General features: G+C 41.5%; 67 protein-coding genes (2 of these 67 only partly in view). 9 read left to right on the forward strand and 58 right to left on the reverse strand.

Going from position 1 to position 57149, the window contains the following annotated elements; translation table 11 throughout:
* The 21 genes from dnaG to rpsU form a co-directional block, all read right to left on the reverse strand.
* Positions 1-381, reverse strand: partial view of a DNA primase gene (gene dnaG, locus MKZ05_RS11575; protein WP_251190307.1) — the 5' end (the start) only. Its footprint begins 1449 nt before the window's first position; only the first 381 of its 1830 coding nucleotides appear in the window; its start codon is at positions 379-381; the stop codon falls past the left edge of the window.
* Between the two features lie 33 nt (positions 382-414).
* Positions 415-915 carry a YaiI/YqxD family protein gene (locus MKZ05_RS11580; protein WP_003217513.1) on the reverse strand — a complete coding sequence of 167 codons (501 nt, stop codon included), beginning with the start codon at positions 913-915 and terminating at the stop codon, positions 415-417.
* Between the two features lie 261 nt (positions 916-1176).
* Positions 1177-1998, reverse strand: coding sequence for a pyruvate, water dikinase regulatory protein (locus MKZ05_RS11585; RefSeq protein ID WP_008342399.1), 822 nt, complete (start codon positions 1996-1998; stop codon positions 1177-1179).
* 25 nt (positions 1999-2023) lie between these two features.
* Positions 2024-2662, reverse strand: a complete 639-nt coding sequence (locus tag MKZ05_RS11590; protein WP_034620854.1) for a helix-turn-helix transcriptional regulator — start codon at positions 2660-2662, stop codon at positions 2024-2026.
* Positions 2663-2828: 166 nt separating this feature from the next.
* Entirely contained in the window at positions 2829-4874 is a 2046-nt protein-coding gene (glyS, locus tag MKZ05_RS11595) for a glycine--tRNA ligase subunit beta (RefSeq protein WP_137054962.1), read from the reverse strand.
* Positions 4867-5754, reverse strand: a complete 888-nt coding sequence (gene glyQ / locus MKZ05_RS11600) for a glycine--tRNA ligase subunit alpha (protein ID WP_003217487.1) — start codon at positions 5752-5754, stop codon at positions 4867-4869. The genes glyS and glyQ overlap by 8 nt, the downstream gene beginning before the upstream one ends.
* A 329-nt stretch (positions 5755-6083) precedes the next feature.
* On the reverse strand, positions 6084-6854 hold the full coding sequence (gene recO / locus MKZ05_RS11605) for a DNA repair protein RecO (protein ID WP_113387154.1): 771 nt from the start codon (positions 6852-6854) through the stop codon (positions 6084-6086).
* Positions 6855-6889: 35 nt separating this feature from the next.
* Positions 6890-7033 carry a YqzL family protein gene (locus MKZ05_RS11610; RefSeq protein WP_003217288.1) on the reverse strand — a complete coding sequence of 48 codons (144 nt, stop codon included), beginning with the start codon at positions 7031-7033 and terminating at the stop codon, positions 6890-6892.
* Between the two features lie 148 nt (positions 7034-7181).
* On the reverse strand, positions 7182-8087 hold the full coding sequence (gene era / locus MKZ05_RS11615) for a GTPase Era (RefSeq protein ID WP_003217394.1): 906 nt from the start codon (positions 8085-8087) through the stop codon (positions 7182-7184).
* The gene (locus MKZ05_RS11620) at positions 8080-8478 is read right to left on the reverse strand and encodes a cytidine deaminase (protein ID WP_003217296.1); all 399 of its coding nucleotides are present in this window, start codon (positions 8476-8478) and stop codon (positions 8080-8082) included. Before MKZ05_RS11620 ends, era begins: the two co-directional genes overlap by 8 nt.
* A 113-nt stretch (positions 8479-8591) precedes the next feature.
* Positions 8592-8978 (reverse strand): diacylglycerol kinase family protein, encoded by a 387-nt coding sequence (locus MKZ05_RS11625; RefSeq protein WP_003217363.1) that lies wholly within the window; start codon positions 8976-8978, stop codon positions 8592-8594.
* The gene (ybeY, locus tag MKZ05_RS11630) at positions 8956-9435 is read right to left on the reverse strand and encodes an rRNA maturation RNase YbeY (RefSeq protein WP_012010615.1); all 480 of its coding nucleotides are present in this window, start codon (positions 9433-9435) and stop codon (positions 8956-8958) included. Before ybeY ends, MKZ05_RS11625 begins: the two co-directional genes overlap by 23 nt.
* Positions 9436-11523 carry an HD family phosphohydrolase gene (locus MKZ05_RS11635; RefSeq protein WP_050943969.1) on the reverse strand — a complete coding sequence of 696 codons (2088 nt, stop codon included), beginning with the start codon at positions 11521-11523 and terminating at the stop codon, positions 9436-9438.
* Positions 11524-11661: 138 nt separating this feature from the next.
* The gene (locus MKZ05_RS11640) at positions 11662-12621 is read right to left on the reverse strand and encodes a PhoH family protein (protein ID WP_003217430.1); all 960 of its coding nucleotides are present in this window, start codon (positions 12619-12621) and stop codon (positions 11662-11664) included.
* A 3-nt stretch (positions 12622-12624) separates the two neighbouring features.
* Positions 12625-13815, reverse strand: coding sequence for a sporulation protein YqfD (gene yqfD / locus MKZ05_RS11645; protein ID WP_050943743.1), 1191 nt, complete (start codon positions 13813-13815; stop codon positions 12625-12627).
* An 18-nt stretch (positions 13816-13833) separates the two neighbouring features.
* Positions 13834-14115 carry a sporulation protein YqfC gene (yqfC, locus tag MKZ05_RS11650; protein ID WP_012010618.1) on the reverse strand — a complete coding sequence of 94 codons (282 nt, stop codon included), beginning with the start codon at positions 14113-14115 and terminating at the stop codon, positions 13834-13836.
* 208 nt (positions 14116-14323) lie between these two features.
* The gene (locus MKZ05_RS11655; protein WP_211063019.1) at positions 14324-14821 is read right to left on the reverse strand and encodes a hypothetical protein; all 498 of its coding nucleotides are present in this window, start codon (positions 14819-14821) and stop codon (positions 14324-14326) included.
* A 31-nt stretch (positions 14822-14852) separates the two neighbouring features.
* Positions 14853-15845, reverse strand: a complete 993-nt coding sequence (gene floA / locus MKZ05_RS11660; protein ID WP_339160180.1) for a flotillin-like protein FloA — start codon at positions 15843-15845, stop codon at positions 14853-14855.
* 26 nt (positions 15846-15871) lie between these two features.
* Entirely contained in the window at positions 15872-17185 is a 1314-nt protein-coding gene (locus MKZ05_RS11665; protein ID WP_050943742.1) for a nodulation protein NfeD, read from the reverse strand.
* A gap of 141 nt (positions 17186-17326) precedes the next feature.
* Positions 17327-17776, reverse strand: a complete 450-nt coding sequence (locus tag MKZ05_RS11670; RefSeq protein WP_003217508.1) for a GatB/YqeY domain-containing protein — start codon at positions 17774-17776, stop codon at positions 17327-17329.
* Between the two features lie 14 nt (positions 17777-17790).
* Positions 17791-17964, reverse strand: a complete 174-nt coding sequence (rpsU, locus tag MKZ05_RS11675) for a 30S ribosomal protein S21 (RefSeq protein ID WP_003152957.1) — start codon at positions 17962-17964, stop codon at positions 17791-17793.
* A 182-nt stretch (positions 17965-18146) separates the two neighbouring features.
* Between rpsU and MKZ05_RS11680 the strand changes: the two genes are divergently transcribed.
* On the forward strand, positions 18147-19076 hold the full coding sequence (locus tag MKZ05_RS11680) for a Na/Pi symporter (protein WP_003217427.1): 930 nt from the start codon (positions 18147-18149) through the stop codon (positions 19074-19076).
* 38 nt (positions 19077-19114) lie between these two features.
* Here the strand turns inward: MKZ05_RS11680 and mtaB are convergent, their stop codons facing one another.
* The 12 genes from mtaB to gpr all read right to left on the reverse strand — a co-directional run bounded on the left by mtaB (position 19115) and on the right by gpr (position 33089).
* Positions 19115-20473, reverse strand: coding sequence for a tRNA (N(6)-L-threonylcarbamoyladenosine(37)-C(2))-methylthiotransferase MtaB (mtaB, locus tag MKZ05_RS11685; RefSeq protein WP_050943741.1), 1359 nt, complete (start codon positions 20471-20473; stop codon positions 19115-19117).
* Complete coding sequence (locus MKZ05_RS11690; RefSeq protein ID WP_339160184.1) at positions 20473-21243, reverse strand: 16S rRNA (uracil(1498)-N(3))-methyltransferase; 771 nt, start codon at positions 21241-21243, stop codon at positions 20473-20475. Before MKZ05_RS11690 ends, mtaB begins: the two co-directional genes overlap by 1 nt.
* A gap of 23 nt (positions 21244-21266) precedes the next feature.
* Entirely contained in the window at positions 21267-22202 is a 936-nt protein-coding gene (gene prmA, locus MKZ05_RS11695; protein ID WP_003217481.1) for a 50S ribosomal protein L11 methyltransferase, read from the reverse strand.
* Between the two features lie 22 nt (positions 22203-22224).
* Positions 22225-23358 (reverse strand): molecular chaperone DnaJ, encoded by a 1134-nt coding sequence (gene dnaJ, locus MKZ05_RS11700; RefSeq protein WP_003217525.1) that lies wholly within the window; start codon positions 23356-23358, stop codon positions 22225-22227.
* A 165-nt stretch (positions 23359-23523) separates the two neighbouring features.
* Positions 23524-25365, reverse strand: coding sequence for a molecular chaperone DnaK (gene dnaK, locus MKZ05_RS11705; RefSeq protein WP_012010629.1), 1842 nt, complete (start codon positions 25363-25365; stop codon positions 23524-23526).
* Between the two features lie 24 nt (positions 25366-25389).
* Positions 25390-25947, reverse strand: coding sequence for a nucleotide exchange factor GrpE (gene grpE / locus MKZ05_RS11710; protein WP_003217485.1), 558 nt, complete (start codon positions 25945-25947; stop codon positions 25390-25392).
* 64 nt (positions 25948-26011) lie between these two features.
* Positions 26012-27043 (reverse strand): heat-inducible transcriptional repressor HrcA, encoded by a 1032-nt coding sequence (hrcA, locus tag MKZ05_RS11715; protein ID WP_003217350.1) that lies wholly within the window; start codon positions 27041-27043, stop codon positions 26012-26014.
* Positions 27044-27124: 81 nt separating this feature from the next.
* A complete protein-coding gene (gene hemW, locus MKZ05_RS11720; protein WP_339160188.1) occupies positions 27125-28264 on the reverse strand; it encodes a radical SAM family heme chaperone HemW in 1140 nt (379 codons plus the stop codon).
* Between the two features lie 117 nt (positions 28265-28381).
* Positions 28382-30220: a translation elongation factor 4 gene (gene lepA / locus MKZ05_RS11725; RefSeq protein WP_339160190.1), complete on the reverse strand. Its 1839-nt coding sequence runs from the start codon at positions 30218-30220 to the stop codon at positions 28382-28384.
* A 131-nt stretch (positions 30221-30351) separates the two neighbouring features.
* On the reverse strand, positions 30352-30684 hold the full coding sequence (locus tag MKZ05_RS11730) for a YqxA family protein (protein WP_339160193.1): 333 nt from the start codon (positions 30682-30684) through the stop codon (positions 30352-30354).
* A gap of 14 nt (positions 30685-30698) precedes the next feature.
* Positions 30699-31907: a stage II sporulation protein P gene (locus MKZ05_RS11735; protein ID WP_339160195.1), complete on the reverse strand. Its 1209-nt coding sequence runs from the start codon at positions 31905-31907 to the stop codon at positions 30699-30701.
* 66 nt (positions 31908-31973) lie between these two features.
* A complete protein-coding gene (gpr, locus tag MKZ05_RS11740) occupies positions 31974-33089 on the reverse strand; it encodes a GPR endopeptidase (protein ID WP_003217353.1) in 1116 nt (371 codons plus the stop codon).
* A 198-nt stretch (positions 33090-33287) separates the two neighbouring features.
* Between gpr and rpsT the strand changes: the two genes are divergently transcribed.
* The gene (rpsT, locus tag MKZ05_RS11745) at positions 33288-33554 is read left to right on the forward strand and encodes a 30S ribosomal protein S20 (protein WP_003217506.1); all 267 of its coding nucleotides are present in this window, start codon (positions 33288-33290) and stop codon (positions 33552-33554) included.
* A 133-nt stretch (positions 33555-33687) separates the two neighbouring features.
* Here rpsT and holA read toward each other — a convergent pair whose 3' ends face one another.
* Entirely contained in the window at positions 33688-34707 is a 1020-nt protein-coding gene (gene holA, locus MKZ05_RS11750; RefSeq protein WP_113387159.1) for a DNA polymerase III subunit delta, read from the reverse strand.
* Positions 34708-34943: 236 nt separating this feature from the next.
* On the opposite strand from holA, the gene MKZ05_RS11755 reads away from it, so the two are divergent.
* Positions 34944-35078 (forward strand): YqzM family protein, encoded by a 135-nt coding sequence (locus MKZ05_RS11755; RefSeq protein WP_003217416.1) that lies wholly within the window; start codon positions 34944-34946, stop codon positions 35076-35078.
* Between the two features lie 39 nt (positions 35079-35117).
* Here the strand turns inward: MKZ05_RS11755 and MKZ05_RS11760 are convergent, their stop codons facing one another.
* The 3 genes from MKZ05_RS11760 to MKZ05_RS11770 form a co-directional block, all read right to left on the reverse strand.
* The gene (locus tag MKZ05_RS11760; protein ID WP_339162413.1) at positions 35118-37445 is read right to left on the reverse strand and encodes a DNA internalization-related competence protein ComEC/Rec2; all 2328 of its coding nucleotides are present in this window, start codon (positions 37443-37445) and stop codon (positions 35118-35120) included.
* Positions 37438-38007: a ComE operon protein 2 gene (locus MKZ05_RS11765; RefSeq protein ID WP_003217422.1), complete on the reverse strand. Its 570-nt coding sequence runs from the start codon at positions 38005-38007 to the stop codon at positions 37438-37440. The genes MKZ05_RS11760 and MKZ05_RS11765 overlap by 8 nt, the downstream gene beginning before the upstream one ends.
* Positions 38008-38072: 65 nt before the next feature.
* Positions 38073-38702 carry a helix-hairpin-helix domain-containing protein gene (locus MKZ05_RS11770; RefSeq protein ID WP_106032746.1) on the reverse strand — a complete coding sequence of 210 codons (630 nt, stop codon included), beginning with the start codon at positions 38700-38702 and terminating at the stop codon, positions 38073-38075.
* Between the two features lie 90 nt (positions 38703-38792).
* On the opposite strand from MKZ05_RS11770, the gene comER reads away from it, so the two are divergent.
* The gene (gene comER / locus MKZ05_RS11775) at positions 38793-39641 is read left to right on the forward strand and encodes a late competence protein ComER (RefSeq protein WP_003217379.1); all 849 of its coding nucleotides are present in this window, start codon (positions 38793-38795) and stop codon (positions 39639-39641) included.
* A 48-nt stretch (positions 39642-39689) separates the two neighbouring features.
* Here the strand turns inward: comER and MKZ05_RS11780 are convergent, their stop codons facing one another.
* Genes MKZ05_RS11780 through MKZ05_RS11815 form a run of 8 tightly spaced genes read right to left on the reverse strand, consistent with a single transcriptional unit; the run spans position 39690 to position 44707 of the window.
* Positions 39690-40433: a class I SAM-dependent methyltransferase gene (locus MKZ05_RS11780; RefSeq protein ID WP_106035374.1), complete on the reverse strand. Its 744-nt coding sequence runs from the start codon at positions 40431-40433 to the stop codon at positions 39690-39692.
* Positions 40430-40786 carry a ribosome silencing factor gene (gene rsfS / locus MKZ05_RS11785; protein ID WP_339160200.1) on the reverse strand — a complete coding sequence of 119 codons (357 nt, stop codon included), beginning with the start codon at positions 40784-40786 and terminating at the stop codon, positions 40430-40432. Before rsfS ends, MKZ05_RS11780 begins: the two co-directional genes overlap by 4 nt.
* Before the next feature lie 12 nt (positions 40787-40798).
* Positions 40799-41362, reverse strand: coding sequence for a bis(5'-nucleosyl)-tetraphosphatase (symmetrical) YqeK (yqeK, locus tag MKZ05_RS11790; RefSeq protein WP_003217386.1), 564 nt, complete (start codon positions 41360-41362; stop codon positions 40799-40801).
* The gene (locus tag MKZ05_RS11795) at positions 41352-41921 is read right to left on the reverse strand and encodes a nicotinate-nucleotide adenylyltransferase (protein ID WP_106029125.1); all 570 of its coding nucleotides are present in this window, start codon (positions 41919-41921) and stop codon (positions 41352-41354) included. The genes yqeK and MKZ05_RS11795 overlap by 11 nt, the downstream gene beginning before the upstream one ends.
* A 13-nt stretch (positions 41922-41934) precedes the next feature.
* Positions 41935-42225, reverse strand: a complete 291-nt coding sequence (gene yhbY / locus MKZ05_RS11800; protein WP_003217501.1) for a ribosome assembly RNA-binding protein YhbY — start codon at positions 42223-42225, stop codon at positions 41935-41937.
* Positions 42219-43061: a shikimate dehydrogenase gene (gene aroE, locus MKZ05_RS11805; RefSeq protein ID WP_050943728.1), complete on the reverse strand. Its 843-nt coding sequence runs from the start codon at positions 43059-43061 to the stop codon at positions 42219-42221. Before aroE ends, yhbY begins: the two co-directional genes overlap by 7 nt.
* A gap of 21 nt (positions 43062-43082) precedes the next feature.
* Entirely contained in the window at positions 43083-44183 is a 1101-nt protein-coding gene (yqeH, locus tag MKZ05_RS11810; RefSeq protein ID WP_044139444.1) for a ribosome biogenesis GTPase YqeH, read from the reverse strand.
* A gap of 2 nt (positions 44184-44185) precedes the next feature.
* The gene (locus tag MKZ05_RS11815) at positions 44186-44707 is read right to left on the reverse strand and encodes a YqeG family HAD IIIA-type phosphatase (protein WP_034620856.1); all 522 of its coding nucleotides are present in this window, start codon (positions 44705-44707) and stop codon (positions 44186-44188) included.
* Between the two features lie 362 nt (positions 44708-45069).
* On the opposite strand from MKZ05_RS11815, the gene MKZ05_RS11820 reads away from it, so the two are divergent.
* Entirely contained in the window at positions 45070-45210 is a 141-nt protein-coding gene (locus MKZ05_RS11820; RefSeq protein WP_003217327.1) for a sporulation histidine kinase inhibitor Sda, read from the forward strand.
* 363 nt (positions 45211-45573) lie between these two features.
* Here MKZ05_RS11820 and MKZ05_RS11825 read toward each other — a convergent pair whose 3' ends face one another.
* The 3 genes from MKZ05_RS11825 to MKZ05_RS11835 all read right to left on the reverse strand — a co-directional run bounded on the left by MKZ05_RS11825 (position 45574) and on the right by MKZ05_RS11835 (position 48425).
* On the reverse strand, positions 45574-46302 hold the full coding sequence (locus MKZ05_RS11825; protein WP_223251386.1) for a GDSL-type esterase/lipase family protein: 729 nt from the start codon (positions 46300-46302) through the stop codon (positions 45574-45576).
* A gap of 84 nt (positions 46303-46386) precedes the next feature.
* Positions 46387-47127 carry a polysaccharide deacetylase family protein gene (locus MKZ05_RS11830; protein WP_050943726.1) on the reverse strand — a complete coding sequence of 247 codons (741 nt, stop codon included), beginning with the start codon at positions 47125-47127 and terminating at the stop codon, positions 46387-46389.
* Positions 47128-47303: 176 nt separating this feature from the next.
* A complete protein-coding gene (locus MKZ05_RS11835) occupies positions 47304-48425 on the reverse strand; it encodes a Rap family tetratricopeptide repeat protein (RefSeq protein ID WP_050943725.1) in 1122 nt (373 codons plus the stop codon).
* 231 nt (positions 48426-48656) lie between these two features.
* Here MKZ05_RS11835 and sigK point away from each other — a divergent pair, with 231 nt between their 5' ends.
* Positions 48657-49385, forward strand: a complete 729-nt coding sequence (gene sigK, locus MKZ05_RS11840) for an RNA polymerase sporulation sigma factor SigK (RefSeq protein WP_034738387.1) — start codon at positions 48657-48659, stop codon at positions 49383-49385.
* 117 nt (positions 49386-49502) lie between these two features.
* On the opposite strand, the gene MKZ05_RS11845 is transcribed toward sigK, so the two are convergent.
* Genes MKZ05_RS11845 through MKZ05_RS11855 form a run of 3 tightly spaced genes read right to left on the reverse strand, consistent with a single transcriptional unit; the run spans position 49503 to position 50683 of the window.
* Entirely contained in the window at positions 49503-49799 is a 297-nt protein-coding gene (locus MKZ05_RS11845; RefSeq protein WP_240792655.1) for a DUF3986 family protein, read from the reverse strand.
* A gap of 9 nt (positions 49800-49808) precedes the next feature.
* Positions 49809-50225: a hypothetical protein gene (locus MKZ05_RS11850; protein WP_212046775.1), complete on the reverse strand. Its 417-nt coding sequence runs from the start codon at positions 50223-50225 to the stop codon at positions 49809-49811.
* Between the two features lie 32 nt (positions 50226-50257).
* On the reverse strand, positions 50258-50683 hold the full coding sequence (locus MKZ05_RS11855) for an NUDIX hydrolase (RefSeq protein WP_339160207.1): 426 nt from the start codon (positions 50681-50683) through the stop codon (positions 50258-50260).
* A gap of 152 nt (positions 50684-50835) precedes the next feature.
* Here MKZ05_RS11855 and MKZ05_RS11860 point away from each other — a divergent pair, with 152 nt between their 5' ends.
* On the forward strand, positions 50836-50967 hold the full coding sequence (locus MKZ05_RS11860; protein WP_267875469.1) for a hypothetical protein: 132 nt from the start codon (positions 50836-50838) through the stop codon (positions 50965-50967).
* Between the two features lie 52 nt (positions 50968-51019).
* Here the strand turns inward: MKZ05_RS11860 and MKZ05_RS11865 are convergent, their stop codons facing one another.
* The 5 genes from MKZ05_RS11865 to MKZ05_RS11885 form a co-directional block, all read right to left on the reverse strand.
* Positions 51020-51211: a hypothetical protein gene (locus MKZ05_RS11865; protein ID WP_050943721.1), complete on the reverse strand. Its 192-nt coding sequence runs from the start codon at positions 51209-51211 to the stop codon at positions 51020-51022.
* A 100-nt stretch (positions 51212-51311) separates the two neighbouring features.
* Positions 51312-52724 carry a polysaccharide deacetylase family protein gene (locus tag MKZ05_RS11870; protein WP_339160210.1) on the reverse strand — a complete coding sequence of 471 codons (1413 nt, stop codon included), beginning with the start codon at positions 52722-52724 and terminating at the stop codon, positions 51312-51314.
* Positions 52725-52883: 159 nt separating this feature from the next.
* Entirely contained in the window at positions 52884-53423 is a 540-nt protein-coding gene (locus tag MKZ05_RS11875) for a delta-aminolevulinic acid dehydratase (protein WP_339162415.1), read from the reverse strand.
* 31 nt (positions 53424-53454) lie between these two features.
* Positions 53455-54057: a GNAT family N-acetyltransferase gene (locus tag MKZ05_RS11880; RefSeq protein WP_339160211.1), complete on the reverse strand. Its 603-nt coding sequence runs from the start codon at positions 54055-54057 to the stop codon at positions 53455-53457.
* An 18-nt stretch (positions 54058-54075) separates the two neighbouring features.
* On the reverse strand, positions 54076-54369 hold the full coding sequence (locus MKZ05_RS11885) for a CotD family spore coat protein (protein ID WP_003216648.1): 294 nt from the start codon (positions 54367-54369) through the stop codon (positions 54076-54078).
* A gap of 178 nt (positions 54370-54547) precedes the next feature.
* Here MKZ05_RS11885 and MKZ05_RS11890 point away from each other — a divergent pair, with 178 nt between their 5' ends.
* The gene (locus MKZ05_RS11890) at positions 54548-54856 is read left to right on the forward strand and encodes a hypothetical protein (protein WP_339160213.1); all 309 of its coding nucleotides are present in this window, start codon (positions 54548-54550) and stop codon (positions 54854-54856) included.
* Between the two features lie 35 nt (positions 54857-54891).
* A complete protein-coding gene (locus tag MKZ05_RS11895) occupies positions 54892-55104 on the forward strand; it encodes a hypothetical protein (RefSeq protein ID WP_003216677.1) in 213 nt (70 codons plus the stop codon).
* Between the two features lie 35 nt (positions 55105-55139).
* On the opposite strand, the gene MKZ05_RS11900 is transcribed toward MKZ05_RS11895, so the two are convergent.
* Together MKZ05_RS11900 and araA are read right to left on the reverse strand one after the other, a co-directional pair.
* The gene (locus MKZ05_RS11900) at positions 55140-56480 is read right to left on the reverse strand and encodes a sugar porter family MFS transporter (RefSeq protein WP_113387167.1); all 1341 of its coding nucleotides are present in this window, start codon (positions 56478-56480) and stop codon (positions 55140-55142) included.
* Positions 56481-56562: 82 nt separating this feature from the next.
* Positions 56563-57149: the end of an L-arabinose isomerase gene (gene araA / locus MKZ05_RS11905; protein ID WP_339160218.1), read on the reverse strand. It continues 835 nt past the right edge of the window; only the last 587 of its 1422 coding nucleotides appear in the window; its start codon lies off the right edge, out of view; the stop codon is at positions 56563-56565.

The raw sequence follows: 57149 nt of genomic DNA on the forward strand, positions 1-57149 counted from the left end.
CTTAAGAAGCTCATGCGCTTCAATCATTTTATGATCTGCAGTGTCCTCTTGCTGTGAGGAACTGATCTGAGCATTTGCTACATGATCAGGCAAATCAATATGGTACTTATCAGCAACATGTGAAACGGCTTCAATAAATGAGTAGCCTTCCATTTGTCTGAGGAACGAAAATACATTACCTCCTGCACCACAGCCAAAACAATGGAAGATTTGCTTATCTGCTGAAACAGAGAATGAAGGAGTATTTTCACCATGGAATGGACAAAGACCGAAATAATTTCGACCTTGCTTTCTAAGCTGTACGTATTCTCCAATCACTTCGACAATGTCTGCGTTTTTTTGGATTTGCTCCAAAAGTTCATCTGGTATACGTTTGCTCATCCTAATAACACTCCGTCGTACATTATTCGCCTTTTAATTCAAAAATCCTTCATGATTCGACAGGATTTTTTGTAGTTGCGTAATAAATCGCTTTTTATCCTCTTCTAAAAGCTTTTTGGGACCTTTTCCATATACACCTTTTCTTCGCTGTTTACTGGAAACATGTCTGCGTTCCAAATCAAAATCAATTGTTTCGTTTGTATACATCCGTCCTCTTTCAGACAGTACAATGACCTGTCTTGGAAGCAGTAAGGAGGCAAGACCAATGTCTTGGGTGACGACAATATCATGCGCTGAAGCTGAGTTCGCAATGACTAAATCCGCTGCTTCCTTATGTGTATCTACAAACCGCCAATCTTCAAGTGGAGATCTTTTGGTTTGAAAATGCTCATATGAAGCAATGAACGTCACAGGTACTTGAAATTGAGATGCGACAGAAAGGATTTCATCTTTTACAGGACAAGCATCTGCATCGACATAAATCGTCCTCTCTTGTTTATGTTCATTCAGGTGACTAATTCTCCATCCCTCCACCTTATTCCTGCTTTAGAGAAGCAAAAAGACCATACTTTTCCCCCATATAGCAAACAACAGTAAAACTCATTTTGTCGAAAAGTTATGTTCAGAATCACTTGACTTCTGCCAATATTAGTTTATTCGTTCTTGACTTAACTTAAACCTAAAATCAATCATTTTATCACAATTTTTTATTATAATACAAATGCAGCAAATATGCCATTGTTTTTGTTTACCCGTTTCCCACCATAGGAAAAACCCAGGAGGAGCATCCTGAGTTTATTCGGAACCTCTTTTGGTCAGCATTTGATGAATGACATTTGCCGTTTCTTCAACTGCTTTATTCGATACATCAACAACTTGACAGTTAATGCGGTCCACCACTTTTTCAAAATACTCTAGCTCTTCTTTAATCCGTTCAATGTTCGCATAAATCGCGCGATCATTTAAACCTAGAGATTTCAAACGCTCTTTACGAATATGATTTAGTTTGTCTGGACTGATTTTCAGACCGATGCATTTCTTTGGATCAACTGAAAATAACTCCTCTGGCGGATCTACTTCAGGAACAATTGGAACGTTTGCTACCTTCAGCCGTTTATGCGCCAAGTATTGAGATAGTGGTGTCTTAGATGTGCGTGATACACCGATGAGCACAATATCAGCCTTTAGAATGCCTCTTGGGTCTCTGCCGTCATCATACTTCACTGCGAACTCAATGGCTTCAACCTTTTTAAAATAATCCTCATCTAATTGACGTACACGCCCCGGCTCATGTTTCGCTTCATTTCCATAAGCAGTCTCCATTTTATCGATCAGTGGTCCGATGATGTCATAATAAACGACTCCGTTTGCTTCTGCCTCTTCAATTAAGAATTGGCGCATTTCTGGCACAACAAGAGTAAAGCAGACGATTCCGTTATCTGCTTTCGCCAGTGAAATGACTTCTTTAATCGTACCGACATCCTCTACATACGGGATTCTTCTGATATTTGAATGGTCTGATGAGCCGCCATCAAATTGGCTAAGTGCCGCTTTGACTACGAGCTCTGCCGTTTCTCCTACTGAATCTGATACCACAAAAATTACGCGATTACTCATAACATCCCCTCGCAGTCTTCTGTAATTAGATTATTTCATTCTCCGATAAGTTAACAAGTATTTTCGTCATGTTTGTTTTCGTAATTCTGCCGACCACTTCAAAGCCTTTATCCGTATCTTTTATAACAGGAAGTGCGTCTATCTGCTTTTCAATCAAGTGCTTCGCCACACCCATAATGAAATCTTCCTTGCGACAAACGGTAATGTTCGGCATTCTTGTCATAATAATATGGACAGGAATAGATGGAAGCTCCTGTTTTCCAATACTTGCGCGAAGGAGGTCTTTCCTTGACAACACGCCTGTTAAAATAGAGTGATCGTCCACAACGAATAATGTGCCCACATCTTCTAAAAACATCGTACAAATCGCATCATAAACTGAAACATTCTCATGTATCACCACTGGAATGGATTGAAAATCTTTCACTTGAAGTTTTTTCAACTTATCTGCTAGAAGCTGCGTACCTGTTTTTCCTGTGAAAAAGTAGCCGACCCTTGGTCTTGCTTCTAAAAAGCCTGACATCGTTAATATGGCTAAATCCGGTCTGAGGGTCGCCCTAGTTAAGTTCAGCCGATCGGCGATATGCTCTCCAGTGATCGGACCATTCTCTTTGACAATCTGTAAAATCTGCTCTTGCCGTTTATTTAACTCGATTGTACTCACCACCTTTAAATAGAGAGAGCGAATCTTTACTTTATGTATATCATTTTCATAACTCATCATATTATAGCGCATCTTTGTCCGAATGAAACAAAAATCCACTCAAAAACCGTGAATTAAATGAGTAAAAAACGATTGCCCTTCAAAAAAGGCAACCGTTCTTAGGTATTTATTTTACTATTAAATTGTTCATATTCGCAAATGATTGAATGACTTTTGCTAGTTTAACCATTTGTGCCAAACGATTTCGCTTCAGCTTTTCATCATCTGCATGAACCATTGTGTGATCGAAATAATGAACAATCGGTGTTTTTAACGTATCAAGCGCCTCAAGTGCTGCGCTGTATTGCCCTGCTGCTACATGTTCATTGACAGCTGTCTCTACTTGCTGATACGCCTCATATAGCTTTTGCTCATGCTCATTTTCAAACAGCTCAGGCTGAATCTCTGCGTCTTCCCCTTTTTTACTGATTGAAATGACGCGTCCTAATGCTTCTGCTGTTTCTTTGAAGCTTTCTTGTTTCACGCTCTCTTCAAGAACAGCTGCTTTTTTCACGACTGCATAAGGTTCAATATTTTCAACATCCAGTACTGCATCGACAACATCATGACGGATATGCTCTGCTTGAAGGACATATTTTAAACGGTGTGTTAAAAATTCAATGAGAGCCGTTTCATGTGCTGCTTCTACTTGAGCAAGTGCCAAAAGCTCTTTGAATGAAATGTTCCAATGACGATCAAGCAGAATTTGAACGATACCGCTCGCTTGTCTTCTTAGTCCATAAGGATCTTGAGAGCCCGTTGGAATGACATCAATTGAGAAGAAGGAACAAATAGAATCCAGCTTATCGGCTACTGCCACAATCGCACCAATTAAAGTGGAAGGCGCCTCATCACCGGCAAAGCGCGGCATATAGTGCTCATTGATGCTCTTTGCCACTTCTTCATGTTCACCAAGTGCTTTTGCATATTTCTCGCCCATGATTCCTTGTAATTCTGGGAATTCATAGACCATTTGAGTCACAAGATCAAATTTCGAAATACTTGCGGCTCTTGCCACACGCTCTGTCGTTTCGTCATTTGCACCGACATGCGCTGCTAGACGCGTCGCAATGTCTGTCACTCTCTTGAGCTTGTCGCCAATTGTGCCAAGTTTCTCATGGAATACAACCTTATCAAGCTTTTTAATATTGTCTTCAATGACTAGTTTTTCGTCTTCTTTATAGAAGAAGGCAGCATCTGATAAACGGGCACGAAGTACTTTTTCGTTCCCTCTTGCGACATTTTCAAGCGCCTCACTGTTTCCATTTCTCACCGTAATAAAGTGAGGCAATAATTCACCTTGCTCATTTTTCACAGGGAAATAGCGCTGATGCTCTTTCATTGTCGTTACCAATACTTCTTCCGGCAATGCAAGGAATTCTTCTTCAAAGGAACCAGATAGTACCGTTGGGTATTCTACAAGATTGTTGACCTCTTCTAGAAGCTCAGGATCAACAGGTATCACCCAGCCTTTTTCTGAAGATAGAGCATTTAGCTGCTCGGTAATGGATTGTTTTCTTTTATCTGAATCTGCAATGACAAATTGATCGCGCAATGTTTGCTCATAAGAAGCAGGCGAGTCGATGGTGGCTGCCTTACCAAGGAAACGGTGTCCTCTTGTCTCGCGACCGCTCTTCACCCCAGCAATGTGAGCAGGTACAATCTCCTCTCCAAATAAACAAACAATCCATTTAATCGGACGGATGTAGCGTAAATCTTTGCTTCCCCATCTCATGTTCTTTGGAAAACTTAATGAAGCGGCGATCTCACCTAATGCTGGCAGAAGGTCTTTGACTTGCTTTCCTTCTTGAAACTTCTGGACATGGACATAATCTACTCCTTTGATCTCTTTAAAATAGAGATCATCTGTTGAAGCACCTTGTCCGCGGGCAAAGCCTTCCGCTGCTTTTGTCCAATTGCCTTCCGCATCTTGTGCGATCTTTTTAGCCGGACCTTTTGCTTCTTCTTTGATGTCTTCTTGTTTTTCTGCGACACCTTTCACAAGTACAGCAAGACGTCTTGGTGAGTTAAATAGAGCAACATCTTCAAATGAAATGTTTTGCTCTTCAAACCACACTTTTACTTTCTCGCCTAGCTGCTTTGTGCTTTCTGGCATGAAACGAGCCGGCATCTCTTCTAAGCCGATTTCGAGTAATACATCTTGTTTATTCATGAGAAGCCGCCTCCTCTTTTAGCATAGGGAATCCCAATTTTTCTCGTTCTTCATAATATGTTTTGGCTACTTTTCTTGCTAACTGGCGCACTCTTCCGATATAACCAGTTCGCTCAGTAACAGAAATTGCGCCCTTTGCATCGAGCAGGTTAAACGTATGAGAGCATTTGAGCACATAATCGTATGCCGGGTGAACAAGCCCTTTGTCCATTTGGCTATGCGCTTCTTTCTCATAGGTTGTAAATAAATCAAACAGCATATCAGTATTAGATGTTTCAAATGTATAAACAGAATGCTCATATTCAGCCATTAAGAATAAATCTCTCACCGTAAATCCGTCAGTCCATTCAAGATCGAAGACATTTTCTTTGTCTTGGATGTAGGAAGCAAGACGTTCAATACCGTATGTGATTTCAACGGAAACGGGCTTACATTCTAAGCCGCCGACTTGCTGGAAATACGTGAATTGGGTGATTTCCATCCCATCAAGCCATACTTCCCAACCAAGCCCTGCACAGCCAAGAGATGGGTTTTCCCAGTTGTCTTCTACAAAACGAATATCATGTTTCAGCGGGTCAATACCAAGCGCTTTCAAAGATTCAAGATACAGTTCTTGAATATTGTCAGGTGACGGCTTAATGATTACTTGGAATTGATGATGCTGATACAATCTATTTGGGTTTTCTCCATATCTGCCATCAGCCGGGCGTCTTGAAGGCTCTACATACGCTACCTTCCATGGCTCTGGACCAATGCTTCGCAGGAACGTGTATGGACTCATCGTTCCGGCACCTTTTTCTGTGTCATACGCCTGCATTAATACGCAGCCTTCATTTGACCAATGCTTTTGCAGCGTCAAAATCATGTCTTGAATATTCAATGATCGCACCTCCATCTTTTCTACACCATCCGCTATGTATGGCGGGTGGGTCTAGAACCCCGCAAAAGAACACAAAAACTCCCGTCTCTATGCTCGCAAGGCTCCTTGCAAACATAGGGACGAGAGTTTTTCCCGCGGTTCCACCCTATTTGCTGGTATCGTAGCATCCAGCCGCTTTGTTTTACGTTGCTCAAGAATGCCTTTCGTTACGCCTCCATCCTTAGCTCACACCGCCCTAAGGTCGCTTTTATGGATTTTGCGCAAGTACTTCTTTCTGTCAATGCAACATATTTTATCTTAGATGATCTTACAAAAAGTTATGGAAGATGTCAACTTTTGTTTTCCCCGCCCATGAGCTTTTTCATGGATTCCATCTGATTCATGAATTTTTTTGATTTCAAATAAAGGCCTGAATACTCTTCATAGTAGTGATCGAGCACTTGACGAATTTCTTGTTTCGTCTGCGGTTTCACATCAACCTGACCGAGCCTTGATAAATCAAAATAATGAAATAAACGGAGCAGCCTTGCAGCTGCTGGAGATAAGGGCATTTTATACGGATCTTTAGAAAAGCAATTTTGGCAAATAAAGCCGTTGTCTCTAATCGAGAAATGAAACTGCCCTTCTTTTTGACCACAGTGGACACATTGATCCAGTTCGGGCTTCATTCCCATCACTGATAACATTTTGACCTCTACGATAAATAAGATAATATCAGCATCTGTGCCTTCATTCAGATGACGCAAAGATTGAAGCAGGAGCTCAAACAAATAAGGGTTTGGCTTTTTTTCTTCTGTACCTTTATCGAGTAACTCTGTCATATATGCGGCATATGCGGTCAAAAATAAATCCTCCCGAATGGTTCGCATACTTTCAATCATTTCGCCTTGCTGGAGCGTTCCAAGTCCTGTTGATGATTGGATCAGGAAGGTTCCGTATAAAAACGGCTGGCTTATGGCTGACAGGCGGCTGTTTGATTTTTTTGCGCCTCTTGCCATCACACCAATTTTCCCATGTTCTCTAGTGAGCAGCGTGACAATTTTGTTTGTTTCGCCATAATCTGTTGTTCTAAGGACGATTCCTTCACTTTTAATGAGCATTTGTCTACACTCCGAGCATTGGAGGGGGTCAAGAATTATAAGATTGGAAAATCAAATCGTGCTATCTCTTCTTCAAGTACATCGGGTCTTTCCAGGTTCTCCTTTTCTAACTCTTTGAAAAGCAGATACGTGTCAACGCTTCCTGTTTGTGAAAATACGTTCCATGTAAAATTCAACATAAAAACCCCACCTTTCTTTATTAGAAGCAGCAACGCTACATCCAACATATTAATTATATCTTGACCAGGCTACCTCCATTTCATGATAAACAATTTTTACTAATCGAACCGCACCATTGTCAGATTTTATGACAACAGCAGCAATTTTTTAATATTCGTCGTCTCTAAATCCGAAGTCACGAAGGTGAGTGGATTTATTACGCCAGTCCTTCTGAACCTTTACCCAAAGCTCCAGATACACTTTTGAACCGAGAAGTGCTTCAATATCTCTGCGCGCTTTTTGTCCCACTTCTTTTAATAAGCTGCCTCGTTTCCCAATAACAATCCCTTTTTGTGAATCACGTTCTACGACAATGGTCGCCGCCACATGGATCTTGCCATTTTCATCTGGCTTAATGGATTCGATCGCCACTGCAATGCTGTGCGGGATCTCTTCTCTTGTTAAATGCAGCACTTTTTCACGAATTAATTCAGAAATAATAAACCGCTCTGGATGATCTGTTACTTGATCTGCTGGATAAAATTGCGGGCCCTCAGGAAGATAACCTTCAACCTGCTGAAGAAGCGTGTCAATGTTGTTTCCTTCAAGAGCTGAAATTGGCACAATTTCCTTAAATGGATAACGTGTGCGGTATTCATCAATTAAAAGGAACAGCTCATCTGGGTGAATTTGGTCGATTTTATTGACGACTAGGAATACCGGTGTAGATGTTTGCTTGAGTCGTTCAATGATGAATTCATCACCCTTGCCATAGCCTTCCTTTGCATTGATCATAAACAAGATCAGGTCGACTTCCTTCAGTGTATTTGTAGCTACTTTCATCATAAAATCACCAAGCTTATGCTTAGGTTTATGAATCCCTGGTGTATCGATAAAGATCGTTTGTGACGTGTTTGTTGTTAAGACACCTTGCACTTTGTTTCGTGTCGTTTGGGGCTTATCACTCATGATGGCGATCTTTTGTCCAATCACACGATTAAGAAAGGTTGATTTTCCTACATTTGGTCTTCCAATAATGGATACAAATCCTGATTTGAAGCTTTCGTTAGTCATTTAAATCCTCCGGTGAAAATGCGCCTGGCAATAGTTCGTTTACTGTTGTTTCGTATATTTGTCCTTTTAAGTTCGTTAGAATCACTGGCATGTCAGGTGCACATAGCTCTGAAATAACCTGTCTGCATGCGCCGCACGGCGAAACAGGCCGGTCTGTATCAGCCACTACCGCTAGCATTTGAAACGATGTGATGCCTTCTGAATAGGCTTTAAAAAGTGCTGTTCTTTCCGCACAATTACACATACCATATGCTGCATTTTCAATGTTGCAGCCGCCATACACTTTTCCATCGTTCGACAACAATGCTGCACCGACTTTGAATTTTGAATAGGGTACATATGCAAAATCTCTTGCTTTAACTGCTTCTGAAATCAACTCTTGTTTGTTCATTCCTAGTTCCCACTTTCAGAAGAAATGGACCCACTGTCACATTTATATTTTACATAATTCACGTGACATTTTCACGCCCATTTCTAAAAATGTTAATAAATAGTAATATTGTTCTATTGCATGATCTTCGGTAAGAAGATCATCAACCCAATCATAACCGAAATCGCGGCGTAAACGCAAACAGCGCCTGCTGCGGCGTCTTTCGCTTTCTCAGCAAGCGGGTGCCTCTCTTCTGTCATAAGGTCCACTGTATGTTCAATGGCTGTATTGACAAGTTCAAGGGCAAACATCCCCCCGCATAAAAGCAAAACGATCATCCATTCGAATGGTTCAATGTGAAACCAAAAGCCGCAGATCACCACGATGATGGCTGCGACTGTATGAAATCGAAAATTCCGTTCATTCAAGAAAGTTCGCCATATTCCTCTAAATGCATAATAAAAGCTCCGAAAAAAACGGGCAAGCGGCCTTCTTTTCTTACGAAGATCTTGAAAGGCCATAATCATCCAAGATCTTTGTCTGTTTGGCGAACATTTCTTTTTCATCTTCCTCTGTCATATGATCAAACCCGAGCAAATGCAGGAACCCATGAATGGTGAGAAATCCAAGCTCTCTCATAAAGGAATGTCCATATTCCTCTGCCTGCTCTTTCGTACGGTCCACACTAATGATGATGTCACCGAGTACAGGCGGAATATCATCAGCACCAATGATTTCAATTTCCCCTTCTCCTTCTTCTTCGAGTGCAAAGGAGATCACATCCGTTGGTGCGTCTTTTCCGCGGTATTCTTTATTAATTTGATGAATCTCTTCATTCGAAACGATCGTCACTGATACCTCCGCTTGATCTTTGACCTCAAGGGCATCAGCAGCGAACTGAAGAAGCTTTTCCACTTCTTCAAGCTGCTCTTTTGATACTTGTCCTGTTTCATCTATTAAATCGATTAACAATGTCATTTACTTCACCTTCTGCTTTGGGGCATCTGGATATTCAATCCGAGAATGGAAAATCCCCTTTAATGTTGTACAAATCGTTTGACTAATAATATTTAACTCTTTAAATGTCAGATCACATTCGCTAAATTGCCCATCCTGCATTTTATCGGAAATAATGCCTTTGACGAGCTTTTCGATCCGCTCTGGATTTGGATTATGCATCGATCGTACCGCCGCTTCCACGCTGTCCGCTACAGAAATAATCGCCGCTTCTTTTGATTGCGGTTTTGGCCCAGGATAACGGAATTCTTCTTCTGTCACCTGATCATCACGCTCTTTTGCCTTATAGTAAAAGAACTTTAACAGCGACTTCCCGTGATGCTGTTCGGCAATATCGACAAGCTCTTCAGGAAACTTCTTTTCTCTCAGCATATCAGCTCCATCTGTCGTATGGGCAATAATGATATTTTTACTTAGCTGAGGAGAAAGCTTGTCGTGCGGATTATCAATATTCATTTGGTTTTCGATAAAGTATTGCGGTCTTTTCGTTTTCCCAATGTCGTGATAATAAGCGCCGACCCTTGCTAAAAGACCGTTTGCTCCGACTGCTTCACATGCAGCATCCGCTAAATTTGCCACCATGACACTATGATGATATGTACCTGGTGTCTCTGTTAAAATCTTTTTAAGCAGCGGATGGTTTGGGTTTGATAGTTCAATCAGCTTCATTGTTGAAAGAATGCCGAACATACTCTCAAACACAGGCATTAGCCCAATGACTAAAATAGATGATGCAAACCCTGACACAATCGCCATCATAAGGTTCACACCGATTTCAAGTCCTGATGGTGAGGAGTTTTGAATCAGCGTAATGGATAGAACCACAAGGACATTCACCAAAGCGACCGAAAGCCCTGCCTGCAATATTTTTGAACGTGCATTATGCTTTCTCAAAAATAAAATGCCCGCCATCCCGCTCACAAGGTAATAAGCGCAGATCACATAGTTAAAGACGCCGGTTACTCCTTGATTAAACATCATACTGCCGCAAAGAGCAAATACAAGGCCAGAGAAGATCGCTAGTCGTTCATTGATAAGCAGCTTGATCAGCATCGTGCCAAGTGCCACTGGCACCACATAACCTATCGTCGTATACTTCGTTTCCTGGAAGAGACTGAATACTTCCATGATAACTAAAATAATGGTGAAAATGAGCGAGTAGAGAAGCAACGACTTATTCTTATGAACAAGCGATTTTTTCCTCGATTCAAGTGAATGAATAATCGCTGCTAAGAATAGACCAATCAAGATCATAAGACCGCTTACAGGTTTAATCAAATTGGAGCTATTTAAGAGCCCTGTCAGTTCTAATTTACGATACACCTCTCGGTCGATAAGTTCTCCTTCTTCGACTAAGATTTGCCCTTGCTTAATTTGAACCGGCTGAATATTATCAGCGGCTTCTTGCCTTTTCTTCTCTGTCGCCACTGGATCAAATACATAGTTTGGAATGATCGCAAATTCACCGATTTCTTTCGCCGCATTTAAGTATTTGGATGGAATTGAGTTATTTTCAAGCTCTGTTTTCACTTGTTTTTTCTCATCTTGTAATTTCGCTGCTGTGATTTCTTTACTCATCAGTGAATTCACCACTGTGATGATGGAATCCTTAGTAAAAGAGAGATTTTCGTCACTTGCCTGAAGCAGTGCTTTGATGGATTGGTCTGAAACAGCCTCCTGCATATCTGATGTGAGTTTTTCTTTGACACGCTTGACCATTTCTTTATCTGATGGCGGATTTTCTTTTTCATCAGCTGCTTTCTTCTCTTCTTTAATGGCTTCGAAAAGGGAGGAGATGAGGTCAACACGATTGTCAGAATACGCTTTTTTGAGTGTATATTGATCCTCTACTTGATCTGTTGCTTCTTGCTTCTTTTCTTCTGTCGCTTCTTGATCATCGACGGTTGATGGAGAATAGATGGTCTGTTCGCTCACTGAAAATAAATCTAAGTCGAGCGATTCAGGCTTTACATGGAAGAAGAGCACCACGAATAGAATGGCTGCTAAACCAGCGTATAGCAAAACATTTAAATAACGTGAGCGCTCCATTTTCTGAGGTTCTTTTTTAGACAGCAGTCTTTTGCGCTTACTGTCTTTCTGATTCTTTCTCAAGGAAAGTACCTCCTTTTTTACTTTAAACCACGATCGAAACAAAATGACCCGATGAAGACGATCGGGTCACTAAGGTCATTTTTGCTTTTCGTATGCTCCGATGATCTTTGCCACAAGCGGGTGTCTGACCACATCTGTCTGGTCTAGCTCAATAAATGAGATGCCCTTGATCTCTGCAAGCATGTCCTTTGCAGCTGCAAGGCCAGACTGCATGCCCTTCGGCAGGTCAATCTGTGTAATATCTCCTGTAATGACCATTTTAGAGCCAAACCCAAGTCTCGTCAAAAACATTTTCATTTGGGCAGGCGTTGTATTCTGCGCTTCATCTAAAATAACAAATGCATCATCGAGTGTCCGTCCTCTCATATAGGCAAGAGGCGCTATTTCAATCACACCGCGCTCGATTAAACGTTCCGTATGATCACTGCCAAGCACATCATGCAAGGCATCATATAGTGGTCTTAAATAAGGATCTACTTTTTCCTTTAGATCACCTGGTAAAAAGCCAAGACTTTCTCCTGCTTCAACAGCTGGTCTTGTCAGGATAATCCGTTTCACATGTCCATTTTTCAGTGCATGAACGGCGTTGACGACGGCCAAATAAGTCTTTCCTGTACCAGCTGGTCCAATTCCAAAGACCAGGTCATCTTTTTTCATCGCCGCAGCATATTCCCGCTGGCCAATGGTTTTTACCCTGATTGACTTTCCTTTTGCATTTTTCGTAATTTCATCTTCATACATATTTTCAAAATAATTGAGCTTGTCTTTTTGCGCCATTTTGATGGCATATACGACATCCCGTTCAGAAATCTCAATTCCTTTTCGGATGAGATGTAAGAGAGATGTCATCAGACGGCTCGCTGTTTCTCTTGATGCTTCCTGACCAGAAACATACACCTTTTCTCCGCGCGTAATAATGGAGACATTCAGCTCGTTTTCCATCAGTTTCAGATAAGCATCTTGATTTCCAAATAAAGCAATGGCTTCGTTTGGGCTATCTAATTTTTGTTGAATTTCAAGTAAATGTTCTGTCATTCTCTAGTCTCCCTGAACAATAGGTGTTGGTTGAACAATATCTTCTATTACTTGGTAAAGGATGATTAACTTAACTTTACCATTCCCTGTTGTCTCGTGCAAAACTTTTTCACTTTTCACCTCTCCTGTTTGACCTAGCTTCTCTTCTAATTCTTTTTTACCCATTTTAATCCCTGCTTGAACCGCTTCTTTATTTGTGTATGTCCGGTTTATTTTTTCGGTTTCGCGTGTCGTTTCTTTTTTATAGGAAAATGGGAGCTGGAAGTTTAAGAAATGGAGTGGGTGAACTTCAGTTTCTGTTTTTGGCTGCTTAAAATCATCCTTTTTAAAGGAAAAGCCCCAAAATGGCATTGAACCTCCAAATGCGGAGAGCTTGTGCTTTGTCTTCATTTTACCCGTAAAGACATCAAAAGATGTTCGAAGAGGGACAGAAACTTCAGAACGATACCACGTTTCACCATAAATTTTCGCTTTAGCACCAACCGTTTTTTGCTGGTCTTCGCTGCCGATGAGGCCAGAGACAAGCATTTGTCCTTTCTTCACATGTTCATCAACTGCGGCAAGCGGCTCCCCTTTTTCCACATACATTCTCGTGATGACCGCCTTCTTCTTGGCCACAATATGCTGAGGACTCGTATATTTCTCTTTTTCCGGCTCATTTTTTTCCACAACTTTCATTTGAAATGTTGTACCGTTTAGTTCAACGCCAACCCATGTAATGCTTTGAATATTGGCGGTCAGTGATTTTTGAATTTTTTCAGGTGTTCCCATTAGAAACTGAAAACGGCCTTTTTGCACACCAATCTCGTCTAAATGCTTTCTCATCTGATGTTCAGTTTCTGGATTGGCCCCTTTAATATCAATTTTCCACACCATGTTTGAAAGTGCCAATATTGTCACTAGAAAAAACACAATCCCAAGGGTAAACCCAATATTCTTCCTTGACCATAGGAGAAGGAACGGAAATCCTTTCTTTTGATGAAATGAACATGTTACCTCATGATGTCTTTGTACTTTTCTAAAGGCATGTACATCTGATAAGCGAATAAATAAGCGCACGCTGTCTTGACGGCGGCTTACTTGAAACATTGTGATCCCCTGTCTCGTGCACTCATTGATGAGCCGCTCAATGCCGTTTCCCTTGATTTCCACTTCCACTCTGCCAATAAAATAGGCGAACCATTTATTCTTCACACTTCTCCCCTCCGTCAGTTAAGAATCAATATAACGGACCTCATCGATTTTCCCTTCTAATAAGATCTCTTCTGGCAAAATCGTTTTAATCACAAAATCTTTCCCTGAAATAATGCATTGTCCTTGTTTGAGCATCAGCCTTACCTCTTGATCACTGAAAAGCAAAAGCCCTTTATGATTCTCTATGTAAATGTGGAGTCTGCCAACCATCGTAATACGGGGAAGATCCATCATGACGTCTGGAGGGATTTCAAGTGTTCTTGTCAGCCATGCTTTAAGTCGATTTTTTCTTTTTCCCATTCAATTAGAACCCCTTCCCGCCCCATGTGTATGAGATCAAACTGAAAGATGGTGAGACTGATGAGAAAGCCTCTATATCATCCTATTCCTCAGCGGTTCAGATCATGCTAATGAATCCCGCAAAACAGCCGTTTCAGCATTTTTACTGCGAGAAATCTCCATCAGGTCAAACAAAAAAAAGCCCCTTTATATAAAGGGACTTTCTCGTTTATCTTTTATATGGCCGTTTCATCGTTCTGTGCGGCTTTTTCGCGCGCGGCTCTCCAAATACTTCTCCAAGGATCATCCCCTGAACAATTGTATCTTGATTGAGCTTCTCAATGATCTTTGGCTTCACTTCGGCAGAAGCAGCCTTTGGCCTTGTCAGTTCTCTTTCAAGCGATTGGAATTCTCTATTCAGCTCGCTTTTTCTTTCTTCCATTTCGGCAAGTGTAGCGGTATAGCGGTCCTGTAAGGATTGAGATGTTTTTTTCTTCATCCCGCCATGATCATGTACATCGCCGAAATCGTCCATCTGATCCGTCACGACTGGATCTGGACTTGTTTGTTTTGTTTGCTTTTGGGGCATCTGCTTACGCTGAGGAGCTGGCTTGTTTTGCTGATTCTTTTGTTCGTTCTCCTCTTGTTTGCCGATTTTCCCAAAGACAGCAGAGATGATACCGATGATAATCGCAATTAGTAACGGATTTTCAAATAGAATGTCCATTGGGCTCCCTCCTTAAAGCGTGAGAGGATGCTTATTTGTTTTCATTATCAGATGGACCTTTTGTCATTTTACCAAATGAATCTCTCATGTCCGTATCAGCATCGATATTCTTAATATTCATGTAGTCCATGACTCCAATATTACCTTCACGTAATGCTTCAGCCATTGCAAGTGGTACTTCAGCCTCTGCTTCTACAACTTTCGCGCGCATTTCTTCAACTCTTGCACGCATTTCTTGCTCCTGGGCAACAGCCATTGCGCGGCGTTCTTCCGCTTTTGCCTGTGCAATGTTTTTGTCTGCTTCTGCTTGGTCTGTTTGCAGAATCGCCCCGATGTTCTTACCGATATCAACATCTGCGATATCAATCGAGAGGATTTCAAACGCAGTACCTGAATCTAATCCTTTACCAAGAACTGTTTGTGAAATCATATCAGGGTTCTCAAGAACCTTTTTATGATTATCTGATGAACCGATTGTAGAGACAATCCCTTCACCTACACGAGCAATAATCGTTTCTTCCCCTGCACCACCAACAAGTCGATCGATGTTTGCACGAACTGTAATACGTGCTTTTGCTTTCACTTCAATCCCGTCCATCGCCACACCAGAGATAAATGGTGTTTCAATGACTTTAGGGTTTACACTCATTTGAACTGCTTCAAGTACGTCACGGCCTGCTAGGTCGATCGCTGCACCCCGTGCAAAGTTCAATTCGATATTCGCGCGTTGAGCTGCGATTAATGCGTTCACAACTCGGTCCACGTTACCACCTGCAAGATAGTGGCTCTCTAACTGGTTAATCGTCGCATCAAGACCTGCTTTATGTGCTTTAATAAGCGGGTTAACCACTCGGTTTGGAATAACGCGGCGAAGTCTCATTCCTACAAGTGTAAAAATGCTTACCTTTACGCCAGCCGCTAGGGCAGAAATCCACAGCATCACCGGTACAAAGGTGAAGAAGATCGATAGAACGATCAGACCTGCTGCGATAATCACAAATAATAGTAAAGTAGATGGATCCATTTTATTCCTCCTATAAAATCAGTTATCTATACTTTCCTCACGACAATGCGTGAGCCTTCCGCTTTCACAATTTTTACTTGTTCATCCTTATCGATGAATGCACCTTCTGACACAACATCAATGCGCTCATCTCCAAATACTATTGTACCTGACGGACGAAGTGCGGTTGCTGTCACCGCGATTTGCCCAACAAGATCTTCTCTTGTTTCATTTGAGACATAACCGCTTTCCTTATTGGTTGAATCGGTTAAAATGAACTTTTTGAAAAATTTCATACGTTTCCCCAACACCTTTGTCAATAAAATAACTGCTACGATTGAAACAGCAGTGGCAATCAAGATGGAAATCGCCATTTCTGTAAAGCTTCCAGCTGCTAAAAACAAGCTGACAACCACACAGATCAGTCCAATGACACCTACGATTCCCCCCGGCAAAAACAATTCCAGAATCATGAGCAATATCCCTGCTATAAACAGGAACAACGTCTCATATCCTGCAAAACCAGCCACGAGATGACCATAAAAGAATAAAAGAAGCGCTGTCACTCCCATGGTGCCTGGAATCCCAAAGCCAGGAGAATAGAGCTCAACAATTAACCCTAAGCTTGCGATGGATAAAAGGATTGGAATGACGATTGGGTGCGTGAGAAAGCGCGCAACCTTTTCAGCAAAGCTCACTTCATCGTATTGAACAGAAGCATCGGCTAAATTCAGCTTTTGAAGCAAGTCATCCATATTTTTCGCTTCCCCTTCTGCATAACCGAATTGAAGCGCACGGTCTGTGTTGAAGGTGAGCAATTCTCCTTTTGGTGCACCAGCTTCTTTTGCGTCTATATCTACATCTGCCATTGCAAGTGCATACTTTGGATCACGCCCCTGCTTTTCGGCAGCATCACTCATTTCAGCAAGCCATAGCGATTCAGATTTTTGATCGGCAGCATTGCCTTCTCCATCAATGATCGCCGCAGCCCCCATCTTTCCATTTGGGGTCATATAGATTTGATCGGCATTTAGTGCAAGGAATGCCCCAGCTGAAAGCGCTCTATGATTCACAAACGCTGTCACAGGGATATCAGACGCACGAATGGCATCTGCGATCTCTAGCGCAGCATCGACTGCACCACCTGGTGTATTGATGTCTAGAATGATATGTTTTGCTCGTTCGGACTTTGCCTGCTCAAATGATCGTTCAATAAATTGAGAAAGTCCTTTTTCTACTGTATCTTCAATAGGGATAACATGAACTTTCTGATCTACTGATTTCGCGGTCAATTGAACCCCTAATAATAAGCATATTATAAAACAACTGAAGAGAGCAATAGAAATTTTTATTTTTTTCATCTATTTGGTGATCCCTCCTCTCTATCTTCCATTTTACTGTTCCTTTACATACGTTACAAATGTATCATAGGTTTCATTTTTATATGACAGAATGATGAAGGTATAAAAAAAGTACCCTTCTAACAATAGAAGGATACTTTTTTATTGAGACAGCTGTTCGCTGACAAGTCTGTTAATGACAGCTCCATCAGCTTTACCTTTTACTTTTGGCATAATAGCGCTCATGACTTTACCCATATCAGTCTTCGATGAAGCACCTGTTTCAGCAATCGTTTCTTTCACGATCGTTTGCAGTTCTTCTTCAGAAAGCTGTTCAGGTAAATAAACGTCTAAGATGTCAATCTCTTTTTGAACTTTATCTACTAAATCTAAGCGATTAGCTTTCGAAAATTCATGGAGGGAGTCTTTACGTTGCTTAATCTCGCGGGAAAGGACGGTTAGTTCCTCATCGCCGGTCAAACTGTCTTTCTTAAGCTTAATTGCTTCATTTTGGAGCGAAGCCTTAACCATCCGAATGACAACAAGCTTGTCTTTCTCACGGTTTTTCATAAAAAGCTTCATATCAGAATTTAATTGCTCAAGAAGACTCATAAAATCCACCCTCTTTAGAATTTACGTTTTCTAGCAGCTTCAGACTTTTTCTTGCGCTTTACGCTAGGCTTTTCATAAAATTCACGCTTTCTTGCTTCTTGCAATGTTCCAGTTTTGGATACACTGCGTTTAAAGCGACGAAGAGCATCTTCAAGCGATTCGTTTTTTCTAACGACCGTTTTTGACATTCTCTTTCCCTCCCTCCGAATACACCAATCGACTGCATTAAAAAAAGATATACATGCAAAACATGTACCTAGATATTATAATATAAGCCTAGTGTGAGGTCAACTAAGTGATTTGGAAATATATTTTCGTCATGAGCAGGTAGACAAGTCCATATATTCATTGGTAAGAGGAGGACTTTTCTATGATGGCGATCATTTATTTTTGTGCACTTATTTTCATTTTTTTATGGTCAATGGGTTTGCTGAGAAAAGGATTAATGGCGCTTGCGTCGTCTCGTATTGAGAAATCACTTCTTCTCTTTACAGATCATCCGGTAAAAGCATTCTTAGTCAGCATCGTATTTACAGGGATTCTTCAAAGCAGTTCAGCGTTTATGGTCATCGTGATTGGCTTTGTCAGTACAGGTATTCTCTCTTTTAAAAAATCCATTCCAATGATTCTTGGTACCAATATTGGCTCTACGTTTACAACAGAATTTATCGCCATTAAAATGGATGTTTTCATGTGGGTTTTAATCCTAGCTGGTCTGATATGCATGATGTTAGGCAAAAAATCTTTTAGGCATGCAGGAAAAAGTATATTTGGACTCGGGATGATCTTTTTTTGTATTCAAGGCTTTTCTAAAATTGCAGGTATGATGACAAGTCAGCCTGAGACATTGCGCTTTCTCGAAATGATGCAGCATTCTGACTGGACGGCGCTGCTTTCTGGTACTATTTTCACAGCGATTGTTCATTCAAGCTCCGTCTGTATCGGCATTTTAATGGGATTTATGAATGAAGGAACGGTTGGGCTTCAGGAAGGCATCAGCTTTGTGTTAGGGTCCAATATTGGGACATGTATTACAGCCGTAATGGCTGCCATATCTGGCGGCTATGCAGCACGTCAAACGGCTTATGCACACGTTTTGTTTAATGTGCTCGGAGTGCTTTTATGTCTCCCATTTCTCGCCATGATGACAGAATTCGTCGCCCTTCTTGCAAACGCTCCCGCACAGCAAATTGCGCACTTCAGCCTGCTGTTTAATGTGGCAAGCTCTTTGCTTTTCTTCCCGTTCATCCGTCCATTTCACACATTGATTTTATGTCTTTTACCGAATCAATCAAAATAAAACACCGGCTTGCCCTTTTGGCACCGGTGTTTGATTGATTATGAGGTCATTCTCACTTTGTCTGTTTGTACTTCATCGCTTATACGAACGAATTGTCCTTCGTTATAAGGATAACCCGCTTTCGTAATTTTCACTTTGACCAAACGGCCGATCATGTCCTCTGTTCCTTCAAAAACAACCTTCATATAGTTATCTGTATAGCCCACATAAAGATTGTGCTTTCCTTCTTGTTCTTTGAAGGATTCTTCCGGAATAATCTCTAGGACATCTCCTTCATAAGCTGATGCGTATTCTTTCGCAAGCTGATCAGAAAGAGCGATCAAGCGGTGGACACGTTCGTTTTTCACATTTTCATCCACTTGATCTTCCATTCTTGCAGCTGGCGTACCTGTACGTTTGCTGTAAGGGAATACGTGCAGTTCAGAGAATTGATGGTCTTTGACAAAGTTGTATGTTTCCAAAAACTCTTCTTCTGTTTCTCCAGGGAATCCTACAATCACATCAGAGGTGACAGCAAGACCTGGCAATGCTTTTTTCAGCTTTGTTAAACGCTCTGCAAAGAATTCCATCGTATATTTACGGCGCATTCTTTTCAGCACTGTATTAGAGCCAGATTGAAGCGGGATGTGAAGGTGTCTGACAATCTTATCTGACTGATCAAGCACTTCTATCACTTCATCTGTAATTTGACTTGCTTCGATAGATGAAATACGAATTCGTTTTAAGCCGTTGACACGTTCATCTAATTCTTTCAGAAGCTTTGCAAAGTTATAATCCTTTAAGTCTTCTCCGTATCCACCTGTGTGAATACCTGTTAATACAATTTCTTTATAGCCGGCATCCACAAGCTGCTGCGCTTGGTTGATGACCTCTTCTGGATCACGAGAACGAAGAAGTCCGCGAGCCCAAGGAATAATGCAGAATGTACAGAAATTGTTACAGCCTTCTTGGATTTTTAATGACGCACGTGTTCTGTCTGTAAAAGCAGGAACATCGAGTTCTTCAAACACACGTGCTTTCATAATATTGCCAACCCCATTAATCGGCTGTCTTTCTCTGCGATATTCTTCAATGTAACCGAGTAATTTATGTCTGTCTTGTGTTCCCACGACAATATCAACACCAGGAATCGCCATGATTTCTGCTGGAGATGTTTGCGCATAACAGCCTGTTACACAAATGACACCATCCGGGTTATGACGAATGGCTCTTCTAATGACTTGGCGGCTTTTTTTATCGCCAGTATTCGTGACCGTACATGTATTAATGACATATACGTCTGCTTTTGATTCGTACTCTTTTCTTTCATAGCCTGCTTCTTTAAACAGCTGCCAGATCGCTTCTGTTTCATAGTGATTGACCTTACAGCCAAGTGTATGGAACGCTACTGTTCCCATCATGATTCACCTCTTAATAACTCTGTTTGATAAGATATAGCAGAAAGCGCGTAAAGAGGAGCTGTTTCTGTTCTTAAAATACGTGGTCCAAGCCCGCAAATGACTGCACCAAGCGTTTCAAGCGCTTCAATCTCCTTTTCTGCCAAACCGCCTTCAGGGCCAAAAACCACTAGCAAGGTTTGTCCGCCTTTCATCTGTTGGAGCACAGTTTGAAAGCGGCTTTGCTCTCCTTCTTTCGATGATTCTTCGTATGCAACGACACATTTATCGAATTCACCAGCTAATTGAGTCAGCTCTTTAAATGTTGATACTGGATCAACACGAGGAATGATATTCCGGTAGGACTGTTCAGCTGCTTCTTTCGCGATTTTCTCCCAGCGCTCTCGTTTTTTATGTGACTTCTTTTGGTCAATTTTTGTAATAGAACGAGCCGCTTGAAACGGGATAAATGCGCTTGCGCCAAGCTCTGTGCCTTTTTGGATAATCAGCTCAAGCTTATCTCCCTTTGGGAGACCGCTCGCAATTGTTACTCTTACCGGAAGCTCTCTGTCCTGATTTGTCCAGCCTTCAACGTGACAAATGACTTCTTCCTTTGTTATTGTATCAATTTTACTGAGCGCTTCAAAGCCGTCTGTCGTTAAGCAAAGGATTTCCTGCCCTGCTTTCATGCGCATGACGTTGGAAAGGTGATGTACATCTTCACCATTGATGACGATAGATCCCTTTGCGATCACTTCTTCTTTCGTGAGGTCGATAAAATATCGTTGCATACGTGTCCTGACACCTACTCGCTTTATTTTTTCGCTATAATGCTGACCCAATCTTCCATTGACAGCACTTCAACAATGTCAAAACCTGCTTCTTCTAATGCTGTTTTGACTTGTAATTTCTTTTGTCCAATGATGCCTGATGTAATGAAATAGCCATCTTTCTTCAATAAGTCATAGGCTTGATCTGTAAAGCGCAAAATCACTTCTGCGAGAATGTTGGCGACGATCACATCACGTTCACCTGAAATCCCATCAAGTAAGTTGTTTTGCTTGACCGTCACTTGTTCGCTTACACCATTTAGTTCGATGTTTTGCTTTGCACTTTCAACCGCAACGGTGTCGAGATCAAAGGCTTGAATGTCCTTTGCACCAACCATCGCTGCTGCCACACTTAAAATCCCAGAGCCTGTTCCAACATCAATCACCGTATCGTTTTCCTTCACATAGCGCTCAAGCGCCTGAATACAAAGAACGGTTGTTGGATGTGTCCCTGTTCCAAATGCCATTCCTGGGTCCATTTCAATAATCAGTTCATCAGAATGAACCGGAGTATATTCTTCCCATGTTGGAACGATGGTGAATTTTTCAGAGATTTTCACAGGATGATAGTATTTTTTCCATGCGGTGGCCCATTCTTCTTCATTTACTTCACAAATGGACAGCGTATTTCGTCCAAGGTCAATATCGTATAGAAGAAGATTGTTGATGGCTTCTTTGATCTCATCTACCGTTTCCATTAAAAAGCTGTTCATTGGAAGATAGGCTTTGACGATGACCCCTTCTTCAGGATAGTCATTCGGATCGAGCTGGTAGATCTCACCGTATACATTTTCACGTTCCTTGACTAAATCAAGCGGGTCCTCAATCACGACACCACTCGCACCTGCTTCATGCAAAATATTGGTGATTGGTTCCACCGCTTCATTTGTTGTATGGACGCTAATTTCTGACCACTTCAATACTACCAACTCCTTATCCGTCTTACTCGCCTTTAAATGCGCGTTTTACCTTATCGAAGAAGCTCATTTCTTGTTCGTCCGGTTTATTTCCGCTCACTTCAGCAAATTTTCTAATGATATCTTTTTGATTGTCCGTTAAATTTGTTGGTGTGACGACTCGTACAACGATATGTTGATCGCCTTGGCCATAGCCGCGTACATTTTTCACACCTTTTCCTTTGAGTCTAAACTTTGTGCCAGTTTGCGTGCCAGCAGGGACTTTTAATTTCACTTTACCGTGTAATGTCGGCACTTCAATTTCGTCACCTAATGCAGCCTGTGCAAAGGTTAACGGCATTTCGCAGTAAATGTCATCCCCGTCACGCTCGAAGAATTCATGCGAACGCACATGGAACACAACAAATAGATCGCCTGGAGGTCCTCCATTTACACCTGGCTCCCCTTGACCAGACACTCTGAGCTGCTGACCATCGTCAACACCAGCTGGGATCGTCACATTGATTTTCTTACGCTTACGCACTTTACCAGAGCCGCCGCATGTAGAACATTTGTGATCGATTTGTTTTCCTGTTCCGCTACAGTAGTTACATACTCTGCGGTTGACCACTTTACCAAACGGAGTTGACTGCTCAACATTTAATTGACCAGAGCCGCCGCAATGTGAACAAGTCTTCGCTTCTGTCCCAGGCTTTGCCCCTGATCCATGACATGTTTCACATGATTCCTCGCGAGGGATTTCAATCGTTGCTTCTTTCCCAAATGCTGCTTCTTCAAATGAAAGCGTCATTGTATATTGCAAGTCTGCTCCTTGACGCGGTGCATTTGGATCTCTTCTTCTGGCTCCACCGCCAAAAATACTAGAGAAGATGTCATCAAAGCCGCCGAAGCCGCCAAAGTCTCCTCCTCCGCCAAAACCGCCGCCGCCAAAGCCTTGGTTTGGATCGGTATGACCGAACTGATCATACTGCGAACGTTTTTGATCGTCAGAAAGGGTTTCATAGGCTTCTTTTACTTCTTTGAATTTCTCATCTGAGCCAGCTTCTTTATTAATATCAGGGTGATACTTTTTTGAAAGCTTGCGGTATGCCTTTTTGATCTCGTCTTTTGAGGCGCTCTTACTCACGCCAAGCACTTCATAGTAATCACGCTTACTCATCTCTTCACACTCCCGATTTTCTCACATAAATACGATTGTATCATTTTGATTTGACCTTTTTCAATTGCTTTCATCGTTGGAAAGAAAAAAAGTCAAAGCCAAGAGATCCTGACTTTGACTTTCTGACGAGTACGTTTCAGCAGTCTTTTTCAAAAGTAAAGGTGATTATTTTTTCTCTTGATCGTCGTTTACTTCTTCGTATTCTGCATCCACCACATTGTCATCTGCTTTTTGAGCACCTTCAGCGCCGCCTTCTTGCTGAGCTTGTGCTTGTTTTGCAGCTTCTTCATAGAGCTTTGTCGTTAGTTCTTGAACGATTGTTTGCAGCTCATCTTTTTTCGCTTTGATGTCTTCAAGCTCGCCTTTTTCGATCGCAGCTTTTAGTGCATCTTTCGCGTCGTTTGCTTTTTTCACTTGCTCTTCATCGATTTTGCCTTCTAGATCTTTTAATGTTTTTTCTGTTGTAAACACTAATTGATCTGCTTCATTGCGCACTTCGATTTCTTCTTTTTTCTTCGCATCTGCTTCAGCATTTTCTTCTGCTTCTTTGACCATTTTTTCGATCTCATCATCAGAAAGACCTGAAGAAGATTTGATGGTGATGTTTTGCTCTTTGCCTGTCCCCATATCTTTCGCACGTACGTTGACAATACCGTTTTTATCGATATCAAAAGATACTTCGATTTGTGGTACGCCGCGTGGTGCTGGCGGAATGTCAGTCAATTGGAAACGACCTAATGTTTTGTTGTCTGCTGCCATTGGGCGCTCACCTTGCAGAACATGGATGTCTACCGCTGTTTGGTTGTCAGCAGCCGTTGAGAATACTTGAGATTTACTTGTTGGAATTGTTGTATTACGTTCAATCAGCTTTGTGAATACGCCGCCCATTGTTTCAATTCCTAAAGAAAGTGGTGTTACATCAAGAAGAACAACGTCTTTGACATCTCCTGTGATGACTCCACCTTGAATCGCCGCACCAAGAGCAACCACTTCATCAGGGTTTACACCTTTATGAGGCTCTTTGCCTGTTTCTTTTTTGATTGCTTCTTGTACTGCAGGAATACGAGTTGATCCACCAACAAGGATGACTTTATCAATCTCGCTAGCAGATAAACCAGCATCTTTCAATGATTGACGTACAGGTGTCATTGTACGCTCTACAAGATCTGCAGAAAGCTCTTCGAATTTAGCACGTGTTAGCGTTAATTCAAGGTGAAGAGGACCTGCATCTCCAGCTGTGATAAACGGCAGTGAGATTTGTGTAGAAGATACACCAGATAGATCTTTTTTCGCTTTTTCAGCAGCATCTTTTAAACGCTGAAGCGCCATTTTATCTTTTGAAAGGTCAATGCCATTTTCTTTTTTGAATTCAGCTACTAAGTGATCAATGATCACTTGGTCAAAATCGTCTCCACCTAGACGGTTGTCCCCAGCAGTTGAGCGTACTTCAAAGACGCCGTCTCCAAGCTCAAGGACTGATACGTCAAATGTACCACCACCAAGGTCGTATACAAGGATCGTTTGATCTTCATCTGTTTTATCTAAACCATAAGCAAGCGCAGCTGCTGTTGGCTCGTTGATGATACGTTCTACTTCAAGACCAGCAATTTTACCAGCATCTTTTGTAGCTTGACGTTCTGCATCGTTGAAGTAAGCAGGAACTGTGATAACAGCTTTTGTTACTTCTTCGCCAAGGTAGCCTTCAGCGTAAGATTTAAGGTGTTGAAGAATGATTGCAGAGATTTCCTGCGGTGTATAGTTCTTGCCTTCAACTTCTACTTTATAATCTGTACCCATATGTCTTTTAACAGACATGATTGTGTTCGGGTTTGTAATTGATTGGCGTTTCGCTACTTCACCAACTTGGCGCTCTCCATTTTTAAAAGCGACAACAGATGGTGTTGTACGTGCTCCTTCAGCGTTTGCAATGACTTTTGGCTCTCCGCCTTCAAGTACTGCAACACATGAGTTTGTTGTTCCTAAGTCAATCCCAATGATTTTACTCATAATCGATGACCTCCCATTATGTAGTTATTGATTTACTTTTACCATTGATGGACGAATAACTCGGTCTTTGAGTTTATAGCCCTTTTGCAATTCTTCTACTACGATATTTGAATCGAAGTTTTCATCTTCAACTTGCATGACGGCTTGATGAAGGTTTGGATCGAACTCTTTGCCGACAGCTTCAATTGGTTCAACGCCTTCATTTTTCAACGCTTCTACCAGCTGGCGGTAAACCATTTGCATTCCTTCTAACAAACTTTTCGCCTGCTCATTGTCTGGATCAATTCCAAGCGCTCTTTCAAAGTTGTCAAGAGCTGGGAGAAGATCGCTGACAACATGTTGAGAACGATATTTTTGCACGGTCTCCACTTCAGTTCGAGCACGGCGTTTATAGTTTTCAAAATCTGCTTGAACACGCAGAATCTTGTTTTCTTTTTCATCTAGAAGCTGCTGCAATTCATCGATTTTCTCTTGGAAGGCAGACTGTTCATCATGCTTTGCTTCCTCAGTATCTGCTTGAACTGCTTCTTCTTGTGCTTCAACCTCTGCTTCTTGCTCAGGTGTCTGTTTTTCTTCTGACATTGTGTTCACCTCCCTCAAAAGATTCAAGAATACGAAGGGGCAGTGCCCCTATCTTTTTATCACCCTACTCATCATACAAATTGGAAAGTGCGTTTGACAAGTCTTTTGATACATGATGCAAAAGACTAACGACTCGCCCGTAATCCATGCGGGTTGGTCCGATTACGGCAATGGAGCCGAGTGATTTTTGATCAATCGAATAAGTCGCTGTGATCAAACTGCAGTTCTCCATTGCTTCCAAATTGTTTTCTGAACCGATTTTAATGGTGATACCTTGCTGATTTGGATGAAACAGCTGCATGACATCATTCTTTTGCTCAATCAGCATCATGAGTGAGCGAATGCGGTCGATGTCATGAAATTCAGGCTGATTCAACATATTAATCTTCCCGCCAAAGAAAAGTTTTGATTCATTTTGTGTCGATGTAAATGTGTTGCCAAGCGCATCTAAAATGTGATCATAATCTTTTAAATGTGTGCGCAGAAGCATGACTACTTCTTTATACATCCTGTCCTTCAACTGGTCCATTGGAACGCCAGCTAAGCGGCTATTCAAAATATTCATCAGCTTCTCAATATCGGAGACATCGAGATGTTCAGAGAAGGTAATGGTTTTGTTTTCAACATGTCCGCTGTCTGTAATCATGATTGCTACGGCTTTATTTGGCTGAACGGGGACAAGCTGAATTTGCTTTAATCGATTTTCACTCAGCTTTGGACCAAGCACGATCGATGTATAGTTTGTGAGATCTGATAAAATTTCCGCCGATTTTTGAACTGTTTTTTCCAGCTCAAAAATTTTCTCCTGAAAAGCCGACTGGATAAGCACAAGCTCTTTAGACGACAGTTTTCGCGGAGAGAGCAAATGATCTACATAATAACGATATCCTTTTTCTGAAGGAATTCTTCCTGATGAAGAATGGGTCTTTTCGATAAAACCAAGTTCCTCCAAATCAGCCATTTCGTTTCTAATCGTCGCAGAGCTGAATGTGATGTCCTCTTTTTTAGAAAGAGTCCTTGATCCAACTGGCTGCGCCGAACGAATAAAGTCATTAATGATGACTTGCAGAATCAAAAGCTGACGATTTGTTAACATCATCATCACCCCTGTTAGCACTCTCTTTCAACGAGTGCTAATTGTATAAACAAAATTACCAAACTCAAATTAAAATGTCAATTATAACTCACCGAGAAACGCTTGAAATACTTCATTTCCTAACAATTTCCCTTTTCTTGTTAAACGAATTCCAATGTCATCTTTTACAATGAGACCTTTTTCTTCTAATTCTTCAAGAACTGAGGGAAAAAGAGCTTCTGGTGAAGCACCATATTTGGCTTGGAAGTCGGCACTTTTCACCCCTTCGATTTTTCGAAGGCCTAAAAACATTTCTTCTTCTATCTGCTCTGCTTTTGTGACTTGATGAGTTTCTTTATACGGGAACCCAGTTTGCTCAATCAGTTCCAAGTAATGCTTCACTGGTCCTGCGTTCACATTTCGGATGCCATCTACATACCCGTGTGCCCCTGCACCGAAACCGAAGTAGTCTTCATTGCTCCAATAGGTCAGGTTATGCTGGCTTTCAAAGCCCGGTTTGGCGTAATTGCTGATTTCGTATTGATGTAATCCATGGCGCTCCATTTCATCCATCACAAGTTCATACATTTCAGCCTCACGTTCTTGCGGCGGTAAATGCAGTTTTCCTTTTTGCATTAAGTTGTAAAACACCGTTTTCGGTTCCACAATCAGTGAGTAGACAGAATAATGCTCTGCTCCTAATGAGAAAGCTGTCTCAAGTGAATTCATAACATGATGCTTTTCTTGATGCGGCAAGCCAAACATGAGGTCAAGGCTAATATTGTCAAATCCAACATCTCTTGCTCTCTCGAAAGATGTGAGAACATCTTTCTTTTGATGAACTCGTCCGATTTTTTTGAGCAAATCATCTTCAAAGGTTTGGACGCCAAAGCTTAACCGATTGACACCGGCTTCTTTTAACACATGCAGCTTCTCGAGTGATAATTCATCTGGGTTTGCTTCCACTGCAAATTCAACCAGGTTTTTTGACGGTTTTAACACACGGTGGATGCTGGTCATGAGCTGGTCTAGCTGGCTGACGGTCAATGATGTCGGAGTCCCCCCGCCAATAAAGATCGTCTTTAGTTCTTGCTCACCCTTTTGCTCGATCGTGTGCTGCATCTCTTTTTCAAGAGCCGCTAAGTATTCATCGACTGGCTGCGTTTTAATGAAAAATTTATTGAAATCACAATAGTGGCAAATGTGCTCACAAAATGGAATGTGAATGTATGCTGCTTTCATTTGATGACACCTTCTTTACAGGTAAAGAGCCGCAGTTTATCGCTGCGGCACCTTTGTTTGTTTTCGACTATAAACGCCAAGGCTGACATTGTAAAGCAGGTTGCCTTGAGGAGGATGTTATTTTTTCGGTGTGCTGTCGTCCATCTTCAGCACAGCCATAAATGCTTCTTGCGGGACTTCAACAGAGCCCACTTGTTTCATGCGCTTTTTCCCTTCTTTTTGCTTCTCAAGAAGCTTTCTTTTCCGGGAAATGTCTCCACCATAACATTTAGCAAGTACGTTTTTACGCATCGCTTTAATGGTAGAACGAGCCACAATTTTTTGTCCAATCGCCGCTTGAACTGGTACTTCAAAATACTGGCGTGGAATGAGTTCTTTCAGCTTTTCTACGATGATCTTGCCTCGTTCATAGGCGTAATCGCGGTGAACAATAAAGGAAAGGGCATCGATTTTTTCACCATTCAGCATGATGTCCATTTTCACTAGAGTAGATGGGCGATAGCCAATCAGCTCATAGTCAAAGGACGCATAGCCTTTTGTGTTGGACTTGAGCATATCAAAGAATTCATACACGATCTCCGCCAAAGGAATTTCGTACACAATGCTCACTCGGTTTGCATCAAGGTATTGCATATCAATGAAATGTCCGCGCTTTCCTTGGCAAAGCTCCATGACAGAGCCTACATAGTCATTCGGCACCATCATTGTTGCTTTCACGTATGGTTCTTCAATTTTCTCAATCTTTTGCGGATCAGGCAGATTTGACGGGTTATCGACGATGATTTTTTCTCCGTCTGTCATATACACATCGTAAATAACACTTGGTGCTGTCGTAATGAGATCGATTTTAAATTCACGCTCAATCCGTTCTTGGATGATTTCCATATGAAGCATTCCAAGAAAGCCGCAGCGGAAACCGAAGCCAAGTGCTTGGGACGTCTCTGCCTCATATTGAAGTGAAGAATCATTTAATTCAAGCTTTTCTAGTGCTTCACGTAAATCGTTATATTTCGCTGTATCAATCGGATAAAGACCGCAGTAAACCATTGGGTTCAGCTTTCTGTATCCTGGCAGCGCTTCTTTCGCTGGGTTCACCGCACTTGTGATCGTATCCCCCACACGTGTATCGCCGACATTTTTAATTGCTGCTGTTAAGTAGCCAACATCTCCAACAGTGAGTTCATCTGTCGGCATGGCTTTTGGTGTGAATACGCCGACTTCAAGTACTTCAAATTCTTTGCCCGTCGCCATCATTTTGATTTTCTGACCTGGTTTGACCGTTCCTTCCACAATTCGTATGTACGCAATAACGCCGCGATACGCATCGTAGAGAGAATCAAATATAAGAGCTTGAAGCGGTGCTTCTGGGTCCCCAGCAGGTGCTGGCACCTTTTCGACGATTTGTTCTAAAATATCTTCGATCCCAATACCAGCCTTAGCAGAGGTGAGAACAGCTTCAGACGCATCCAACCCGATGACATCTTCAATTTCTCCTCTTACACGCTCAGGCTCTGCACTTGGCAGATCGATTTTATTGATAATCGGAAGAATTTCTAAGTTGTTATCAAGAGCTAAATAAACATTCGCAAGTGTCTGTGCTTCAATTCCTTGTGCTGCATCTACTACGAGAATCGCACCTTCACAGGCAGCAAGGCTTCGAGATACCTCATAGGTGAAGTCGACATGCCCTGGTGTATCAATCAGGTGCATAATATATTCTTCTCCATCCTTTGCCTTATATTTCAGCTGGACAGAGTTTAATTTAATCGTTATGCCGCGTTCACGCTCTAAGTCCATGGAATCAAGTAATTGTTCTTTCATTTCTCGCTGCGTAATCGCCGCTGTTTTTTCTAAAATACGGTCGGCCAATGTGGATTTCCCGTGGTCAATATGGGCGATAATGGAGAAATTTCGAATTCTTGATTGCCGTTCTAATCGTTTTTCTTTATCTGTCACAATCTATCACTCCTACTATAAAACGCGGGTTGCGCTAGGTTAGATTATATCAATAGGGCTGTAAAGATTCAATCGAAATCAAGAAAAGCCGCTCATTGATTAGCGGCTTTAGTCATAAGGTGTAGATTTATTTATTTCCCATTTACCCAATCATAAAGAGAACGAGCTGCAAGTGTCATGCCATCAGACAACACCTTTCCTGCTTTGGAGAAAGCATTAAAGCTCTCTATTTCCTCAAGCTGCTTTTGTTTTTCGGCAAGATCCTTTTCTGTAACAGCCGTTCCTAAGATAGAGGCTTCTCGTTCTTCTTCGTCGTTCATTTGGATGGAGAAAGCGCCTTTTAATTGCGGGTCATGGTAACCCTTCATTTGCAGCATGCCATTATTTGCCTGCTGCATTCCTAAAAAGACGCCAAATAGCAAGACCAGTCCTAAAATAATGGTTTTTCCCATAAATGATCCCATGCACCGTCACCACCTTAAGAGCGTTTTTTCTCATCCTTTGCTTTGCCGTTTACTTTTTCCGCATCCCAGAAAATGTCGCTGAAGACATCAGCTGCTGCATTGGATGCATTTTTCAATTCTTCCATATTATTATCCACTCCGCCAAATTCTAAAAGAAGGGCTTTGTCGGATAAATCTTGATTATAAATTCCATTATCACCAATATCGCCTTTGGCAAACACACCGACACTGAGTCCTTTATATTTTTTCTCCATCAAATGGTGGAACTCCGTCGCAAGCTTGAGGTTTTTCTCATAGCTTTGATTCTTCTTTCCCACAACAAACGCAATTCTCGCATATTTTTTCCCTTTGATCTCGGCAGTAGTGTCTTTCTTTCTTCTTGAGTCACGGTGGATATCGATTAAATATTCGAGGTCATCATTTTTCGCTAAGGCTTCTTTTACGACCAGTCTTGATTCATTATAAGACTGGGGATACTTTAGTCCTTTTTGCAGAAGCCGTTTTTCAACTTCTGTTTTGTCGACCGTATTCCCGATTCCTTGCTGATCAAGCGCCTTTCCGAACATGTCACCGACAAGGGTGACATTCACTTTTGAGTGCCGTGCATTGTTTGGATTCGTTTCTCCTTTTAAAAATGGTAAATATGATTCCGTATTATGTGTATGGTAAATGTACACAGCTTTTCGTTTTCCTGTCGACCGGTCCGGCTCTTTCGCAGGCTTTTTCGGCACATCTTTGTCGAGCTTGTCCAGCTCTGCTAAATTTGCTTCTTTTTCATCTTGAATGACTTCACTTGGCGGCGGCGATTCCATTGGCATGTTGGTATAGTCTGTTCCTTCACCTGCTAAGATGATTTTTGTATCAAAATGTTCAAAGCCTGGAAGTTCTCTACCTAGAAAACTACGCGGGTCTTCTAAATTGATACTGGTCGCAAGCTTGAGTGACAGTCCAGAGAAATGAAACCCTTTTTGATCTTTCGGGACGGCTGAGGCGAAATATTGGTTTTCCATGCCCATTAATGTGGCGAAAAACGCCCCGGAAAGCTCATCTGCTACACCATATAGCGAGGCTTGTGGCCTCAGCTCAGGTTTTAAAGATGTCAACGCCCCTGACATCACAAACACTACAACAAGCGAGGCTATAAATAAGAAAATGCTTTTGACTACTTTTGTTCCATTAATCGCAACGACCAACTGTCGAGGACGGCGGGGTCTTTTTTTCATGATTTACTCCCTCCAGCACGCTTTCTAGTAATTACACTATGAGCGAGCTAGAGAAAGTAGAACCGATTAATGATTATAAGAACCCATGTTATCTTGAGAGATTTTTTGATGAAGTGCTGTGTTTAATCCATTGGCGAGCACGTTTGCCATATCATCAATGAATGTATCCACTTCCTTAGGCGTTACCATGAGATTTTGCCCTAGCGGCGCAAGCACTTCATGGATCAGCTGCCGTTTCTCTTCTTCTGGAAGAGTTCCTACGATACCTAAGAATGATTGACGCGTTTCTTCATCTGGTAAGTCTTCTTCGTTTAGTACTTTTTTCTTCCCAAACGTCAAACCAGCCGGCACAAGAGAGCGGGACGGCCTGTCATCTTTCAGTTCTCTACCAAAATGCTTTAAGACATAATCAATTGTGTCACTTGCAATGGTGACTGCATCTACCACTGTCGGAACGCCAATCGCAATCACTGGAATTCCCAACGTTTCTTTGCTTAATTCTTTTCGCTTATTCCCTACACCTGAACCGGGATGGATACCTGTATCAGAGATTTGAATCGTCGTATTCACCCGTTCCACTGCACGAGCAGCAAGGGCATCGATTGCAATGACAAAATCGGGTTTGGACCTCTCGATCACGCCTTGTATAATGTCGCTTGTTTCAATACCAGTCAGTCCCATCACTCCCGGTGATAAAGAGGACACTGGGCGGTAGCCTTCCTGTACATTTTCCGGCTGTAATTCAAAAAGATGCCGAGTCACAAGCAGACTTTCAACCGTGAGCGGACCTAGCGCATCTGGCGTGACATTCCAGTTTCCTAGTCCTACTACAAGACAGCTCGCATCAGTCTGAATGCCTCGATCTTTTAAAAACTGAGCAAAATGATGGGCAAAGACTTCGACAACTTTTTCCTGCATCTCAGAATCTTTCTCCCGAATGCCCTGCGCCTCAAGTGTCAAGTATGTTCCTGCCTTTTTGCTGGTCAGCGCCTCCCCTTCTTTCGTAATCTCCACCGTGCGTATACGGATGCCATGCTCCTCTTTTTCCTTTTCGACAATCCCTTGAATTCCATCCTTTTTGACAACATTCGGATCGTTCTCTTGTTCTAGTATCTCTTTTGTTTCAACAGCCAAGTCTGTCCGAATTTGATAAGCACTTAAATCAAGTTTCTGTTTCTCCATAAAAAGACTCCTTCCACCAAGTAATTAACAGTAGTCTTTCCATCTCTTGAAAGAAACATTCGAGCGCTTCATCAATGAAAAATACTTTACATTTATATTGCATTCTAAAGGTGTGTTTGATAGAATACAACTTGTTCTATTGTGAAGATTTAACCTTAAGACAATTGTGTTTAGGTTGTATCTTAGGAGGTGAAACACATGCCAAATATTAAATCAGCGATCAAACGTACAAAAACGAATAACGAACGCCGTGCACACAACGTGACAATCAAGTCTGCGATGCGTACTGCGATTAAACAAGTTGAAGTTTCTGTAGCTAACAACGATGCTGAGCAAGCAAAAGCTGCTCTTTCTTCTGCTGCAAAACGCATTGACAAAGCCGTTAAAACTGGTCTTGTACACAAAAACGCAGCTGCGCGTTACAAGTCAAGACTTGCTAAACAAGTAAACGGACTTTCTGCATAATGCTTGCAACGCCTCAGTAATGAGGCACTGTTTAACTGTACGTCCGTCCTGACCGGCTCAGCCATTAGGACAGACTGACAATTATACATCTAAACAAAAACGACCCTCTTTTTAGAAGGTCGTTTTTTTATGTTCAAGCGCCTAATAGGCGAAGCAGAAACAATTCTAGCAATAGCTGCTTGTCCTTTTTACCGGTTTTCATTTCATAATCGATCGTTGATAGCTCTTTGACAATCTGCTTCAGCTCTTCTTCTGAAAACAGCCTTGCCTGATCCATAGCAAGTTTCACGCGGAATGGGTGGACTTTTAGATTTGAAGCAATTTGTTTTTGCCCATATCCTTGCTGAGCGAAATACTTCGTCTGTAAAATCAAACGAAATTGAGTGGATATAAGTGCTAATATTTTAATGGGTTCCTCATTTTGTTTCAGCAAATCATAAAACATCTGCATGGCCTGAGAGCGGCGTCTGTTGACAATTTGGTTAATTAATTCGAAAATATTCTGCTCTAAGCTTCTTGCAACGAGCTGATTGACATCCGCTAATTCAATTTCGTCTCGCTCTCCAATATATGTACTCAGCTTCCTGACCTCTTGAAACAATGAGGATAGGCTTCCGCCGCACAGCATCACAAGCTGCTCAGCCGCTTCAGATGTCATCGCCTTTCCTTCTGTTTTCACCAGCGTAATGGTGAAATCCGTTGTTTCTTTTGGGTTTAACTCTTTTGCCTCAACCATAGCCGCTTTCTTTTTTAGCAATTTGGTGATTTTCTTCCGTTCATCCAGCTTTTCATATGGTGCCAATAAGACGAGAATGGTATAAGGCGCCGGCTTTTCTAAATAAGCTTCTAACAGAGAAAGCTCATGCTCAATCTTCTCTTTTTTCTTTTCCGCTGTAAGAAAATAAGGGTTCTTGATCACAACGAGACGCCTTTCTCCCATGAACGGAAAGGTTTCTGCATCTGTCACAGCCTGTTCAAGCGGCACCTCTTCCATATCAAAGACGGAGAAATTAAAATCCTTTGTCTCTTCGTCTACTACAGCTTGTCTTAATTTAGCTGCTGTTTCTTGCAGTAAATACGTTTCTTTTCCATATAAGCAATAAACGGGATGGATATCCCCTCTTTTTAAATTGTTCCAAACCTCAAAGACCATAAATTGAATCCCTCTCTTTCACTTCCTCCTCTATCCTAAAGTGTGCGAAGACATTAGTAAAGAGGAAGCTGAAAGTACCGCCTCCTCATTTATAGTAAACGTCTGGTGCAAGCTCCCGGGTCAGCTTGCTTCAGACGATATTCATAAAATGATCATGAAAATGGAAAACGGTTACTTTACCTTCTAGCAATTCCAAATGAGTTCAAGTATACTAAAATTAGCCAGGAGGGATGAAAATGAATGAATTTGAAAAAAATGTTCAAAGCAAGCGAAATGATGCGATCGACTCAGCTGTTGGTTTTATCGTCACATTCGGATTTTTCGCCTCAATGTTTATTTTGGCAACCATTATACACCTCGTTGGATCTTAACTTCATGATTGCTACATGACTGCCGTTTTGGCAGTTTTTTTATTGTTTTTGTAAGATATCATATGGAGGATGCGTGTAAAACGTTCCTTCCTTCTCAAGAAATCCATAGGTCACACTTCCGTCTTGATCTGTGCGGTACACCTTCGTTTGATGATCCTTTAGTTTTTTCAAGACTTCCTGATGAGGATGCTGATAACGATTGCGTTCACCAGCCGAAATGAGTGCGTGCGACGGCTCCAGATGCCGAAGCCACTCATCACTTGTTGACCCTTTGCTCCCATGATGCCCAACCTTTAAGACATCTGCTTGCAGGTGAGGATAGGCTTCTATAATATCTCGTTCCCCTTCATGTTCAAGATCTCCAGTGAACAGAAACCGTTTCCCGCCAAGATTAAAAGTTAGAACAAGTGAATCATTGTTCTTACTTGTCACCCGGTCTTGCGAAGGGTGAAGAACCTCAAATATGTGCTCTCCAACTTGGAGCTGATCTCCTCTTTCTAATTCATCAATCATAATCCCTTTTTCAGCTGCTTCTTTTAGCAGCTTTGCATCTTCTGGACTTCGGGCATAACCTTTTGGTATGGCTAGCCGCTTTACTTTATTTCGTTTGATTAAACGAACTGCTTCTCCCATGTGGTCTTGATCTGCATGCGTGAGAATCAGCACATCAAGTTTTGCTATACCTTTAGAATGCAAAAACGGGATTAGTGTTTGTTCACCGATCGTAGACACTTTACGTCTTTTTTTCCATGGTTCATCATCAAAAGAAAGTCTGCCACCTGTGTCCACAAGTAAATGTCCCTTTCGGTAAGGGAGCTGAATAAACAAACTATCCCCTTGTCCGACATCCAGCATCGTGACCTCCCCTTTTTGGAGAAAATTCGGGGTGAAATAGTGTGCACTCAAGACACCGATGAGTAATATAATCGTCACGGCATAGGATTTCACGGACATTTTGCACTCCATCACAAACAGCAAAAAAACAATGGCGCTCACTTCAAGTAGAATATGCCACCAAGTCGATTTCATAAAAATCAAGTTGAACCCATCAAAAACTGCCATATGTGCTGACAACTGATGACTTAGCTGGATGACCGAATCAAGCAACTGGAATAACACTTGTCCAAGCGGAAGATAAATGATAGACAAAAGAAAAAAGAGTAAGGATAGAGGCAGGACAACTGTTGTATAAAAAGGGACAAATATCATATTCAATGGGATGCTCAGCAAAGAAAATTGCTGAAAATGATATAAAAGAACAGGAAGCGAGGCAAGCTGTGCAACAAATGAGACAAGGAACAACTGCATCACGGCGCTTTTCGCTTGCGATAAGATTCTGGTCGATAACAAAATAAAAAACGTAACCACGAATGAAAGCTGAAATCCGATCTCGAATAGATATAGAGGATGAATCGCTAATAAGAATAAAAACGTTGCGCTTAATACGACAGCAGAAGGCTGTTTCATTTCTTTTGGCAGGCTTGTCATCACTAAATAGATTCCTGCCATAAGGCAAGCTCTTAAAACTGATGGTGCAGCACCTGTCAAACAAGCATAAACAGGAAGAAAGCATAATAGAAGAAGACGCGCTGTCTCTCTTGTCACACCGGCACGAAGCAGACACCAAAATAAACAGGCAAGAAGCGTTTGCACATGCAGTCCTGAGATCGCTAACAGATGAATAATACCGAGCATTTGATAGTCTCTTAGCGTATCAGGATCAATCAAATCACGGTCTCCAAAAATAAGAGCCTGTACAATACCTACAGAGTTTTTCGGCACATGATCTTCTAAGAATTTTAAGCCCTTTTGCCTCATCTTTTGAAGATAATAGGAAGGACGATCATTTTTTGTACAGCCTTTGATTGACTGCGGTAAGAAAATAGCGCGAATGCCTTTTGATTGTAGAAATTGATCGTATTGAAACCCGTTAGGAATGGTTGCGTGTTTAGGCGGTCGAATATCACCTGTCATATGACAGCTCATACCTGGCTCTACGTCTTTTAACGTCTCTTTTTCACGCTCTGTTTGAATGGTATAGAAAGCGGCTAGCCGGTCATCTTCTGTTGACACAGTTGCCGAAAAACGATTGCCATCTATTTTCGGAATCGTTTCAATCACAACAGAGCCGGAAAAGAATTTTTCTTGAACAGGTTGCTCCGTTTCAAAAAACTCATGAACCATAAAAATAAGAGTATAGACGGCTCCACATAGGCTGATCATGAGAAAGAGTTTGGGGATTTTTTTCAGTAGGCTGAGAAGGAAGATGATGAGAAGAAAGAGAAGGAAGTACATATGAAGATGATATGCAGCCAGAGCAATTCCAACAGCTGCTGAAATTGCCCCAAACGGCAAATAATTAAACATAGGAAGTAAATAATTGATTCGCCTTCTCATGCATATTGCGAATTTCTGATTCACTAAGTCCTGATTCACTTAGTTTGCCAATTAGATCTGCAACAAAGGCTAATTTTTCTTGATTTTTTAAGTCGATGATCATTTCATCGAGTTCAACTTGTTCCGTTTGAACACCTGCCTGCTCAAATAAATCAATGGCATATGGGTGATTTTTATAATCCTTTGCATAGTAAACGGTTCGAATACCTGCTTGAATAATGGCTTTACAGCACTGCAAACAAGGAAAATGTGTGACATATATTTCAGCATCGGCTGTAGGTGCACCAAATTTGGCACATTGTAAAATAGCGTTCATTTCCGCATGGATGGTGCGAACGCAGTGATGATCAATGACATAGCATCCCACATCTGCACAATGGACATCACCAGCAATTGAGCCATTATATCCCCCTGCAATGATACGCTTGTCTCTGACGATGGTCGCCCCAACAGCTAACCGCTCACAGGTGCTTCGCAGAGCAAGCAAATGGCTTTGCGCCATAAAATATTGATTCCATGAAATTCTTTCCACGAGCTGATCCCTCCAGAATGATGGTTGGTATTAAGTGTACATGCCTTCCTTCTATACCGTCAATTCTACTTAACGGTCAATTCATTTTTCAGCCGTTCAATGGTCTTCTCCCCAAAACCTGAAATGTTCCGCAAATCTTCAATTTGTTGAAATTCTCCGTGCTCCTCTCTGTACGTAATGATGGCTTCTGCTTTAGCTGGCCCTATTCCATTAATGGTTTGCAATTCCGCTGCATCAGCCTGATTCACATTGACACCTTGACTCTTTTCATTACCCGATGGAGCGTCTGCACCTGCTGTTTGTGCCTCTCTCTCTGCTTCTCCCTGCTTCCGGACATAAATCATCATACTGTCTTCTAATTTTGCTGCTTGATTAATTTCAATCGTGTCTGCTTTACTAGTAAAACCTCCTGCTCTTCGAATGGCTTCTTCTACCCGTGCATCAGATTGAAACGTATAAACACCTGGCTTTTTTACAGCCCCTTTGATCTCCACAAAAATGGAGGATGATTCATTATCGGTCTTTTCTTGTTTGTTTTCTAATGTGACTTGTTTGTCTTGATCGCCCTTCAATACACTTGGCTCTCTAGTGCTCCCCTTATTTCCTGCCAAAAGGAAGAAAGTGATGATGATCGCGCCCATGAGCCCAGCTCCGATATAAAGACTGTATTTTTTCAATGGAATGAGTCGCTTCACGTGCTCACGCTTCTTTCAATCATATTTTTCTATTGCTCAACATACTGTTTAGAAGATAACAGATCCTATGCGCCTAAGGAGGGAGAACGTTTGAATATCGGGATAATCGGTACAGGAAACATGGGTACCATACTTACTGAGGCATTTATTGAATCAAAGGCAGTCAATCCCTCATCCATCACCATTACAAACCGGACCATAGAAAAAGCGTTCAATATAAAAAAGAACCACCCAGAGCTTGAAGTAACAAAACAGCTTACAGGAGCTGTCATGGATAAAGATTTCATCTTTGTTTGTGTCAAGCCGCTTGATATTTATCCTCTTTTAAAAGAGCTGAGCCCTCTTTTAAAAGAGCACCAAACCATTGTCATTATTACAAGTCCGGTTCATCCTGAACAGCTTCAGGATATCGTTCCTTGTCAAACAGCCAGGCTGATTCCAAGCATTACGAACCGCGCTTTATCAGGTGCGTCACTTTTAACATTTGGATCGTCATGTAATGTCGCGACGAAAACAGCGTTAAGACAATTAGCTTCCTGCATTTCAACACCTATTGAAATTCATCATTCGATTACAAGAGCGGCGTCAGATATCGTCAGCTGCGGTCCTGCCTTTATCAGCTTCCTCGTTCAGAAAATGATTGAAGCAGCCGTTGAAGAAACAGATATTTCTAAAGAAGAAGCCACCACCTTATCAGAAGATATGCTTGTAGGGCTTGGCCGTTTGATTGAAAAAAGAGTCTATACCCTTCCGACACTACAAGACAAAGTGTGTGTAAAAGGCGGCGTTACGGGTGAAGGGATTAAAGCACTTGAAGCAGGTGTTCAAGATATGTTCCACCGCCTTTTTCAAAACACCCATGAAAAATTCGATGAAGATCTTGAAGCGGTTGCGCATCAATATCCGCCAAGTGTGTTTACTGATGATCGCAGAAATTAATCAACTCTGCAACAAGCGAAAAAAGGGTTTTAAAAAACCATCGTTCCATTAAACGATGGTTTTTGGCTTCTTAGCTGAAATGAAATATCTTTCGGCGAATTCCCCGGGCGCTTCATTTGTAAAATCAGCGGTCACTTCTATTTGTTCAAAGCCAGCGGACTCAAGGAACGCCGCATAGGTCTCAAATGGAAATGTACGCTGTTCATGTGTCTCATCATAACGCTGATACACGTCTCCGTCCTTTACAAAAAAGCTTAAATCGTGAATGACCGAATACATGTCATCCCCTTTATCACTCTGCCAAATATAGCTGATCTCTTCATCTTGATCGGCATAAGTCGAACCTGGGAATACCTCTTCCATTTTATAAGGAGTATGAACATCAAAGAGTAAAACCCCATCTGCCTCTAAAAGCTGAAACATGTTTTTAAAGGTTTTTTTGACGTCATTTTCGTTTTTTAAGTAATTCAAGGAATCACAGCATATAACCGCCGCTTGAAAGACTTGCTCAAAACCCGTCAGCTCTCTCATATCTTGATGTAAAAATTGAATGGACTGCTTTTTCGCCTGTGCTTTTTGCTGCGCGAAAGCCAGCATTTCTTCACTGAGGTCAATTCCTGTGACTGCGTGACCCTTTTCAGCTAACCGAAGAGAAATCTCTCCAGTTCCACAGCCAACATCAATAATGGCAGCATTCGGTTTGATATTCTGCTGGATCCACTGAACCCATTCATCATAAGGTGCATGTGTCATGAGCTCGTCATACACACCTGCAAACCCTTGATAAATCATGAGTTAATGCCAAGTGAAAGCGTTTCTCTCGGCGCATCTCCCCATAGCTTCTCTAGGTTGTAGTATCCTCTTTCTTCTTTGTGGAACACATGAGCAATGACATCACCAAGATCAATCAATACCCATCTTGCTTCATCAAAGCCCTCCATCTTCTTCACTTCGATTCCGTTTTCCTCTGCAAGATGTTTTACTTCTCTTGCAATGGCCTGCACTTGTTTATCAGAGTTCCCGTGACAAATGAGAAAATAATCGGCAACAAGTGAGATTCCTTGCATATTAAGGGCAATAATATCCTCAGCCCGTTTATCATCGCATGCTCCTGCCGCGACGTTTAAAATTGATGATGAATCCATCCAAATTCCTCCTTAATTGTTCTTATGCACAAGTGAGTTGTAAGTCGCAAGCGTATCTGGATAGACTGGCTGGTTCTTTTTCAATAAAAAGCTGATCGTGTTTTTTAGTGACTGAATCAGTGCGCTATCTAAATCTTGCTCTGCTAACTCTCTTACTTCTTCAACACCAGGGAAATGACGTCCTGGTTCGATATAATCAGCGACATAAATGACCTTTTCAAGTAATGTCATGTTTGGTCTGCCTGATGTATGAAATTCAATGGCCGTTAAAATATCTTGGTCGTTAATAGCTGCTTCCTTTTTAACCAAATAGGCACCAACCGGGGCATGCCAAAGCTCGGGCGAATATTCCAGCAATAGAGGGTTCATCTGTTCCTGCTGGATAATCCCCTTCATTTCATCCTTTGGTCTAAATTTCGCATAATCATGAAAAATAGCGGCGATCTCTGCTTTTTTCACATCTGCACCGAACCGTTCCGCTAAAGAAATGGCTGTCTCCATAACCCCGAGTGTATGTGTATATCTATGCTCTGTTAACTGCTCTTTGACACAGCTTAATGCTTCTTCACGATTCATATAAGTGATGCTCCTTTATATAACGCTCAACAGCTTTCGGTATCAAATAATCGACAGGTTTTTCCTGCATGATTCGCTGCCTAATCAATGTCGATGATACATCAAAAGCTGGAACATCTGCAAATAAAAGAGGATATGTCGTATTTCGGGTATAACCCGGTCTTTTCATCCCAATAAAAGTAATCATCTGAAGCAAATCATCTATCCGATGCCATTTTGGCAAATACTCGACCATGTCCGCTCCAATCATAAAAAAGAACTCATCTTCAGGATGACGCTTCTTTAAAAGCTCCACCGTATCTACTGTATAAGATGGACCCTCTCGCTCCATTTCAATGAGCTCCAATCGAAAATGTGGATTTGACTGGATCGCCGCATCCACCATTTTCACCCGGTGACGACTATCTGCTCGCTTCCGGTCTGTTTTATGAGGAGGCTTGTGATTTGGGATAAACCAAATTTCATCAAGCCCTACTTGAAAACGCACTTCATTTGCCATCAGCAAATGCCCATTATGAGGAGGATCAAACGTACCGCCAAACAACCCTATTTTTTTCATATCACATCCACCTTTACGGCAGCTTAATTTGTTTATTTTCCTTTGATTCTTTATAAAGGACAATCACATTTCCGATCGTTTGAACAAGTTCAGCTTTTGCACCTTTGACAAGTGCTTTCGCAACTTCCGTTTTGTCCTCGTCGCAGTTTTGTAATATGCTGACCTTTAACAATTCTCTTACTTCAAGCGCCTCGGAAATTTGCTTGATCATATTGTCATTTACCCCGCCTTTTCCTACTTGAAAAATAGGTGATAAATGATGTGCTTTTGCACGTAAAAAACGTTTTTGTTTCCCTTTTAACATGGTGTTCCTCCTAATTTCTGTATCACAATTGACTTCATTTTTCTTGCGTCAGGCGTGATGCCTGTCCACAGTTCAAAGGCTCTAGCTGCTTGTCCAACAAACATGCCGACACCATCTACTGTTTTCAAACCTAACCCAGCTGCTTCTCTGAGCAGTTTTGTTTCTATTGGATTATACACAATATCACAAACAACCGCTGTTTTTTTTGCGTTTACTAAAGAAATCGGGGTTTCTTCAACATTCGGGTGCATACCAATTGAGGTTGTATGGATGATGACATCATATTCCCCAAGCTGCTCTTCCGCCGTCTTTAATGTAATGGCACTAGAAGTGAAGTTCCCATCTGCACTTTCAATTAAAGCCTCAGCTTTTTCAATGGTACGATTGGTGATATCAAAGCTTTTCGGTGCATAGTCAGCGATTGTCGTATAAATCGCATTTGCCGCTCCGCCAGCACCAATCATTAGAAATGACAGCTCTGATAAAGGCTGATCCAAGGCTTCAAGCAATGAATGAAGAAAGCCCTCCCCATCTGTGTTGTACCCGACGAGCTGACCTCCTTCGAGCCGCACCGTATTGACTGCACGCAGGCGTTCAGCTGTCACATCAATTTTGTCCAGGTACTGCATGATGTCTACCTTGTGCGGAACAGTGACGTTAAAGCCGCTGATTCCTAAGGCTTTCATACCGCTAATGGCATCTTTCAGGTCATCATTTTCTACTTGAAAGCCATGATAATGTCCATCAATTCCAGCATCCTTTAATGCTGCATTATGAATATCCGGAGACATTGAATGGCCAACAGGGTTACCGATTACTCCGTATAAAGGTTTCAAGGTCTCTCCCCCTCTGAACATTTAAATTAACGAACGTCTCATAAACACATGCACGCCTTTTGGCGCATAGACTTTAATTTGCTTACCTGCATCATTTGCCGTGATCCACCCTAAGCCTGAGAAGACGATATCCATTTTCGGCTGATCAATGGTAAAGGTATGTGGAACGAGTGGAGGAAAATCTTCCATCCCCTCTTTTGATGGCGGTGATAGCAGTTCACCGGCATGTTTTTCATATAAATCATCTGCGTTCTCTAACTTTGTTCTGTGTATGTTCAGCTCATTTGGCATATAGCAGACAAATGACGTTCTGCCGCCTTTTACATAATCAAATCGAGCAAGCCCGCCAAAATAAAGCGTTTGAGCTTCATTTAATTGGAACGTTCTCGGTTTCAATTCTTTTTTCGGCGTTAAGATCTTCAAGTCATTTTTGCTGACATAGTGCGCCATTTGATGACGGTTGATAATGCCCGGCGTATCAAATAGAGCAGATCCGTCATCAAGCGGGATCTCAATGGCATCAAGTGTTGTACCTGGATATTGGGATGTGGTGATCACGTTCTCTTCACCAGATACTTCTTTGATGATTCGATTGATAAATGTGGATTTCCCAACATTCGTACAGCCGACGACATAGACATTTCTTCCTTCGCGGTAATGATCGATCGCTTCCATCACCTCAGGTACGCCCTGACCTCTGCTTGCACTGATTAAGAAAACATCGATCGGGTTCAATCCGTTTTCTTTCGCTTCCCGTTTCATCCAATGAATTAAACGATCTTTTTTCACGGATTTCGGTAAAATATCTACTTTGTTGCCGACGAGTAAAATCGGGTTACCACCGACAATACGACTCAGCCCATTAATCCAGCTTCCGTTAAAGTCAAAAATATCAACGACCTTGACAATCAGAGAATCTGTCTCTCCGATACTGTGCAATATATTTAAAAAGTCGTCTTCTGTTAAAGAAACATCTTGTATTTCATTGTAGTTCTTTAACCTAAAACAGCGCTGACAGATCACATCTTCTTTCAATAGAGATGCTGCCGGCGCATATCCTAATTGATCTTTATCTTCCGTCTGAATGGCTACACCGCAGCCAATACAAACAACCTTTTCCATTATTACTCTTCCTCCCACTGAATGTGGCCCTTACGCTTTAAGGCTCCTAAAATTCTGCGTTCAATCTGCCTGTTAAACTTAGTGATAAATCCGTCTGAGGCAGCAACAGGGACGACCAAAATCGTATGGAAGCCGTGACGATTCCCGCCTAGAACATCGGTCATGAGCTGATCCCCAATGACCACCACATCTTCTTTTTTCAATTGCATATCAGCGACGGCCTTATTAAAAGCTCTTCCCATCGGCTTTTTCGCTTTATAAATAAACGGGATATGAACTGGTTCAGAAAAAAGCTTGACCCTTTTTTCATTATTGTTCGATACAATCGTCACTTGTATCCCGTGATCCTTCATTTCTTGAAACCATTCAATTAAGCGGGGCGTCGCACTTGGACGATCCCATTCTACTAGTGTGTTATCTAAATCGGTAATAATTCCTTTTACATTTCGTTCTTTTAGTTTTTGCGGTGAAATGTGGAAAATGCTTTTCACAAATTCATCCGGTAAGAAATACTTCTTTAGCACAATTTGCACCCTTTCTTCCATTGGTTTTTCAGCGATAGTGTCGAATCAAATCACAATTTGTCTGTCTATCGAATACAATGAAAAAGTTTTCGACATATGACGAGGACCTTCAACAGTTGTGGATAATTTTACACACATTATCCACCTATATTTCATCACGCTTTCATTCAATTATAAACACTCTACCCACAAGTTATCCACTTCACCATGTGGATAACAGAACGATTGTTCTTGTTTCCCATTCATGGTAGATTAAAGGTACTTCAGAGACATTCGATCAACCTATGATGATATGTCTTTTCCTCAAGTTTTATGCCAACTTTTTCAGGGGAGGTGTTTTTCCCATCATATGGGTTTCTAGTATGAAAAAGCTGTCAGATGATTTACTTATAGAATCGTATTATAAAGCAAATGAAATGAACTTAAATCGCGACTTCATTGAATTAATTGAGACAGAAATGAAAAGACGTTCGCTCGGGCATATGCTCTCTGTTTCCTCTTAATTCCATATCACAGGAACCATGCCTCCCGAGCATTCTCTTTTTTAAACTCAGGTGACTGATATTATATCACTTGCGCTATAGGCTTACTACTATTTTCCGTAAAAAACACCCCTTCTCAAGTAAAGAAGAGGTGTCTTATTTGCAAGGCTGTTCATTCCAAAACCATAACCCTCCACCTACGACCAAAATAACCACAAGGAATACAACAAGAAAAGCGTAACCGATTCCTGCTCCTTGAGCTGGATAAGGCGAACACGCAGGGTAAGGATAAGGGCATCCCCACATATCAGTTACCTCCTTCTAGGAAGATATACTGTTAGACTATGCTGAATGGATGGTCTTGTTTAGGCAGATATCCATCATTTAAAAATGTTTGATGACATCACGCTCTTTGATTTCGTTATAAATGATTCTTGCCCCTTTTGGCGTCATATGATTGCCAGAAGGGTCGATTAAACCTGATTGAATCAACGCATTGTCACTATCTTCACCAGCTTCTCGGATGAACGCTTTCCAGTTGTCGACAAGCGGTACTTGCTGATCCTTGGCTATTTCTCTCGTGATGTCATTATAGGAATTTTGCCAAGCTCTTGCCCCGCCTCTCTCAGCAAAATAAGATGACTTATACCTAGAGTAATAATACAAGCCTTTTTTTCCGCCTTCTACAACAGGTACACAAGTCATGAGAACCGGGGTAATGCCTGCTTTTCTACTTTCAGAAATGAAGTAGGTTACATTTTCTTTAAATCTTTTTTTCGTCACTCGGGGATGTTTCCCGTCTAAAATCGCCGCATCATTCGTACCGAACATGATAAGGACGTAAGTTGGTTTCTGCTTTAAAATATCCTGCTCAAAGCGAAGCTTCGCATCTTCAGTCGTCTGCCCGCCAATCCCTGCGTTCTTCACTTGAATTTGACCGCGCTCGACGTTTTTCATGAGATTCACCCATTTTTCAGATGTTGGATAATCTCGGAAGTCCCAGTTTGATCCCTTTGTATTGCTGTCGCCAAATGCAATGACACTTTCTTGTTCTGGCTTTGAGCACCCAGCAGCGACACAAAGCAGGATGAAAAGGACAACATATTTCTTCACAACATTCACCTCCAAAAGCCCTCTTCATATAGTAAACGACAAGACTTTTGGTTTCAATGAATGACTGTTTTTGACGAATACTTCCTATTGCAGTTGAACAGGTACATACGCTTTGTCATGATGCAGCAGTTCGCTCACTTTGACAAATTCATATCCTCGATCCTTTAATTCAGGTATCACTTGTTTCAGTGCTTCGACCGTCTGCTTCCGGTTTCCTCCGCCATCATGCAAAAGAATGATATCGCCGCCTTGAATATGATCAATAATACGGCTCGCAATTTTATGCGCGCCTGGTCTTGACCAGTCCTTCGGATCTTGCGTAAAGGACCACATGACCACATCATATCCTTGCTTTGACAAAATGCGGAAAGATTTCATCGTCAAGCGGCCGCCAGGAGGACGAAATAATAAGGGCCCGCCAGGCTGGAGTGAAGCGATATGAGCCGCTGATTCTTTTAGCTCCTGCTTGATCTCCTTTGATGATAACAGGTCAAAATACGTATGATTCATCGTGTGGTTGCCAAGCTCATTTCCTTCGTCCACAATCCGTTCTGCGATCTTTGGATATGCGTGAACCCGGCTTCCTACGACAAAAAAGCTGGCATTTACTTGATGCTGCTTCAGCACATCCAATATTTGATTCGTGTAAACTGGATGAGGTCCATCATCAAAGGTGATCGCAATCTTTTTCCGTTCCGCTCTCATGTCCCAGAAGGCACGTCCCGTTTTTTCGAGATCGACTCGTTTTAATGTATGTGCCTCTACTTCATTAGGAACAAAAGCACATAGCAGCAATATACACATCAAGACATGCAACCCTCTCATTTGACCGCCTCCACAGAACATTCTTACAGATTAAATTGCCCGCTTTTTGATGAATCATTCAGCATTCATGGTCACGATCCGCATATCTGACTTCTTTTTTCACATAAAAAAAGCCGGCCCATCAGGCCCGCTTTTTGTTTCACGTTTGGTTTCTCTCTTCAACTGTCGAACGTTGCTTAGAATTCATACAGACACTCTCCTTCTTGGATTTGATTTTGAGCCCATAATAATTTCTGATAATACTGGTTGGACTTCTGGTATTGTTGAGAGGCTTCTAAGGCTGTCGCAATTTCTAGTGAGATATCCTCTATATAAGAGTATAGGCTAAGTTTTTCCAAATAATCAATGGTTTTTTGCAGTTGTTCTTCATTTATTCCTTGAACATATAAAGCATCCAGATACTCAAACATATGACAGAACAGCTGGTCTTCATGCTTCTTTGCAGCTAATTTTCCATCTTCTAATATGCGGCGTGCTGCTACTTGTTCATTTTGTCTAAAAAGCAGTTTTGCGAGCGTATAGAGTGTATGTGGAAGCGTGGGAAGCTTCTCTTTACAGGCAATATCAGCCGATTCCGTTAAATAGCGTTCTGCTTCCTCAAGGTAGCCCAGCTCCCCGTAACATTTTCCTAAATTATAAAGCGCTGAACTGTATATCCGCGGGTGATCAATTTGTGATGCGAGCTGTTTTGCCTTTTTTAAATGAGGCAGTGCCCGATCTTTTCGTTTTAAATCTTGGTAGTTTCCTGAGATCACAAACAGGCACTGAATGATGCGAATAGTATAGGCATCATGCTGATCGTATATTTCTAGCGCCTTTAAAATATGATGCATCGAGACATGCGTTTGCTTCATAATATAGTAGGCTTCTGCTACTTTAAAATGAAACTCAGCCTGCTCAATATCATCAAATACCATAGACAGCTGTTTTTCTGCCACTCGGTAATATTTGACGGCTTCTAAATATTCTTTTTGACTAAACTCATGCATGCCACGAAAAAATGCATGGTAATAATGCAGCATATCAGATAACTCATGATTGGAGTTTTCGATTTTATCGACAAGATTAGATACTGAGAAAGGTTGATATTTTGAAGGGTGTATATAGTCAAGCATGATCTGGTGCCGAAAACACATGAGCTGATAATAAATCAGTAAATGCTGGTCCTCTTCCATCCGTTCAATTTCTGCTTCTACTTCTGCTTTCAGGATTTCCGCATCTGGAACACTGAACTGCCGTATCATTCGATACCATTCATTAATTTTCATACCTACATGTGAAGATAGAACCTTCCCCATGTTCCGAAAAAACCCCTTCCTTTTCGGTCTAATATTACATATTTTAGCACGCTTCTTGACCGCCAAGCACCGCAAAGAAACCGCAAACATATGAGCAAGGCAGCAAAAACAGACGAACAGAAGCCCGTTTTTTTCGAAAAAGATGATTTTTTCATCGTACAGACACAGACAATCCCCCCTTCACATACATTTGAGGATATAGGCAGTGGCCTAAACATGGTGGAGGTGAAAATCGTGGCAGGAGTATTTACAGCGATGGGATTGATGGTCAAAGAATTGGTGTTCTTAGTGTCCTATGTCAAAAACAATGCCTTTCCACAGCCCCTTTCGGGAGATGATGAAAAAAAATACTTAGCCCTTATGGCACAGGGCGATGAACACGCAAGAAATATGCTGATTGAACATAACCTTCGGCTCGTCGCCCATATTGTCAAGAAATTTGAAAATACCGGGGAAGACGCTGAAGACCTCATCTCCATCGGGACGATCGGACTCATTAAAGCCATCGAAAGCTATTCCTCTGGAAAAGGAACAAAGCTGGCAACGTATGCGGCGCGGTGTATTGAAAATGAAATTCTGATGCATTTACGCGCGCTAAAAAAGACAAAAAAAGACGTCTCCTTACATGACCCCATTGGTCAGGATAAAGAAGGCAATGAAATTTCTTTAATTGATGTCTTAAAATCCGAAAATGAAGATGTGATTGATACGATTCAGCTCAACATGGAGCTTGAAAAAGTAAAGGAGTATATCGACATTCTCGACGGCCGGGAAAAAGAAGTGATCGTCGGCCGGTTCGGCCTTGATTTAAAGAAAGAAAAAACGCAGCGGGAAATAGCAAAGGAGCTCGGGATATCGCGGAGCTATGTGTCTCGTATTGAGAAGCGGGCGCTGATGAAGATGTTTCATGAGTTTTACCGGGCGGAGAAGGAGAAGCGGAAGCGGGAGAAGGGGAAGTGAAAACAAACTTTTCCCAACTCCTATTAAAAAAACAGACCTTGTTGGGTCTGTTTTTATTTGAACATCACAATATAGCCCACATACACAAAAGAAAACTATGTCATGTTTTATCCCCATTTATCTCACTATGCTGTTTTCTTTTAAGTAACGCTCAAAAAGCTTATGACCTTCCCCCTCAATTTGGTCATCTTCAATCAGATATTCTCCAATCAATAGCCCTAGATCATTCCACTTCTCATATTCCTTCAAAAGTGTTACTCCATAACTTTTTTGATCAAAAAACAAGAGCCATCTTCCTGTTTCTAAACTCTTAAAAAACACGCCTTCATAATCAAAACCATGTTCATAATACCCTACATGTAAATGCATAGTTTCATCTAAGCTATGTAATTTTTCTTCTGTACTCACTTTCATCCGGCACCCCTAGCTTTCCATATCCTCCTGAAAATCAATATCTCTCAACTCGACCCATTCAACAAAATCAGGAAACGTTTTTGTCGTCAAAAAATGATGAACGATTTGATATGCTTGATCCCGATTGATGTAGCTACACGACGGCACATACAATGGGGATCCTGCGACCAAATGTTCGATGGTTTCAATTTTTTCTCCCTTTTTAAAAGGAACCAAAAAATTCGGATACCTCATGATCAAGAAACCATACGGTTCCGTATAAAAGAAAACTAGACTTTCACATTCCCAATCTCCCTCAATCTCAATGGAAGATTCCCCATTTCCTTGTTTCCAATACTCTTCATCTTCTTGAAAGAAGATTCTTTTCAAGAATTCTTCTTCTGGATTTTCTACTGGAGCTCCTGTGGGGCCGTAGTATAAAAACATCCATATCTCTCCTTCATACCTATATCAACTTGTTATCCAACTGTTCTATTTCCTTCAAATTGATAAAAAGCTTGTGATTCTTCGTTTAATTTTAGCCAGTTATATAGCTTGGGGTTTAGCTTTTGAACGATTTGCTTACTGACCCATTTTACTTCTTCGATATCATGATCCGGATCGAGAATACTCATTTGTCCTCCGGTGATTTCGGCAAAGAAGGTGATCATCAGCGCATGATGCTTTTTGTCTTGAAAGTATGCTTCTCGAACCGAATGAAGTTCATTTACTTTGCAAACATACCCTGTCTCTTCTTTCACCTCGCGGATCACGGCTTGATGCAGGTGTTCGCCTTTTTCTACAGCACCACCAGGAAGTCCCCAATATCCCTTTACATTTTTGACCATTAACATATTTTCTTCCTCATCATAAATAATAGCTGATGCTACGTCTACTCGTTTCAAATGAATCCCCCTCAATCATTCTCTGTTCACATCAATTGTCGAATAAATAGCACGAACTGTTCATTTCAATACATTCATTATACGGTATCCTTGATACAAGGTAATGGTTAAGGAAGCAAAACAGCATTCGTGAGCAGATTGGAGGCCACAGCATGTGGATCATCATCATTTTACTTATTGTCCTCATTGGGTTTACTGGGAATATCGTTTCCTTATTAAGACAAATGAAAAAGTCAAACGAGAAAATCATACAACTGTTAGAACATCAAAAACCGAAAAAATAAAAACTTCTCTCATTTAGAGGGAAGTTTTTTAGAGAAAGCAATTAGAGAATTCTTACCGTTTCTCATGAAGCAACATATATCTGATTTTATGAATATAATGCAGCGCAATATGAACGAGACATAAAATGAGCCCGATCATCGCAAGAATATAAATGGGCAGCATCAAACCAGGTACATAGTTGACGATAAAACCCAAACAAAACGCTGTCAGCATATATAGGCTGATCAACCTCATCAATACCATCCGAAGCCCTCCCTTTCCACACTCATTTTAACATCATTTCCCTTTATTTTCATAATTAGCTTTAAAAAAAGATGCGAATCCACTAAGATTCGCATGATCATTACGTATTCAATTCACCTTTCTTCGCCCGCGCTTCCTTCCACTGCTCAAGCTCTGACACTGTCAACAATTGATATCCTTGTTTGGTTAATTCCTTGATAATCGTGACAGCTGCATTTGCCGAGGTGTCATAGATGTCGTGCATTAAGACGGTTTCTCCGCTAGACGCATGTGTGAGAATGTAGTTAGCAACGTACTGGCTGTTGCGATATTTCCAGTCTTCAGGATCTACGTCCCAAAGCGTGACTTTCATATTGACAGCCGCGTTGATTTGCCCGTTTGTTCCTCCATATGGCGGTCTAAAGTGAGTCGGTGTAAAACCGCTCGCTTTTTCAATGATTTGCTGGGTCTCTTCTACCTGTTTGACGGCTTGTTTTAATGGCAGTCTTGTGAGTAAAGGATGGCTATAGGAATGATTTCCGATTTCATTCCCACCCTTTCTGATTTTACTTAGCATATCGGGATAATATTGAACCCTGCTGCCTAATACAAAAAATGTCGCATGTCCTTTGTTTTCTTTTAAAGCTGTTAAAATTTTTGAGGTCGTTGATGGATTTGGTCCATCATCGAACGTAAGGGCAATGGCTTTTTGATTTGGATTAAACGCTGACTGTTTTGGCAGTTTTACGATTTTTCTTTTTGGAATCGGTTCTTTTTTCTCATTTTTGTTCTTTTCTTTATTAATATATTCAGGCTTTAACATTCCTTTAAGCAGGGTTTTTTTAATCGCCAGCACTTGAGGGCCTTGTTCGCTTGGTGCGATTTGCCCTGCTGGAAAGTAGAATTCAATAAAACGATCCTTGATGGCAAAATACTGATAATGCTCTGCCGCAGGAGACGTTCCTTGCTTGAGTAAATGCTCATTTTCGGCAAGAGAACGATCTTTCTTTAACTCCTCAAATGTCATTTGAGACAGTTTTTGCAGATCTTCTTTCTTTGATAAAAATAAATCATCTATTGATAAAAAATGCTGTTTCTTGAAATCAAAATTGAATATCTTCGTTTGATGTGCGCCTTTTACTCCGCCTTTCAATTCATATGTATTGAATTTAATCGCAGCAGTTTGCTTGGCATAATGAATAATCTCGTAATCTATATTTAATTCGTATCGATTCTCTTCATCGACATCGCTCGCTTCGCTAAATGATGTTTTGAATTTGTCTAGCGCTGTTTCTGCATATCTTTTCATCTCTTGATCTAGCTTTTTTTGATGAAACACCGGATAGTTGACTGCATATCTCATGTATCTCCCGTCATTCACGAGGGTGACTATCTCAACTTCTTTATAGCTCGCATCTGGTTCTACCTTCTTCTTCTCCGTCCCACTTGCCTGCTGATTATGATAAAATGCAGCAATTCCGATGATGATTGCAAGTCCGCATAGGACGAGACTGATTTTCCATTTCATTGACACAATAATTCCCCTCTCGTGATGGCGTCATGCCTTGATGACGTGTGTTTGTAGGATAGACTTTGTGCGAACCCAATTTAGTTTTCAAAAAACAAACTTGTCACACTTTAGACACATTTTAAAAGAGGAATAGAAAAAGGGCTTGATTTCTCAGCCCTATCATTATTTTTGCATATATAGTTGAAATAATCTCGTTTCTTCATCAATCGAACTCGCTCGATCAAAAGCCGCTCTGACCGTCTTTGTATTGTTCAAGCGCTCATAAAGCATGGTCAATACAAAGATAAATGCCGCATCTCCATCAATGTAATCATCCGGCGCTATATAGGACAGGGCACCTGCTTCTAAGAAGGCATCTGCTATTTTTTTCTCACCTAGTGTGCAACCTGTAGAAATGACGTGAATCCCCTTTAATGAAGCATACTGCTTGATTTCATCCGCTCCAAAAGCAGCGCCTCTAGGCTCCTCATCTTCGTATACATCTTCCCCTAATTCAGGCATGATCAATGCTCCTTCTTCACCGTGAAACGATAAAAGAAGGTAATCTATTTCTCTTCTATTTCTACCAGATAACACATGAATCAGGTCATTCGGTCTTCCAATCCAATGCATATCGACTTTCGCGCCGAAGTTTTCAAGTGCTGCACGCAGTGCAAAAGATTCCAGCTCACTATTAGGTCCTGCTGCTAATGTGATGCACATGGCTTGTTGATCCACTTCTATCTCCTCCAGACTATGATAAAAATAAAACCATTTTTTCCTCATCTGCATATGTATGATCTGGCCATTTTAGTGCTTTTTCTTCAAGCGCGTATGACTCAAATCCAATAGAGCGATACAGGCGTTTGGCTGAGTGATTGGTCGTCACGACTGATAAATACATTTGCTCGATGTCGTGTCGTTCTCCGGCGAATGAAAGAACTTCTGTCATCAAGGTCTTGCCTACTCCTTTTCCGCGGGCGCCCGCTGTAACATACATCGCTGCCACATTCGCTCGGTGCTTTAATTTCTGTAAGTTTTCTTGGATGAGCGTGACCATGCCCACAAGCTTCCCTTGATCAAAGGCGCCAAAGGTCCACATCAATTGTACCGAAGCAAAACGAGCTGCGTATTTTTCTATTGTACCGATTTGCTCTTCTTCATAACTCATCGCAAAGCCCTCTGGGTGTAATCGTAGTGCTTCTAGTCTCAACGCGGCATATTCTTCAGCATCATCTGGAATTAACAATCGAATATTCAGAACATCGCCCCCAACAGAATGATTCATACTTCCAATTTTATCTTGAAAGGAGATTTTGATCAAAATTTTTCTTCTGAAAATAAAAAGGCATCCCATAAAAGGATGCCCCCTTCATTACCACTTGCAGCGTTTCACTGGACGGCAGCAAGGGTTTTTGATATCACTGCCGCAATCGTATTCTTTCACGATATACTCGTTATGAGTCGACTCAGTGACAGGATAGTAGTTTTCAATTCTTTTGATATTTTTATTGACGTTTGTGATATGCGTTGGATGAATTTTTCTGATGGTTTGTTCATTCGTTCTTGTGTTGACAATTTGACGTGTGGGGAAAACAACCGTTTCATCTTCTCCATGGTTTCCTCTGCGAGGTCCAAAGAAAAAATCATCTAATCGATTCCGGCTCATCTCAACACCCCTTCAATTTGTCTTTCACTTACACTCTATCGTATGTAAGAGACGTCATTTGTGATTAGATGCTTGTCTATTTTTTAAAAAATCCACTATTCATCTCGTTTTCTCTTTCTTTACAAAAGGTCATTTTTAACATATTATACAAATGATATATTGCGCAGAAAGGACATCTATGAAAACAAAACATAAACTCTTTTTATTCATGACATTTATTGTCATCATCATTGCTCTTCCAATGCTATCACCTATGATCTTCACAAATTCAACCGAAAAAGGCGCTATCCGGAAATCAATTTACCAAGAAGGATACCCTTACCAAAGCTATTTTGCTATTTTGAAAAAAACGAAGTACAAAGATCCCCAGCTTTATGATGTTTACTGGCAGGCTTGGAAAAGTGAAACAGGGATGACACCTTCTGTCTGCTATTCGAAAAAGGTCGAGAAAAATGAATATAAGGTTAGCTGCGGTACCGCCCCATAACCTTCCCACTCATCATCAAACACGAGGTGAACGATATGATCAATACGACACAACCAATCGAACGAAACAAGCTGGACATTGCACTTGAACTGACTCAATTGCATTTGAATCGATATGAAACGAATCATCCTGATCAGCTGAGTGAGGTTTATGCAAAATATTATGCGCTGCTTGAAGTGCTGGATTTATCTTCTTATGATCAATTGATTGATTTATTGCCAGATGAGCTAAAACAGACGCTTGAGTAGAAAACCCTCTATCCACATGGGATAGAGGGTTTTCTTTATACTCGTGCTGCCATATCGGTTTCGATTTGCTCTAAGCTTCTTCCTTTTGTTTCAACTAGTACAAAGCGGGTGAACAATAGTCCGATTAAGCAGATGACACCAAATGAGGAGAAAATAACCCCAAAGCTGAATTTATCTGCCAGGATAGGGAACACGAGTCCGACGGCTAACGATCCCGTCCAGTTAAAGGCAGATGAAATACCTGCGCCGATACCTCTGACAGAAAGCGGGAAGATTTCGCCGATGATGATCCACGTGATCGGTGCCCATGAGAAGGCGTAGCACAAGATAAAGCAGCAAAGTGAAATCAATGTCACCCAGTTTAAAATCCCTTCACTCACACCAAGTGCACCTAATGCGGCTGGTGCAAAGAAAGAAAGGGCCATGCCCGTTCCCCCTACGGTGAGAATCGTTCGGCGGTCGAACCGGTCGACAAATTGTAAAAAGATCACGGTGGTGACGACAAAAATGACACCGACAATGACTGTAAAACCTGCGGCAACCTGAGGTGCAAGGCCTACATTCCGAGCAATACTCGTTGCATAATACACTATGGAGTTCGCGCCTTGTATTTGCTGAAGGGTCGCCATCCCAACCCCTATGAAAAGAGCCATTCTAAATTTCTTTTGGAACAATTCACGAATACCAGAGCGTTCTTCTTTTGCGACTTCTAAAATTTCCTGCATCTCTGCTTCGATTTCTTCACGAGAAGAGCGTAGTGATCCTAATACCTCTCGTGCCTTATGAGGCATTCCGTGCTTAATTAAATATCTCGGAGATTCAGGAAGTTTCAGCATCCCAATATAAAGTACGATGGCAAATAAAGCGGCACTACCGAGCATCCAGCGCCAGCTGTCTGGAACAGGTTCAAACACAAATGCAACAATATAGCTCAGCAATAGTCCGCTCACGATCATGAGCTGATTGAGCCCAGACAATTTCCCGCGAATTTTAGCAGGAGCAATTTCAGACATGTATGCCGGCACCAAAGATGAAGCTGTTCCTACGGCTGTTCCTAAAAAGATACGTGCAATGGTTAATGAAATCTCTTCTGGTGCGATAGCTGATCCGATCGCTCCGACAAAAAAGATAACGGATGAGATCAAAATAAGCTTTCTACGGCCAAATTTATCCCCTAACAGACCGCTTAAAATGGAGCCGATAATCGCCCCGCCCATTAATGAAGAGACGACAATTCCAAGCCATAATGGGCTGAGCTGAAATTCTTGCTGAATATGTCCTTCTGCCCCTGCAATAATACCAATATCATATCCGAATAAGATGCCTGCAAAGGATCCGAAAAAGAAAATAAATTTGCTTGACACTTTTTTCTCCAAGTGGATGACCCCCCTCACTTAATTAACCGCTTTCATTTCATCCCGTGCTTCTACTGCACTCAGTAGAAGACCTTTCACCCTTCTATAAAACCACATATTCTGCACTCACAAGCTTTGCAAAATGAACAATTTGATCAACCGTTAAATTGAGCGATACAACTGTGTGATGACCCCCACCTTGCTTAATCCATGCTTTGACGCCGTCCTGAAAATTCGGCTTGATTTTCCAGAGCACACGTGCAACCGGTAAATGAGGTGCTGCTTCCTCCGGCTCAAAGGCTTCGACTTCTTGTATGAGCCATTTGAAATGAGTTCCAAAGTCAGCAATAGAAACAACAACACCTTCCCCTGCTTTTCCATCAAACACAAGACGAGCTGGATCCTCCCTGTTTCCAATTCCAAGCGGAGATACGACAATGACAGGTTTCGTATGGGCGAGCGCCGGATCTACTTCTAACATATGAGATTGCAGCACTGCTTCCTGTCCAGAGGTCATTTCATACGTGTAGTCCTCCATAAAACCAGTGGATTGATGATGACTCATCACTTTTAATAACCGGTCCAGCGCAGCCGTTTTCCAATCGCCTTCCCCGGCAAAGCCATATCCCTTTGCCATTAGCCGCTGTACCGCAAGTCCTGGCAGTTGCTTCATTCCATGTAAATCTTCAA

The organism is Bacillus sp. FSL M8-0277, from assembly GCF_037975305.1.
Lineage (GTDB): Bacteria > Bacillota > Bacilli > Bacillales > Bacillaceae > Bacillus > Bacillus pumilus.

Coding starts and splice junctions, on each gene's coding strand:
- MKZ05_RS11585 (WP_008342399.1), bottom strand. CDS start 1,998: ATGAGTAATCGCGTAATTTTTGTGGTATCAGATTCAGTAGGAGAAACG.
- glyS (WP_137054962.1), bottom strand. CDS start 4,874: ATGAATAAACAAGATGTATTACTCGAAATCGGCTTAGAAGAGATGCCG.
- recO (WP_113387154.1), bottom strand. CDS start 6,854: ATGCTCATTAAAAGTGAAGGAATCGTCCTTAGAACAACAGATTATGGC.
- MKZ05_RS11610 (WP_003217288.1), bottom strand. CDS start 7,033: ATGTTGAATTTTACATGGAACGTATTTTCACAAACAGGAAGCGTTGAC.
- era (WP_003217394.1), bottom strand. CDS start 8,087: ATGACTAACGAAAGCTTCAAATCAGGATTTGTATCCATTATTGGAAGA.
- MKZ05_RS11620 (WP_003217296.1), bottom strand. CDS start 8,478: ATGAACAAACAAGAGTTGATTTCAGAAGCAGTTAAAGCAAGAGATTTT.
- MKZ05_RS11625 (WP_003217363.1), bottom strand. CDS start 8,978: ATGGCCTTTCAAGATCTTCGTAAGAAAAGAAGGCCGCTTGCCCGTTTT.
- ybeY (WP_012010615.1), bottom strand. CDS start 9,435: ATGACATTGTTAATCGATTTAATAGATGAAACAGGACAAGTATCAAAA.
- MKZ05_RS11635 (WP_050943969.1), bottom strand. CDS start 11,523: ATGGAGCGCTCACGTTATTTAAATGTTTTGCTATACGCTGGTTTAGCA.
- MKZ05_RS11640 (WP_003217430.1), bottom strand. CDS start 12,621: ATGACAGAACATTTACTTGAAATTCAACAAAAATTAGATAGCCCAAAC.
- yqfC (WP_012010618.1), bottom strand. CDS start 14,115: ATGGGAAAAAGAAAAAATCGACTTAAAGCATGGCTGACAAGAACACTT.
- MKZ05_RS11655 (WP_211063019.1), bottom strand. CDS start 14,821: ATGGACATTCTATTTGAAAATCCGTTACTAATTGCGATTATCATCGGT.
- floA (WP_339160180.1), bottom strand. CDS start 15,845: ATGGATCCATCTACTTTACTATTATTTGTGATTATCGCAGCAGGTCTG.
- MKZ05_RS11665 (WP_050943742.1), bottom strand. CDS start 17,185: ATGAAAAAAATAAAAATTTCTATTGCTCTCTTCAGTTGTTTTATAATA.
- MKZ05_RS11670 (WP_003217508.1), bottom strand. CDS start 17,776: ATGAGTCTTCTTGAGCAATTAAATTCTGATATGAAGCTTTTTATGAAA.
- rpsU (WP_003152957.1), bottom strand. CDS start 17,964: ATGTCAAAAACGGTCGTTAGAAAAAACGAATCGCTTGAAGATGCTCTT.
- MKZ05_RS11680 (WP_003217427.1), top strand. CDS start 18,147: ATGATGGCGATCATTTATTTTTGTGCACTTATTTTCATTTTTTTATGG.
- mtaB (WP_050943741.1), bottom strand. CDS start 20,473: ATGGGAACAGTAGCGTTCCATACACTTGGCTGTAAGGTCAATCACTAT.
- MKZ05_RS11690 (WP_339160184.1), bottom strand. CDS start 21,243: ATGCAACGATATTTTATCGACCTCACGAAAGAAGAAGTGATCGCAAAG.
- dnaJ (WP_003217525.1), bottom strand. CDS start 23,358: ATGAGTAAGCGTGATTACTATGAAGTGCTTGGCGTGAGTAAGAGCGCC.
- dnaK (WP_012010629.1), bottom strand. CDS start 25,365: ATGAGTAAAATCATTGGGATTGACTTAGGAACAACAAACTCATGTGTT.
- grpE (WP_003217485.1), bottom strand. CDS start 25,947: ATGTCAGAAGAAAAACAGACACCTGAGCAAGAAGCAGAGGTTGAAGCA.
- hrcA (WP_003217350.1), bottom strand. CDS start 27,043: ATGTTAACAAATCGTCAGCTTTTGATTCTGCAAGTCATCATTAATGAC.
- hemW (WP_339160188.1), bottom strand. CDS start 28,264: ATGAAAGCAGCATACATTCACATTCCATTTTGTGAGCACATTTGCCAC.
- MKZ05_RS11730 (WP_339160193.1), bottom strand. CDS start 30,684: ATGGGATCATTTATGGGAAAAACCATTATTTTAGGACTGGTCTTGCTA.
- MKZ05_RS11735 (WP_339160195.1), bottom strand. CDS start 31,907: ATGAAAAAAAGACCCCGCCGTCCTCGACAGTTGGTCGTTGCGATTAAT.
- gpr (WP_003217353.1), bottom strand. CDS start 33,089: ATGGAGAAACAGAAACTTGATTTAAGTGCTTATCAAATTCGGACAGAC.
- rpsT (WP_003217506.1), top strand. CDS start 33,288: ATGCCAAATATTAAATCAGCGATCAAACGTACAAAAACGAATAACGAA.
- holA (WP_113387159.1), bottom strand. CDS start 34,707: ATGGTCTTTGAGGTTTGGAACAATTTAAAAAGAGGGGATATCCATCCC.
- MKZ05_RS11755 (WP_003217416.1), top strand. CDS start 34,944: ATGAATGAATTTGAAAAAAATGTTCAAAGCAAGCGAAATGATGCGATC.
- MKZ05_RS11760 (WP_339162413.1), bottom strand. CDS start 37,445: ATGTTTAATTATTTGCCGTTTGGGGCAATTTCAGCAGCTGTTGGAATT.
- MKZ05_RS11780 (WP_106035374.1), bottom strand. CDS start 40,433: ATGATTTATCAAGGGTTTGCAGGTGTGTATGACGAGCTCATGACACAT.
- rsfS (WP_339160200.1), bottom strand. CDS start 40,786: ATGGATTCATCATCAATTTTAAACGTCGCGGCAGGAGCATGCGATGAT.
- yqeK (WP_003217386.1), bottom strand. CDS start 41,362: ATGAATCGTGAAGAAGCATTAAGCTGTGTCAAAGAGCAGTTAACAGAG.
- MKZ05_RS11795 (WP_106029125.1), bottom strand. CDS start 41,921: ATGAAAAAAATAGGGTTGTTTGGCGGTACGTTTGATCCTCCTCATAAT.
- yhbY (WP_003217501.1), bottom strand. CDS start 42,225: ATGTTAAAAGGGAAACAAAAACGTTTTTTACGTGCAAAAGCACATCAT.
- yqeH (WP_044139444.1), bottom strand. CDS start 44,183: ATGGAAAAGGTTGTTTGTATTGGCTGCGGTGTAGCCATTCAGACGGAA.
- MKZ05_RS11820 (WP_003217327.1), top strand. CDS start 45,070: ATGAAAAAGCTGTCAGATGATTTACTTATAGAATCGTATTATAAAGCA.
- MKZ05_RS11830 (WP_050943726.1), bottom strand. CDS start 47,127: ATGAGAGGGTTGCATGTCTTGATGTGTATATTGCTGCTATGTGCTTTT.
- MKZ05_RS11835 (WP_050943725.1), bottom strand. CDS start 48,425: ATGGGGAAGGTTCTATCTTCACATGTAGGTATGAAAATTAATGAATGG.
- MKZ05_RS11845 (WP_240792655.1), bottom strand. CDS start 49,799: ATGAAAGTGAGTACAGAAGAAAAATTACATAGCTTAGATGAAACTATG.
- MKZ05_RS11850 (WP_212046775.1), bottom strand. CDS start 50,225: ATGTTTTTATACTACGGCCCCACAGGAGCTCCAGTAGAAAATCCAGAA.
- MKZ05_RS11860 (WP_267875469.1), top strand. CDS start 50,836: ATGTGGATCATCATCATTTTACTTATTGTCCTCATTGGGTTTACTGGG.
- MKZ05_RS11865 (WP_050943721.1), bottom strand. CDS start 51,211: ATGGTATTGATGAGGTTGATCAGCCTATATATGCTGACAGCGTTTTGT.
- MKZ05_RS11875 (WP_339162415.1), bottom strand. CDS start 53,423: ATGTGCATCACATTAGCAGCAGGACCTAATAGTGAGCTGGAATCTTTT.
- MKZ05_RS11880 (WP_339160211.1), bottom strand. CDS start 54,057: ATGGGATGCCTTTTTATTTTCAGAAGAAAAATTTTGATCAAAATCTCC.
- MKZ05_RS11885 (WP_003216648.1), bottom strand. CDS start 54,369: ATGAGCCGGAATCGATTAGATGATTTTTTCTTTGGACCTCGCAGAGGA.
- MKZ05_RS11890 (WP_339160213.1), top strand. CDS start 54,548: ATGAAAACAAAACATAAACTCTTTTTATTCATGACATTTATTGTCATC.
- MKZ05_RS11895 (WP_003216677.1), top strand. CDS start 54,892: ATGATCAATACGACACAACCAATCGAACGAAACAAGCTGGACATTGCA.